The sequence below is a fragment of the Bradyrhizobium sp. MI1.4 genome (genome assembly GCF_055811315.1).
The window spans coordinates 56127-107072 of record NZ_JBVVPP010000018.1 but is presented as its reverse complement, the minus strand read 5'-3'; the positions used below and the strand labels follow the sequence as shown (position 1 = coordinate 107072).

Genomic DNA, 50946 nt, shown 5'->3' with positions numbered 1-50946 from the left:
CCGACTGCGCTGGCTGCGACCGAGTACTTGTTGTTGTCGAAGCGCACCAGGCAGGTCTTCGAGACCGATGCCGTCACTGCATGGAAGCCGTCGAAGCGGCCGGCATAGGGAACGAGTTTGGGGCGTTCGGCTTCGAACACGTCCCAGATCGTCTGATCGGCCAGCTCCGGATGACGATGAGCCTTGGCGTAGGCGATGCATTTGTCGAGCAGCCAGGCGTTTAACTCGTCGAGGTTTTTGAACCGCAGCCGCGGCGTGAAGAAGCGTTCCCGGACCAGCCCGACCTGGTTCTCGACCTGCCCCTTCTCCCAGCCCGACGCTGGCGTACAGGCGACCGGATCGACCAGATAGTGGCTGCACATCTGCAGGAAGCGGCGATTGTAGAGACGGCCTTTACCGACGAAGATCGTCTCTACGGCGGTCTTCATATTGTCGTAGATGCCGCGGCTGCAGGTGCCTTTGAATAGGGCGAACGCCCGGTCGTGGGCGTCGAACACCATCTCCTGCGTCTCCCGCGGATAGGCCCGCACGAACAGCATGCGGCTGTGACAGAGCCGGACATGGGCAGCCTTCACCATCACCGTGGTGCCGCTCAGCAGGACGGCCTCGTGGCTCCAGTCGAACTGGTAGGCTTCGCCTGGTGCAAAGCTTAGCGGCACATAGGCCGACGCTGTCGAGCTGCCGCGTTCCTTGCTCCACCGTCGTGCGTATCGACGAACCGCATCATAGCCGCCGGCATAACCCAGGCCGCGAAGCTCTTCGAACAGCCGGATCAGCGTCAGCCGTTCCCGCGCCGCCTTGCTCTCATTCCCTGCCAGCAACCGGTCAAGCTCGGCACTCCAGGGACCCATCTTCGGGAGCGGCTGCGTCTCGCGCTCATACCGGAACTCCGTCGCTTGAGAACGAATGACCTTGCGAACCACCTTCCGCGATACGCCAAGTTCTCGGCAGATCGCTTTGATCGGACGACCATCAACAAAGTAGGCGCGACGGATCTTACCAATCGTCTCCACCACCAGCATCCCAACCTCGGCTTCCATGACTCGATGGAAGCCATTGTGGACCCTTATCCCGGGGTCCCGATTGGATGCCGATCACCCCGAAAACGGGGTCCTTATTCCATGCCGAAACACACCGGTCATCAGCCATTTGTATCTAGTGGCGCGCTTCGGGACTAACTCCATCGCTGTTGAAGGCAATGAGATCCACCAGTTCAGGCAAACAGCGATGCGGGTTCGCTACCAGGTGAAGCCTGCAACTTCGATCGCAGGTGCTGGCCTTGAACCTGACGCGGCGTGCGATTCAAGCGAGTTTGGTGCTGAGGCCGAACATTGTTCGCCGTACAGGCCACATAATTTTTGCGTACTCTGAAGCTGGCGCATGCACCTGTGATGCGGTCCCGTCCGAATCAGCGGAAAGTCCTTAGCCGCCAAGCGAGCTGTGTGATGCGCAGGATCGTCACGGCACCGCGAGTCAATCGGCTGCGACCCGACCAAACTACGCTTAAGCGCGCTTTTGTGCACTATGCCAAACGTCCCTCAGAGGACCGGGGCTTCGAGCCTGGCGTAGGTCCGGTCAGCGAGAGCTGGCCGCAACCGGCCCGAACAGTCCTAGGACGGGCCGTGACATTGGCTGATCTCGGACGGAGAGACCATCGTGGATGCCTGCTGCAAGAATATGTTGCGCAACCACATGCTTGCAGGATCAGTATTATGAATGGCGGGCCATTGGACGGCCTCTGTGAATGTGAGAAGTCGCAGGGGAGGTTCGACAACCCGCAGCGGCATCGTCTGTGCGAAATGGCTGACCAATCTTGAGGGCATGCTCGCTATACGGTTGGTGCCCAATAACATAGGCGGAATCATGCCAAAACCCTGCACCGCGACCTCGGTGCGTATCTTGAAACCATGCTCGAGCAAGAGCCATTCGTGGAAGGAGGGCCTCAGGGAGCGCCCGAACTGGGCTTCCACGTGCCCGATCGAGATGTATTTCTCGAACGTGAGACGCGAAGTGAGCTGCTTGTTCATGGGGCAGCCCACGCAGACGAAAGTGTCCTCGAACAGAGCCGCCTTCGGATGCGCGCTCGACATGAACATCTGCGGATACATGAGAAAATCGACTTCACCGCGCCGGAGAAGCTCATCAGGTTCCTCTGCGGGCGGCAGCAACTCGAAGCTGATTGTTGGTGCTTCCCGCGCGACGCGGTCCACGACCCCTCGAAGAAACACGACAGTCATGAAGTCGGACAGGATGATCCTGAATCGCCGATTCGATTGAGACGGATCGAAGCCGTCTGGAGAAATAATGGAGAGCTGAATGTGAGCGAGAGCCTCGCGAACCGGGGCTGCGAGCGCTTCAGCCCGCGGCGTTGGGACAAGCTTCCGTCCTTTCATGGTGAATAGCTCATCGCGAAAGTAAGTGCGAAGCCGCGCGACGGCGGCACTCATGGCAGGTTGACTGAGGTTGATGCTTCTTGCCGCCGTAGTGAGATTGCCTTGCGTCACCAGGGCGTCGAACGCGACAAGGAGATTCAGATCAAGGCCCTTGAAACGCATAATCCTGAGCGATCCACGCTGTGAATGTGTTCTATCGATATAATCGATTTTACCATTTGTACCGAATGAGGATAGCAAACGATAGTTTAGCGAGATGTCAGATCCATCAGAATGGTTAGAAATCGTTGCGCGTCTCAGCCCCGCGCTAGGTATCAATCAAGACGTCTCGATCGTGGGGTCGCAGTTTCGCGCGTGTTGCGCAAGCCATATCGCCGTGAGCTAGCACGATCGGAATCCGCAAAGTTGAGTGGGCGTATACGACGAGCAAACCATCGTATGGCTTCGCCAACCCATTCTATATCCACCGTGTACCGCCGTAGAATTGAGCGAACCCTCAACCTGGCCGTAGATTGCCGTCCGGTCGCACCCCTCCGGTTGCGGGTGCCAAATGTGCCTTGGTCGCATCCAATTGGATTGCGTCCTTGCGACGGTGAAATCGTGCGGAACATGCAAGCGAAGGCGTCCTTGGCGAATCTGATGAAAGTTGCGCGCACGCTCGACGTGGTCGCGATTGTGAATGCAGATCAGTCAGTGCGTGAAGCTCTGACGGATATGGTGTTTTCCGCAGGTTACGTGCCTGAACCATTCGAGAGCGCAGAGGGGTTCTTGAAATCAGGCCGCCGTTCGATCACGCCGCGCTTGATCGCGGACATGCAGTTGAGCCCGATGAGTGGCCTCGCGCTCTTCGATCATCTGGTTGCATCCGGAGGCGCGATCCCCACCGTTCGGCTCACAGGCCACTCCGAACATGATGTGAGGCGAGGCCCTGGACTCGAGTTCTCGAGCAAGCCTTTCGAAGGTAGCGAACTGCTGGCCTGCGTCAGGAGCCAGATAACGAACAGGAATGACGCCCTATGAACATTATCGCGCCCGAATCCACACGAGGTGTTTCGGCGCGCCCTCCAGTCCGTTGGAGGTTGTGCTGGGAGAATGACCTTGAACTTGCTGACCATATCGAATTATCCGACTTCTTCCGGAAGACCTATGGTCCGACCGGGGAATTCAATGCAAAGCCCTTTGAAGGTCATCGAAGCTGGGCCGGCGCACGGCCTGAGATTCGGGCTATCGGCTACGATGATCGTGGCGTTGCGATTCACATCGCGGCACTACGCCGCTTCATAAAAGTTGGTCAGAGCGATCTGCTCGTGGCTGAACTCGGATTGTACGGGGTTCGCCCGGATCTGGAGGGGCTTGGAATAACCCACTCCATCCGAGTGATGTATCCCGTATTGCGAGATCTTGGCGTGCCGTTCGGCTTTGGCACGGTCCGTGCTGCCCTGCAGAAACATATTACCAGGCTGCTCGGGCGACAGGGATTGGCGACTGTTCTGCCAGGGCTCCGCGTCCGGTCCGCTCGTCCGGACATCTACCTCACTGTGCCTCCGACGCGCGTGGAGGACGTGGTCGGCCTCGTTCTGCCGATTGCGAGGCCCATGAGCGAATGGCCGGCGGGTGACACGATCGAACGGAACGGGCCAGAACTGTGAGCTCCTCAAACGACTTGACTGAAGCGCGGAGCGACTACACCGAGGTCGGCGGAGAGCCCTGCGTCTATCTGAGCTTTGATGATGGTCCCAACCCGCTTTGCACACCGGCTATCCTGGATGTGCTGGCGCAGCATCGGACGCCCGCCACCTTCTGCGTGATCGGTGCATACGCGGCGGCCCAGCCGCAGCTGATCCAGCGCATCATTGCAGAAGGGCACGAGGTCGCAAACCACACAATGACGCACCCGGACTTGGCCAATTGCATAGCGGATGAGGTGGAATACGAGATCCTCACGACGAATAAGGTCATCGGAATGGCCTGCCCCGGAGCCTCTGTGCGGCACATGCGTGCGCCGTACGGGATCTGGAGCAAGGAAGCCTTCGCCGCGTCGGTGAAGGCCGAACTGGCAGCCCTGCACTGGTCAGTCGATCCGCAAGATTGGGCTCGTCCCGGCGTCGAGGCGATTGTTGCCGCAGTGTTGGCCTCGGTCAGGCCAGGCGCAATCGTGCTCCTGCACGACGGCTGCCCTCCCGACGAGTTGGGACGCTGCCCTCATTCTGGTCAGCGCGACCAGACTGTGACGGCGCTCGCCCAACTCATTCCAGCACTGCATGACCGTGGATTTGCAATCCGGTCGCTTCCTCAACCTCACTGAATAGATCGATTCCCATGAGCCTGCTTGCCACCATCAGCACCGCTGCTGTTGCCTCCTACGCGTTGCTCTCCAGCGTCCACAAGAGCGCGCAGGCGCTTTATGCGCTGCGAAGCGACGCTCCACTGCCACCGTGCGACCCGGTCGACGCCGATGCTCTGCCCAGCGTCGATGTCATCGTGCCCTGCTTCAACGAGGACCCGCGCACGCTGGCGGCCTGCCTGAAGTCTATCGCAAGTCAGGATTACCCAGGGCGATTGCAGGTCTACGTGGTCGACGACGGCTCTGCAAATGTCGGCGCAGTGGCCGCGGTCCACGCGAGCTACGCGTATGACCCGAGATTCACCATCATTCTGCTGCCAAGCAATGTTGGAAAACGCAAGGCGCAGATCGCAGCGATTCGCCGCTCATTCGGCGATCTCGTGCTCAACGTCGACTCCGACACGGAAATCGACAGCGACGTGGTCAGCAAGCTCGTGCGCAAGATGCAGAATCCTGCCGTCGGCGCGGCCATGGGCCAATTGAAGGCCAGCAACCGAAACGACAGCTGGCTGACCCGATTGATCGACATGGAGTACTGGTTGGCTTGCAACGAGGAGCGTGCGGCACAGACGCGCTTTGGCGCCGTCATGTGCTGCTGCGGGCCGTGCGCCATGTACCGCCGCTCCGCGCTGCTGCTGCTGCTCGAGCAATACGAGACGCAGTTCTTCCGGGGAAAACCTAGCGACTTCGGTGAGGACCGTCATCTGACCATCCTCATGCTCAAGGCAGGGTTCCGAACCGAGTACGTTCCGGACGCCATCGCCGCCACGGTGGTCCCGGACACGCTCTTGCCGTATCTGCGCCAGCAGCTCCGTTGGGCACGCAGCACCTACCGCGACACCCTGCTCGGTTTGCACCTGCTGCCCGGCCTCGACCGGTACCTCACGCTGGACGTGGTTGGACAGAACCTAGGGCCGCTGCTGCTCGCAATCTCATCGATTGCCGCGCTCGCTCAGCTTGCGCTCACTGGCACCGTGCCCTGGTGGACCGGTCTGACCATCATTGCGATGACGATGATAAGATGCAGCGTGGCAGCCGTTCGTGCCGGTGAGCTTCGATTTCTCGGCTTCTCGCTGCACACCCCCATCAACATCTTCCTACTGCTCCCGATGAAAGCCTATGCGCTCTGTACCTTGAGCAACAGCGATTGGCTCTCTCGCAAAGTAGCGAAATCACCAGACGTTGATGAATCGAAGGGCTCGACCGAAGACGCGACAACTGGACCAAGCCTTAACCCCGGATCGGAAATGCCTGGCTCAATGCGCAGGGCAGGTCTTTCGCGCGCTCCATCGCAGCTGATCGCGCCGGATGGCATTGCGGCCGAGACTGAGTGAGCAGCTTTGTAGGAGATTAGGTCGTGAACGTGCATCAGACATATCAATCGTTGGAACGGGAGCTGTCTAATGAGGATCCGTGGCGGCTCGACGACAACCCGTTCGAACGTGAGCGTCACACCCAATTGCTGCGGCTGTCGCTGTCGAACAGCGCCGTCTCAAATGGCCTCGAAATCGGGTGCGCGGCCGGTGCGTTTACAGAGAAGCTTGCTCCTCACTGCAAACGGCTCACGGTCATCGATGTTATGCCGCGAGCGATCGGTCGAGCGGTCCAGCGGACCAAGAGGTGGTCGCATATCAGCTGGGCGGCGACTGACATTCTGCAGTTCTCGGCCGCAGAGCGGTTCGATCTGATCGTGGTCGCCGAAGTTCTCTATTATCTCGAAGACATGACACAAATGCGTACTGCAGTCGACAACATGGTCAAGATGCTTGCTCCGGGTGGTCATCTGGTCTTCGGATCTGCACGTGATGCGACCTGCAAGCGATGGGGGCATGTCGCTGGCGCCGAGACGGTCATCACGATTTTGACTGAAGCGCTCATTGAGGTCGAACGCGTGCAGTGCCAGGGGCAGTCGGCTGACGAAGACTGCCTTTTGGTCCGCTTTCGTAATCCGGAGCCATCTTCGATCCCACCCAACGGCCGAGGCTGAGAGGAGCCACTATGCGTATCTGCGGTATCAAGTTGACGCATGACGGGGCCGTCGCTCTGATTGAGGACGGGCAAGTGGTGTTCTGCGTCGAGCAGGAGAAGCTGAACAATAATCCGCGTTATCAAACCATCGACAACCTGGATTCCGTTGTTAGCGCCTTGGCGGAGCACGGGCTAGATCCGAGCGATGTCGATCAGTTCGTCATTGATGGCTGGGATGGAGAGTTCGAATCCCAGTTTGAAGTCCTTAGTGGGACGACGACCGTTAAGCTCAAGGGCGCGCCGTATGTCGAACGCCAAGGCGATAGCCCCCTCACGTCCCGTGATCGCATCGGCCTTATGCTTGATGGGAAACTATATCCGTATCAAAGCTATCCCCATGTCACCGGGCACGTAGTATCCGCATACTGCACCAGCTCGTTTGCCAAATCCGCACAGCCTGCTTTCTGCTTGGTGTGGGACGGCTGCATGTTTCCACGCCTCTACTATGTCGAGCCGCACGGCATCCGGTTCATCGAGTGCCTGTTTCCGATGATTGGCCACGCTTATGCGACGGCAGGACATCACTTTGGACCTTACCGGCGGGCAGACCGGACCGGTTGGGATCTCGGTATCGCCGGCAAGCTGATGGCCTATATCGCTCTCGGAGCTCCCGACGAGGAGATTATTGCGACGTTTCAGGAGCTTTATCAGGCGCACTTTGCCACGGATGCTGATGGCACTTGCCATAAGCTTGCACAGATCAACAGCCCAAAATCGCCACTTGAAGCTCTGCACGACTTCTTCGATGCGTGCGCACTGCGGTTGAAGGCCAAGCAGGCCGAAGACGTCCTGGCGTCATTTCACGTCTTTCTAGAGCGTCTGCTGGTTCGCACAATTGCTGATGTTGTGCAGCGACATTCGGATCTTGAGGGGGTGCGTAACCTCTGCATAACCGGCGGCTGTGGCCTGAATATCAAGTGGAATAGTGCATTTCGTGCGACCGGTCTGTTCGACGACGTGTGGGTGCCGCCCTTTCCGAACGACAGCGGCTCAGCGATCGGTGCTGCTTGCTCTGCACTGGCGGCACAGCAAGGCTTTAGAGCTCTGGAATGGACGGTCTACAGTGGACCGGCCGTTCGTCCCAGCGAAGTCCCGCCCGGATGGGACGGCGCGCCCTGCACTATGGGCGAACTTGCGGCAATCCTCGCGAGTGACCAGCCCGTGATCTTCCTTGCCGGGCGTGCCGAGCTCGGACCACGTGCGTTGGGTGGCAGAAGCATTCTCGCGGCTGCGAGCTGGGAGGGAATGAAAGACCATCTCAACGACGTCAAGCTTCGAGAGCATTTCAGGCCGGTAGCGCCGATATGCCTGGAGGATCGTGCGGCGGAGATTTTTAGCCCTGGAGTACCCGATCCGTACATGCTGTTCGATCACCAGACGCGACCGGAATGGCGGGACAAAATTCCCGCCGTCGTGCATCTCGATGGATCTGCTCGCCTACAGACGGTTTCCAGAACATCTCAGCATAAAGTGGTCGAGCTTCTCATCGCGTACGAGAAGCTCACAGCCATTCCGCTGCTTTGCAATACCAGCGCCAATTTGCATGGACGCGGCTTTTTCCCGGATGCTGCCGCCGCCTGCCAGTGGGGACGCGTCGATCACGTGTGGTGTGACGGCCTGCTTTGGACGAAAAAGCACGCAACAAAGGACGCGGTGCGAACAACGTCCGTCGCGATCGCGTAAGCAAATGTCAACCCCGGCAATCGACCTTTTCGAGGTGAGCAAGTCCTACAAGGACCGGACCGTCGTGGACGCTCTTTCGTTTACGGTCTCGCCCGGAGAGTGCTTCGGTCTGCTGGGACCAAACGGCGCGGGTAAAAGCACGCTTGCGCGATTGATCCTGGGTGTTGCATCGCCCGACGCAGGTAAGATCCACGTGCTTGGCGAGCCGGTGCCGGCACGTGCGCCCTTGGCGCGTCGGGGCATCGGGGTTGTCCCACAGTTCGATAACCTCGATCTTCAGCTCACCGTGCGCGAAAACTTGCTCGTTTTCGGTCGCTACTTCGGCATGAGCGCGACCGAGGTCAAAACGGTGACTCCGTCACTGCTCGAATTCGCCCGCCTGGAGAACAAGGCGGACGCCCGCGTCGCGGAACTGTCCGGCGGCATGAAGCGGCGCCTGACGCTGGCACGGGCCCTCATTAACGACCCGCAGCTCTTGGTGCTTGACGAGCCGACGACTGGGCTCGATCCGCACGGCCGTCATCTCATCTGGGAACGCTTGCGCTGGCTATTAGCGCGCGGCAAAACAATTCTTCTCACCACTCATTTCATGGAAGAGGCGGAGCGATTGTGCGATCGCCTGTGCGTGCTTGAGCACGGCCGCAAAATCGCGGAAGGGCAGCCTCATGTCCTGATCGAGCAGCAGATCGGCTGCCAGGTGATCGAAATCTACGGTGGTAATCCCCATGAGCTGCTGCCGCTGGTCAGAACCACAGTGCAGCACGCCGAGGTGAGCGGGGAGACACTGTTCTGCTATGTCACTGATCCCGAGCAGGTGCGTCGCCGACTTGCCAGCCGTACGGATCTCCGCCTTCTGCAGCGTCCTCCAAATCTGGAGGATGTCTTCTTGCGGCTAACCGGGCGAGAGATGAAGGACTGAACGATGTGGCAACGTTTTGCGCCCGCGCTTCCTGCTAATCCATGGAACTGGATCGCGGTATGGCGCCGCAACTTTCTGGTCTGGCGGAAAGTCGCTCTGGCATCGATTCTTGGGAATCTGGCCGAGCCGATGAGCTCTCTCTTCGGTCTTGGTTTTGGCCTTGGAATGATCGTAGGTGGCGTTGAGGGGACTTCATACATCTCGTTTCTGGCAGCTGGGATGGTCGCCACAAGCGCAATGGTCTCCTCAACCTTTGAAACCATCTATGGGGCTTACGCTCGCATGCAGACAGGTTGCACGTGGGAGGCGGTGCTCTGTACGCCTCTTACGCTCGGCGACATTGTTCTAGGTGAAGTGGCATGGGCAGCGAGCAAGGCCTTGCTCGCCGGGACGGCGATCACGATTGTTGCCGTCGCGCTGGGGTATGCGGAGTGGTCGTCCATTCCCTATGCGTTACCAGCCATCGCCCTCACTGGCGTTGCTTTCGCGAGCCTCGCAATGGTCGTTTCAGCTCTTGCACCGAGCCACGACTATTTCATCTTCTACCAATCACTTATCCTCACCCCCATGATGTATCTGAGTGGCGCGATCTTCCCAATCAGCCAGTTACCGGGTTCATTTCAACGCATAGCGGCCTTGTTGCCCCTGACACATTCGGTCGATCTCATTCGTCCAGCAATGCTCGGTCGGCCGGTCGACAGCGTCGGTTTGCATGTGGGCGCACTTTGCATCTGCGCAGCGTTGCCCTTCATCGTCTCGGCCGCGCTGCTTCGGCAACGCCTGATGCGGTAAGAGGAATAAAACCTAAAGCGAAGCGTCGCGCGTGCGAGATCAAACACCGGACGTAACGAATGTTCGACTCGCGGCCGACGCTTATATGAGCCTCGTTTCGTTGGCGATGACTGCGGCCCCGCGGCGACGTGCGGCCTACTCGCCAAGCGAGCGATACGAAATAGGTCAACAGACCTCTCAGAATGAACGGAGAACAACATGCTGTGTCTAGGATTGAGTGGCGGGCTTGACAGGGTCTATGAAAACCCCCTGCAACTACCGAACACGTTTCTGCACGACGGCGCCGCGGTGCTCGTCAAGGATGGTCGCGTGATCGCTGCCGTCGAAGAGGAGCGTCTCAACCGAATCAAACATTCAAACAAGCTTCCGAGTAGTGCGATAGAATACTGTCTAGCAGCCGCAGGCGTGGAGCTTCGCGACGTCGATCGTATTGCGTTCTACGCGACTGAAGCCTACTGCAATTCGATGCTCGAACGGTTGTTCATCTCACAGCCTGAGATCTCAATTCCGCTAGATGCGAATCTCCTGTTGCGGCACCTTCTCGCGGCAGAGTTCGGTACCCAAGTTGACCCTTCGCGGGTGTCATTCGTAGGCCATCATCAGGCCCATGCTGTAAGCGCTTTGGCAATGTCCGGCTTTGAAGAGAGTCTGGTTCTCGCGATCGACGGCTGTGGCGACTTCCTCTCGGGTCTGTTGGCGGTGGGGTCGGGCACCGAAATGACCGAGCTCATGACGTTTCCAGAGACCAACTCTCTCGGACTGTTCTATCTGGAAACGATCCGATACCTCGGCTACGGCCTGTTCGACGAATATAAGGTCATGGGATTGGCTCCTTATGGAGATTCCGCTCGCTATCGCGAGCTTTTCTCCCAATTTTATGAGCTCTCCCCCAACGGTGCCTACCGCGTTCACCTTGACCGTATCGGCCCGGCATTGCTGCGCAATATCGAGGTCCGGCGAAAGGGAATGCCGTTCACGCAACAGCACCGAGATGTGAGCGCTTCGTTGCAGGAGGCGCTGGAGCGGATCGTCTTTCACATTCTTCGGCATTATCGTGAGCAGACCGGAATGAAACGGTTGTGCCTGGCTGGCGGGGTGGCCCACAACTGCACGCTAAATGGAAAACTGCTGTACTCAGGCCTGTTCGAAGACATTTTTGTCCAGCCGGCCTCGCATGATGCCGGATGCGCATTGGGTGCGGCGCTGATGGTATCGAACGAGGCCGGGCAGGCTCCGCCCCGCGAGCGACTACAGGCGGTTTATTGGGGGCCCGATGTCGGCAGCGACGACAGCATTGAACAGGAACTGAAGGGATGGGCCGGACACCTCGAGATTGAACGGACCGCTGATGTCGCAGCCAGAGCAGCCGAGTGGATCGCTGATGGCGCCGTGATCGGGTGGGTACAGGGCCGGTCCGAGTTCGGCCCTCGTGCGCTCGGCAACCGCAGCATTCTTGCGGACCCGAGGCCCGCGGCAAACAAGGACCGGATCAATGCGATGGTCAAGAAGCGCGAGAGTTATCGACCGTTTGCGCCATCGGTTCTCGAGGAGGATGCGGGCGCGTTCTTTGAGTTGCCAGATGGTCGCGCAGAATATCCCTTCATGAATTTCGTCGTTCGCGTGCGCGAATCCATGCGTGCATTGCTGGGCGCGATCACGCATATCGATGGTACGGCTCGGCTGCAAACGGTGTCCCGCACGAGCAATGCCGACTATTGGGAACTTATCAATGCGTTCAAAGCTCGAACGGGTGTCCCGATTCTGCTTAATACGTCGTTCAACAACAATGCCGAACCGATCGTAGATTCCGTTGCCGATGCGATTACGGCGTTTTTGTCGACCGAGCTGGATGGCCTTGTGATCGGGTCATTCCTCATCAAAAAGCGGGCAACAACGCTCGAAAATTGGACCGCGCTCGCTGTATCACTGCCGCCCCATGTATCTCTTTACCGGGTTCGCGCTCATGCGGGCCGAGACCGCCAGGAGACAATCTGCGAAATCCGCATGGGTCACTCCAGCCATGACAGCGTACGCGTCTCGCATGACCTATTCGACATGCTGATGCAAATCGAGAAGGAAGCTGTTCTGGCCGATCTTCTCGCCAGGGTCACCTCTGACAGGACCAGGCGCGAAGCTCTCCTGAACGAACTGCGCGGGCTGTGGGATCAGCGTCGTATTCGGCTGCATCCGTCACAGACTGGGCCGTCGTAAAAGGTGCGTAATGTGACACCTCTAGCATGACCTGCCAATCGCAGTGCCGTGCAGAATGAGTTTGCGGGTTGGGTGACTTGCGTCCAGGTGACCAGCGCCCGGCGTGGATCGGCATCGCAGATGAGTTGGTGCGCCACACTCGCGCAACGAGAAGGGTTTGATAACGTGACGAAGGAACGCTTTGTTGTTTCTCGGAGGCGCACCGGCTTTGGTGATTGCCTCTGGTCGTTGGCATCAGCCTGGTCGTACGCGCAGCGGACCGGGCGAACGCTCGTTATTGACTGGCGCGGTTCCTGTTATGTCGACGAACCGTTCAGCAATGCCTTTCCGGTGTTCTTCGAGCCGGTTGAGGAGATCGCTGGCGTGCCGGTGATTTGCGATGACAGGGTCAACCAGCTCTCGTTTCCCGGCCCGTTCTTCCCGCCCTGGTGGAATAGGTCATCGATCGACTGTATCAATCGTCCGGACGAGCAGATCTTCCGAGAACGTGACGAACTGACTGAGCTGTTCCAAGCAGGAGACGATAACGAGGCCAACACCATTGTCTGTGACGCTTGCTTGATGTGGCGTTGTGGTGAGGAAGCCGAACGACTGATCTTCCGAAACATCAAGCTCAGGTCTGAGATTCGAGCGCGGATCGAGGACTTGTATGAGCAACACTTTAGCGGCCATAGTATCATCGGCGTTCATGTTCGGCACGGCAATGGCGAAGATATCATGGGGCACGCTCCGTACTGGGCCGATTCGGAGCTCGCTCTTCGTCAGGTCTGCATGGCAATCCGTAAAGCCATGGCTTTGCCATATCCAAAGCCTGTTAAGATCTTCCTGTGCACGGATAGTGCACAGGTGCTCTATCACATATCGGGTCTGTTTCCCGATATCTTCGCCGTGCCAAAACGGTTCCAGGCCGATCTGGCAGGGCCGTTGCATAGTGCGGAAATGGGAATTGAAGGTGGAGCGTCCGCGCTCATCGACATGTATCTTCTTGCGCGATGCGCCACCGTGATCCGCTTTCCCCCCACCAGCGCCTTTACGCGCTATGCCCGTCTGCTCGTGCCACGTATTATTGAATTCGATCTGAGCAATCCGGAGCATTTGACCCTGGTCGATAATCCATACGAGCATTTCGCGGCTTCATGAACTGCCGCGAATCTGCATGAGCCTGACCAATGGTCCGCTAAATCGTCAGCCTGATACTGCTATCTGCTGGCTTCCACGCGCTCGAGTTTCGCAACGTGTCGCAGAAGCGGTGGATGGCGAGTTCTGTCCGCAGGCGAGCGCGCTGACCCGCGCACGATCCGGGATGCAATGCGGCTGGTACGGCGAACGTCTGGCGAAGCGTCGGCCAATGCCGGCGAGCCTCGGGGCCTTGTCCCGCAGTGCGTCGGCCAGCCACGTGTAAGTCGACTGGCGCGGAAAAGATGATCGTCCTGTCATCACCGGGCCCTAACCGCCATCGCTGGCCGGGCGGTGAATCGGATGGCGATGGTGGTCCGGGCCGCTGAGGAAATCTGACGTAGCAGACGGTCACGTCAGAATGTCCCAGCAGCAAGGACGCGCGTCAGCGTAGACGTATCGCCGTTTCTGCGTTAATCCTTTCGCGGTCAGCTCGTCTTCTGGACGACGGCCTTGTTCATGCGCTGGTTGCGAAATACTTTCGACCGCAGCTGATCAACGGCACGAGCCCCAGCCCATAGATGTCGAACCAGAGCCGCATCTGCGGCGGCGCGTCCAACCGAGGAATTTGAACGAACTGGCCATCGATCCTGATCTCCGCACAAGGCAGCTAAACTATCTCCGCCAGCTCGAATGAGCCACAGACCACGCCTGGAGTGCGACGCGGTCAACGCGCCCGGGCGCTTGACGCGGCGTTGCTGTTGTCGAAAAGCAAACAGGCCAGATGTTCAGAACCTGCCATTTGTCGCAAAAGTGCGCCCCGTATGCCCTGCGTCGCTTTGGCCCGGATCCTGCACCAGGTGCACAGCCGATGGGAGCGGAAGGGAGCCGCGTGTGAATCTAGATCTACCAGATGACAAAGCGGTCGTACCTCAATCGTCGGAAACGGACCCTTGCGGTCCAATTCACGCCGATCGAGCGGGCCGCCCGCTGCGTGAGCGAAAGACGCTGGTATTGACCGGGGCATCGCGCGGTATCGGTCGCGCCACCGGAAAATTGTTTTCGAAAGCCGGTTGGCGCATCATTTCTTGCGCGCGCCAACCATTGGACGCGGCGCGTCGTCCATCAGACTCAGAGGGCGACAGCTTTATCGAAGTCGACCTGGGCGATCATCGGATGCTGCCGCGCGTGATTGCCGAGATCAAGGAGCGCCTAGCTGGCGCACCGTTGCACGGACTGGTAAACAATGCCGGAAACTCACCAAAAGCTGCAAACGGTACCAGGCTGACATCGCTGGCGACCTCAGTCGACACCTGGATGAGCGTGTTCCACCTCAATCTGGTGGCACCGATCCTACTCGCTCAAGGCCTGTTCGACGAATTAAAAAGGGCGTCAGGCTCGATCGTCAACGTGACCTCGATCGCCGGCTCGCGGGTGCATCCATTTGCAGGCTCGGCATATGCGACTTCGAAAGCTGCGCTCGCTTGTCTCACGCGCGAAATGGCGCACGATTACGCCGCACATGGCATTCGCGTCAATGCGATCGCGCCCGGCGAAATCAAGACGGACATTTTGTCGCCTGACACGGAAGCGCATCTTGTGCCAAAGATCCCACTCCGCCGAGTGGGTACACCCGAAGAGGTCGCCAAGGTCATTTTCTTCCTATGTTCCGATGCGGCAAGTTATGTCACCGGCGCCGAAGTGCCGATCAATGGCGGGCAACACTTATAGTACAATCCGCCCCTAAGGAGCCCCGGCTGTTCTGAGCTTCATCGCTGGAAGTCATGTTGGTTGGGGTGAATCCGCGCAGCGAGTTGGAAAGAAAAAAGCGGCAAACCTAGTCACTCTAAGTGCTGCCGACGTGCCATGAAGAGGGGTAATCTCTCGTCCCGCCCTGAGAACTAGATGTCAGATCGGCATGCAACACGAATCCAACAAGTCCGATGGGGAGGATCGAGAAAGGAACGGAGAAGTCGTCATGCTAGACAGCATTTCCCTGCGCGACAAGCCAAACTCAACCTCCGACGCGGACGCTTCCGCTTGTATTGTGCGGTCGCAAGAGAAATCGCTAAGCACGATTGTTGAAATAGCGCACACGCTCACTGGCCTATGTCGGCTCGAGGCTAAGCTGGCGAGCGTCATCGAGCGCTTGGGATCGCTCGTGCGGATGCGGCGCGGCATCGTATGTCTGTTCGAGCATGACGGCGGGCCGGAGATCATCGTAGAGGACGGCAGGAGCGAAGACCGCGATGCGCGCTGCCGGGTGCGCTTGCCGCAAGGAGCAATCGATCAAATCGTCGCGTCGGGGCAGCCGCTCATCGTGGAGAATGTAGCGCTGCATTCGGCCTTCAGTTCTTCGGAGGTCGATATACTAAATGCCGGCGGTCATACGCGTGTTGCGTTCATCGGCGTTCCCATAGACGTTGACGGCAAAGTTGTGGGTACGCTGAGTATCGACCGCATCGCGGACAATGGGACGCGTGCGCAGCTCGAGGACGACCTCGGCCTTCTGACGATGGTCGCCAGCCTGCTGGGCCAGACGACCAAGCTGCATTGCTCGTTTGTGCGCGATCGCGGGCGCCTTATGGACGAGGAGTTCCGGCTGCAGAAGCAACTCTCCGAGCTCAAGCCTCAAGGGCGGGACCGTAAGAAGGTCCAAGTCGAGGGAATTATCGGCGACAGCCCGGCGCTGCGCGCGCTACTTGACAAGATCGAGGTGATCTCAAAATCGAATAGCACGGTTTTGTTGCGTGGCGAATCGGGTACCGGCAAAGAGCTGGTCGCGAAGGCTATTCACGAGTGTTCAGCGCGCGCCAAACGCCCCTTTATCAAGCTGAATTGCGCAGCCCTCACAGAGACGGTGCTGGAATCCGAATTGTTCGGACACGAGAAGGGGGCGTTTACGGGCGCATTCAACGCGCGCAAGGGGCGCTTCGAGATCGCCGACAAGGGAACGTTGTTTCTGGATGAGATTGGAGAGATCTCGGGCTCGTTCCAGGCGAAGCTCCTGCGCGTGCTTCAGGAGCAGGAATTCGAGCGGGTGGGCGGCAATCAGACGATCAAAGTCGACGTCCGCGTGATTGCGGCCACGAACAAGAATCTTGAAGAGGCGGTGGCCAGGAACGAGTTTCGTGCCGATCTCTATTACCGCATCAGCGTGGTTCCTCTGCTATTGCCGCCGCTGCGCGAAAGACGCACTGATATTCCGCTTCTCGCCGCTCGTTTTTTGAAGAACTTCAACAATGAGAACGGCCGTGCCCTGGTATTTGATTCAAGTGCGATTGAGGTCCTCATGAATTGCGGATTTCCCGGCAACGTCCGTGAGCTCGAAAACTGCGTGCAGCGGACCGCGACGCTAGCGCTAGGATCGTCGATCGTAAGAGATGACTTTGCGTGCTGCCACGGGCAATGCCTGTCGGCCTTGCTATGGAAGTGTGGACCGGCGGAAATGGCGCGACAGCCGAGCCCGACAATCGCACCGCGCGCGAGGCTGAGCACGCCGGCAACGGAAGCCGCGACACCCGTTCAGCCGGTGAGCAGCGAGCTGACACCGCTAGGGCCGCCTGGGCGCCCCGTGGTGGGGGCCGCGAAAGTCACCGATCGCGAGCGCGTGATCGCAGCCATGGAAAGATCCGGGTGGGTACAGGCGAAGGCGGCGCGCCTGCTTGGACTGACCCCGCGCCAGATTGGCTATGCCTTGCGAAGACACGGCATCGAGATCAAACGCTTCTGAACAAAGCGTCGGGCTCGCTCCTCTCTCTCGCTCGGCCGACTGAGATAGGAAAGCGTGGAAAGGGGCGGTCGCCAGCTCGGATGCATGACGAGGATACTAGCCTCATGCCTTCCCTCGCCGGCGAAGCGTAGGGCGTCTTCGCATCGGCCAGCCTCGTCATCTTCTGTTCGCGGCGTGCTCGTCCTGAAAATGGCTTGGCGTCGAACCGGCGCGTGATCACTGCGGTTCCGTTGCTGCCCGTGACTCAGATCAGCTTGAGATGACGCCCGTGCGCAAACTGTCGCAGTTGCGACAACCAGCTCGACGTCAGGCGTCATTCATCGCATTGCTTTCTAGTTGCCGGAATGCCCGGGGTGGTATGACATTTGCTGCCTCGGCAGTCGGCTCGGCATTTAGGAGAAGTACATGCACAGCATCGTCTGCATCAAACAGGTCCCCGACTCCGCGCAAATCCGCGTGCACCCCGTTACGAATACGATTATGCGCCAGGGTGTGCCTACAATCATCAACCCATATGATCTCTTTGCACTGGAAGCTGCGCTCGAGCTAAGAGATCAATTCGGCGGCGAAATCACCGTCCTGACAATGGGGCCACCGTCGGCCGAAGAATCTCTCCGAAAGGCACTAACATTTGGTGCCGATCGCGCTGTCCTGCTCACCGACCGTAGCTTCGCGGGCTCCGATACGCTGGCGACGAGTTACGCGTTGGCCTGCGCGATTCGCAACATCGAGAGGGAATATGGCCCACCGGACGTCATATTCACTGGCAAGCAGACGATCGACGGCGATACGGCGCAGGTGGGACCTGGCATTGCAAGGCGGCTCGGAGTCCAGCAGCTTACTTATGTTTCCACAATCAAAGCGTTAGACTTCAAGCTACGCACCATCGAGGCCGAACGACGCTGCGAAGGAGGCGTCCAGGTGTTGCGTTCCAAGCTGCCGTGTCTCGTCAGCATGTTAGAGGCAACAAATCAAATTCGTCGCGGCGCAATGACAGATGCTTTGCGTGCCGCCCGTACCGCAATCGTAAAATGGAGCGCCCAAAGCGCCGGCGTGGATGACATGACCAATTGCGGTCTGAGGGGTTCGCCGACCGTCGTCAAACGTGTTTTCGCGCCCTCCGCGCGAGCGGAGAAAGCGACGTGGGTGGAGGCGGCCGAGCAGCCGGCGCAAGCATTGATCGACGCTATGTTCAAGCGCAACCCTATGCTCGAAACGGAGCTCGCACAGCTCGCCTCATCTGCGCAAGCTCGCGGTGCGTGAAGTCACGGCTGATCGAGCGCAGCGAGCAACAGCCTGGGTCTGGTTACGCATTGGCCCATCGCTCGTTGTACAGGCACGACCAAACTTCTGGACCACTCCCCGCCAGATGCGACAAGAAGGTGAGCCTTCAACCTGCGTATCCGAGCGCCGAGAGGTCTGTATCGGACCAGGATACAAGACGGCCCGCTACGCTAACGTTTGTCGCTACCTGCGAGACGACCAGTCCGCTGGGGAATTCACGCAGCCCGACGATGTGCGCGTTCGAGTTTTGTGGCGGCCGCACAGAATATCAGAGCGTGGAGCTCGCGCGAGGGATCCCAGTCCTCGCGCGAAATCCGCCGTGTTTCACGCGACTGCAAGTGCGGGCAGCGCACCGTCCGACCACAGGACGGAATCGAGGTTGGCTGATAAGCTCAGCCTTTCCCGGTCAACATCACCGCCAGCTCGTCCCTATACTGCCCCAGATCACATAGGAAGAACGGCGATCGGCAGAACGGCCGCGCACCATCGTGAAAATCACCGCAGGGATAGTCGCGCACCAACTTCAGTTCAGCCTTGGGCCCCCAACGTCCCGCGGGCGCGCGTGCTAACGCGTGGTAAATTGCGCGCTTACCGCCGGGTTAGGCCGCTCGGGTCGCAACGGCTTTCGCAACTCTCTTGGTGTTTCCTGGATAAATCGTGAGCGCGGCGATAATGCCGAGCAAAGCCGCAAACATCAACCAGAAACCGGGCGACGCCTTGTCATCTGTCCGGTCGATCAGCCAAGTCGATGCAAGCGGCGTAAACGTGCCAAACAGAGCCGCGGCGAGTGCGAACGCCAAGGAAAAGCAAGTTGTGCGAATGTGCTTCGGCGCGATCTCGACCAGAGCGCCCAACATGGCGCCGCTATAGGTGCCAAAGTAAAACGAGAACATCATCTCCACGATCAGCATCTTGCCAAAGCTTGGGTCCGTTACAAGCCAAGACAACGCTGGATATGCAGTCACCAAGGCAAGGCCGGCAATGGTCAGCAGGACCGGTTTCCGGCCGATTCTGTCGGAAATCGCGCCGCCAATTGGGTTCCACATGAAGTTCGTCACCGCGACCAAAAGCGTCACCAAGAGCGTGTTCTGGGAGGACAACTGCAATACGTGCCTGCCGAACGTAGGCGTGTACACCGTCACGAAATAGAAAGTCGTGGTCGTCAGCATCGCGATCATCATGCCGAGAATGACGATGCGCCAGTTCGCAAGTGTGGAGGCAAAGACCTCGCGGGCCGTTGGGTGGTTCTTCATGACCAGAAACTCCGGAGTTTCCTCCAGCGTCCGGCGCAGGAAGAAGATAAGCGGTACGATCAAACAGCCAAGGAAGAAGGGGATCCGCCAGCCCCAAGCAGCAACCATTTCGGCCGGCAGTGCTTCGCTCAAAAAATATCCGATAAGAGCCGCGACAAAGATCGCAACCTGCTGGCTCGAGGACTGGAACGATGTGTAAAAGCCGCGGTTGCCCGGAGTGGCAATCTCGGAGAGGTAGACGGAAACGCCGCCAACCTCAACGCCGGCAGAAAAGCCCTGCAACAGCCGTCCGAACAGCACAATCGCGGGTGCGGCAATGCCGATTGTCCCATAGCCGGGACAAAAGGCGATGATGACGGTGCCAATAGCCATGATCGAAAGCGTGATGATCAGGCCTTGCCGACGGCCAATCTGGTCAATATAGGCTCCAAGCACGATGGCACCAACAGGTCGCATCAAGGCACCCAACCAGAACACACCGAAGGTGTTAAGCAGTGAAGCGGTTTCGCTTCCTGATGGAAAGAACGCGTTTCCGATGGCACTGGCGTAGAATCCGAACAAGAAGAAGTCGAACTGCTCGAGGAAGTTGCCGCTCGTGGCACGTAAGATGGCGCCAATGCGCGATTTGGCATTTGAGGCGTGCGCAATGGGCGCTGGTGACATGGCGAGTTTCCTCTCGATTTTGAAATGGCCGCTTCCGGAGAAAATCTCACCGCAGCCGCGTGCAGTTTCATGGCCGCGAATCGGCCATCAGGGCACTATCGACCAAACCGTAAGCGCCTGACGTTTCCGGCATATTTTCGGCAATTGCCGCAACCCTCACAATTTTCGCTCGTTATTCCGCTCGCGCAGCAGGAGTGGCTCTCAAGCTACTGAACCCTCGGGCAATTCTCGGCGCCAAGGTCGGCGACAAGGTTGTTGTCGGTGGCATGGCCGAAGTTCTCATCAAGCGTACCGATATGCAGTGAAAGGGAAAGGACGAGATCGGTGGCATACGAGCCGCAGCGAGGAGCTCCGTGAGATGTCGTGCTAGAACAGCTCGCGAGCCTGCGATTGGGGCCGAACTGCGCTATTATCTCACCCGATCTCCAGCGATGTCGATATGCTCAAAGTTAACCGGAGGTTCGCCGGAAAGGATTTTGTGAGCGCGCTGGCGATCAAGCGGGGCGCCGATGGCCATGCTTGGAAAGAGCCACGTTGTCCTTCGAGCGAAGGCGCGCCTCGTACTTCGAGAGGCGCTCCGGTTCGTATGTGGTCCAAACCCGGCGTCTCCGTAAACAGGACCAAGAACAGGCACAAGCCTCGCGGTGGCATCGGGGCCTGGAGCTGGGCGGCACATCGTGATTCAATCTGACCGCGGCTTGCGCATTCGGAATCTGACCACGACAACCCAGGCCGCATCACTTTGCCTTATTCGACGGTTACCGATTTCGCGAGATTTCGGGGTTGGTCGACGTCCGTGCCCATGAGGATGGCCGTGTGGTAGGCTAGGAGCTGCACCGGAATCGCATAGACAATCGAGGTGAATGTCGCACCCATGTCCGGCAGCACAATCGTCGCGAGTGATTCCATGGATACTTCTGCGGCTCCCCTGGCGTCCGTTATCAAGATAATCTTGCCGCCGCGTGCAGCGACCTCCTGCATGTTCGAGATGGTCTTTTCGAACACCCGGTCGGAAGGAGCGATGACGATCACGGGAACGCTCTCGTCGACCAAGGCGATCGGGCCGTGCTTGAGCTCCCCGGCCGCATAGCCCTCGGCGTGAATATAGGATATCTCCTTCAGCTTCAGTGCCCCTTCCATGGCCAGTGGAAACGACGTGCCGCGACCAAGATATAGCACGTCACGCGATTTGGTGATGTCGCGTGCGAGCTTCTCGATCTGCGGCTCGTTGGCCAGCGCCGCTGAAACGAGCCGAGGAATTTCGATCAGCTCGCGTACCAGATCGATGCTGTCGCCCTCCGACAATTCACCGCGCGCATTGCCCGCGGCGACCGCAAGCGCCGCCAGGACGACGAGCTGGCATGTGAACGCCTTGGTCGAGGCAACGCCGATTTCGGGCCCCGCGAATGTCGGCAACACTGTCCCGCTTTCGCGCGCAATGGTCGAACTCAGTACGTTCACGATCGAGAGGGTATGCAGACCTTGCGATTTGGCGTAGCGGAGCGCGGCCAGCGTATCGGCGGTCTCGCCGGACTGCGAGATGAAGATAGCAAGATCTCCTTGGCGCATCGGTGCCTCACGATACCGAAATTCGGAGGCGACATCGAGTTCGACCGGAATACGAGCCAGCCGCTCGAACCAGTATTTGGCGATGTGGCCGGCGTAGCCGGCCGTACCGCAAGCCGTGACCGAGATATGTCCGATCTCATTGAAGTCGAACGGAAGCTCCTGCAGCAGTGCCACGCTCTCGCTGGCAATATCGACGTAATGCGCCAGCGTCTGCCCGATCACCTCTGGCTGTTCGTGGATTTCCTTCGCCATGAAGTGGCGGTAGTGTGCTTTGCCGACGAGAACCGACGATGCCCCAGAGGTCACCGCCTCCCGGCGGACGACTGTGCCTTGTGCATCGTAGACCACGCTGAAGTTGCGGTTGAGCACAGCCCAATCGCCATCCTCAAGGTAGGTAACCAAGCCGGTAAGGGGAGCGAGCGCGATAGCATCCGATCCGAGATACATTTCGCCTTCGCCATGCCCGATCGCGAGTGGTGAGCCCTTGCGCGCACCGATCATGAGGTCGTGTCGGCCCTTGAACAGAATTGCAAGCGCAAACGCGCCCACTAGCCGCGGCAGGGACGCTTTTACTGCCTCCTGCGGCGAGCTGCCATTCTTCAGATAAGACTCGATGAGATGCGCCACCACCTCCGTGTCCGTTTCAGAGGCGAAACAGGCGCCATGTTGTTTCAGCTCCGCGCGCAGCTCCCGGAAATTCTCAATTATGCCGTTATGGACGACTGCAACATTGTCCGTTGCATGCGGATGAGCGTTGTGTTCGGTTGGCTTGCCATGAGTAGCCCAGCGCGTGTGCCCAATCCCGACATGGCCTGAAAGCGGATGGCAGCGAACACGTGTTTCAAGGTTTTTCAGCTTTCCCTCGGCGCGTCGAAGCTCGATATGATTTCCTTTGAGCGTTCCGATGCCAGCTGAGTCGTAGCCGCGATATTCCAGTCGTTTAAGTGAATCGATGAGGCGATCCGCGACCGGACCGCGCCCCAAGATGCCTACAATTCCGCACATGGCAACCAGTTTACCTCAACTTCAAAACAGAGCGTCTCGCAAGACGCGCCTGACCAATTCGCTCGCTATTTATCGACCGGTGTAGTCGTGCCGGCCTTCCATCGCGCACGCGTCACTCGGCGTGCGCGAGCTCAAAGCAACACCGGAAGCCCAATCGAAGTCGCCAGACGATCTGAAGCAACTTTCTGGGAATCGGACAATGAGCGCCGTCAGCAATTAACAGCTGCATGATTCTCTCCTTTGTCCGATTTGGCCGATACCGCTAAGAAGTCCTGGTAGGTCTGCCGCATTCCATCTGTAAGCCATGTCCTCGCGCGCCAGCCGAGCTTTGCGAGGCGGCTGACGTCGAGCAGCTTGCGCGGCGTGCCGTCGGGGCGCGAGGTGTCGAAAGCGATCTCGCCGCTGTAGCCGACGATCTCTGCGACGACGCGCGCGAACTTGGCGATGGTGATGTCCTCGCCGGTGCCGATGTTGATCAGCTCTGCTCCCGAATAGGCCTTCATCAGGTACACGCAGGCGTCTGCCATGTCGTCGACATAGAGGAATTCGCGCCGTGGCGTGCCGGTGCCCCACACGGCAACGCTCTTGGCACCCGCGACCTTCGCCTCGTGGAAGCGCCGGATCAGCGCCGCGACGACATGGCTCAGTTCGGGATGATAATTGTCGCCGGGGCCGTAGAGATTGGTCGGCATCACGCTGATGAAGTCGCTGCCGAACTGGCGGCGATAGGCCTCCACCATCTTGATGCCGGCGATCTTGGCGATCGCATAAGGCTCGTTGGTCGGCTCCAGCGGACCTGATAGGACCGTGTCCTCGCGCAAGGGCTGCGGCGCCAGCTTCGGATAGATGCAGGAGGAGCCCAAAAACATCAGCTTCTCGGCGCCATTGAGATACGCAGCATGGATCACGTTCGCCGCGATCGCGATGTTGTCATAGATGAATTCGGCACGCAGCGTGTCGTTGGCGACAATGCCGCCGACCTTGGCGGCAGCAACGAAGATCACCTCTGGCCGCGTCTTGGCGAACCAGTCGAACACGGCGGCCTGATTGCAGAGATCGACCTCGCGCCGGTCCACCGTGACGAGATTCACGTCCTCCCGCCCCAGCCGGCGCACCAGCGCACTGCCAACCATGCCGCGGTGGCCGGCGACGTAGACGCTTCTGCCCTTCAGCTCAAATGGTGCGTTTGCCACTGGCCACATCCCGTTTGGCATCCGCCAGGTCGCTTGCCATCATTTCCGCGACGAGTTGGGCAAACGTCCGCTTGGGCGTCCAGCCGAGTACCTTGCGCGCCTTGCTGGCATCGCCGACCAGGAGATCGACCTCGGTGGGGCGGAAATAGGTGCGATCGATCCGGAGTACGGTGTTGCCGCTCTTGGTATCGACGCCGGTCTCGTCGATGCCCTTGCCGCGCCATTCGATACGGCGGCCGACTTCGGCAAAGGCAAGCTCGACCATCTCTCGCACCGAGCGCATCTCACCGGTGGCGAGCACGAAATCGTCCGGCTTGTCGGCCTGGAGGATCTTGTGCATGCCTTCGACATAATCCTTGGCATGACCCCAGTCCCGCTTGGCCTCGAGATTACCAAGATAGAGCGTCTGCTCCAGCCCGAGCTCGATGCGGGCGACGCCGCGGGTGATCTTGCGGGTGACGAAAGTCTCGCCGCGGATTGGGCTCTCATGATTAAACAGGATGCCGTTGCTGGCGAACATGCCGTAGGCTTCGCGGTAGTTCACCGTGATCCAGTAGCCGTAGAGCTTGGCCACGCCGTAAGGCGAGCGCGGATAGAACGGCGTGGTCTCCTTCTGTGGGACCTCCTGCACGAGGCCATAGAGCTCGGACGTCGAGGCCTGGTAGAACCGCGTCTCGTTCTCCATCCCGAGGATGCGGATCGCTTCCAACAGGCGCAACACGCCGATCGCGTCGGCATTGGCGGTGTATTCCGGGCTCTCGAAACTGACGGCGACGTGGCTCTGGGCGGCGAGATTGTAGATCTCGGTCGGCCTTATCTGCTGCACGAGACGGATCAGGTTGGTCGAATCCGTCATGTCGCCGTAATGCATCAGGAACGGCACATTGCCGAGATGCGGGTCCTGGTAGAGATGATCGATCCGTGCGGTGTTGAACGAGGACGAGCGCCGTTTTATGCCGTGCACGATGTAGCCGAGCGACAACAGGTATTCAGCAAGATAGGCGCCGTCCTGGCCGGTCACGCCGGTGATTACAGCGACCCGCCGTTTGCTCTCTTGGTTTAACAAATGATTCCTCTGCGCAGGCTAATGTCGTTCCCCGATCGACGACGTCAATCGCGTCTGGCTCTTCGAAATGCGGAAGCGTCACGCTCTCGAACTGCCGAAGTGTGGACCTCTACAGGTATTGCGTCGATTGCTCAACTGTACGGAGGTAAACCCTCCACCTCGAAAGAGTTTTGAAGGACTATACGAAAGTTTGTAGTCCGGCAGAGTTCGTTCGGCCTTCGTCAGGCGCTTCTCTATTGCTGGAGTGCGCTCAATGAGTTGCGGCGCAGTCAAAAGGTAAGCAGACCGTTCGGCCGAGAAGCGTTCTGCAGTCTCTCCATGCTCAGCTCGCTCGTCGAGCCAGGGAGTTTCCCTCATTTCTTGTCCTTGCCTAGAAGTTCTCTAGTATTGCTGTTCATCCAGTGCAACTGCGAGCAAGCCCGGCAAACAAAGCCTTCAAAGTTGTTCTCTGTCGCGCAGTCCTTATCATCGATCAATTTCCGGACGATCGTGTTAGTGATCGGACAAGCATAGGTGAAGGCGCGCATGTTGCAGCCCCACGGCAGAAACACGCGGGATGAGCTGATCGTGGAGGGAGCCGACTCGGGCTGTTTAAGCACGCGCCGCCTGCTCGAATGCGCCAAAAGGGGCGTGAGCTTAGAGGCGCGCCATCGAAATGGATCGCTGGCTTATCGGGTTTGAACGCCGCGTAGCGCTCAATCAAGGTGCCGAGATCAATCTTCGATCGCTCGCGTGTCTAAACTTCCACATCATTTCCGTTCCAAGGCGATCACATGAGGGTTCCAATGCTCGTTCGTCGGGTGTTGAGGGGCTCGTTGCCTGCATCGGCGTTCGGCCCTGGGGCAATCGTCAGGGCCTGCATCTCGAGCAGGCCCAGCTCGCGGAGCTAGCGGCAGCTCTCTTGCTGCCGCAATCAGCCGCTACCCATGCCGCGCGCTCGTCCCGGACTACTCGTTGTCATCTAGTCTGCTTTTCATTCAAGGACGGGCGCGTCCGTCCGACCATGGCATGACGTGCATTCGGACATGGTGATAAGCGCACCATGATGAGGGCTTTTGGCGCAGTCCCGTCACAATTGGTTCCCCGCACATATACGCTCTTCCAGGATCGCCATTCTTGAAGCCAACAATTGCCCGACATTGGCCCTCACAATGGTCGACGAGCAACACCGTGTTGGATCCATCGGGTCTTCTCACATCACCGCTCCAGGATAGCGCATCAGTCTCGCGGCGGCTCGTTGGCACTTGGCGCTCGCAACCGTATTTCGAAGTCTCCGATGCTGGATTGGTCCTTCTTACAACTGGGCAATCGTGACCTCATGCGACCTGGCGATTTGCGTAGACAGAACAGGAACAGCGTCCTTCGTACTCAGCGCGATTCCTCAGCCGCTTTGGCAGAACACGTCTCATCACACGCGATCGGCTTGCTCCGCTTTTGTCCACAGGAATTCTAGGGCGACTGAAGATTGGAGCCACCTAGCAGGGGCACTCTACAATCTGACGCTACGTACGATTCAATCCCCTGCGGGGGTTATCGCGCGAATATCTCACGCCAGGAGCCAGCCACGACGGGCGGAGGGCGGGAGGCGCTGCGCCGAAGCGGCTGGCTTTCGCTATTCGTCCTCTGCGGAATTGCGCAACCAGGGTCTGCTCAAGTGTGCCGGCATAGCCACGCCGCGGCGGTGAGGCTGCTGGTCGTGACAACGAGCGATCACGCGTGTCAATGAAGTTCTTGTAAGGTCCATGGAATAGGAGCGCGCTCGCCGGCCGAATCAAGCGTCCATGGCGAGGATGCTCTGTGGCATCTGTGCGAATTGGCGCCTCGTCTATCCGGCCGAGCTCTCCCGCTACACTGTCTGGATGGGGCTGTTTCCCGGGATTTCTCGGGGCTGGCGCCGCTGGGCAGAATGGGAAACGAGATCCATCGGCAGCGCTTATTCTGGTCAATGAGTGCAATTCCCGTCAAGGCACTGAGCAGTGACTTTGCCGTTCCAGACAAACTTTGGACGATGGACCTCGAAAGGCGTCGTCAGGTGCAGGCCGCGTCAGGTCAACGATCATTGCGGGTTCGATCCATGTGGGGGCCGTCATGCGTTGGAAGACGGCGCCCAAGCGGTGCTCAGCCCTGGTCCCGTTCAGAGCATCGCGGTTTAGGTCCGGATTGGTGCGTTTGCTACAATCGTGGCTGGTCTCCAACAGTTGCTATGGGCGCGTGCAACTCCAGAGCGGCCAGGGAAAAGGCGGAAAGTCTGCCAGCAAGCAAACGGCTGTTGGAACGAGCGGCGCAGCCCATGCTCTCTGATCGCCGGGCAGGGCCTCGTAGGCGGCGCCGATCGGCGCTCCTCCCCATTCATCTTGAGGCGCGAGCGACTGTTAGGCCGGCATTCTCCAGTGCATCCAAGATCCTATCAGCAACCACCCGGGGATCGCGCTGGTCCTCTATGCTCACGCTACAGGCCAAGGTAGCTGCCATGATCGCGTGAGCCGTTTTGCGCTGGAGGCTGTCGTACTCGGCATACTCGCCGCAAGTGTTGCAGGTGATCACTGGTCGGCCGGCCCAGGGGTCGTGCATTGCGATCTCGCACCAGTTATCTCCGTGACATTTCTGGCAGAGCATAATTAGAGAGTTCCCTGAGCTCGCGCTACATGGTCGTCAGTTGAACGACTGCTTGGCATCCAAAGCTGCAGAAGCCACTGCACTCTGGAGGCGCTGTTGCCGTCCCGAAAAACACGATGGACGCGGGCTCGGGAGCAATCCGCCCGAAAGGGCTGCGGCGTGAGCGAACACTTGATGCATCTCTGCCGAGAGCGGCGGCGATGACGCCGCCTCCGTGCTCTTCTGGAAACGCGGTTGAACGCAGAGCGCCGAGCATCTGCAGAGATCTGCCGCTACCATTCGACATAGTGCCGCCCGTCAAAACCTCGCTACTCACTACGCGTGGATCATTGGCTCGATGGCTGAAAGTACGACCAGAAATCCGCCTCGCTGAACGAGGTTGCGAGCCCATCTCGTCGCCTATCACGATCACCTCGCGCCTAAAAGTGTGGTGCCGTTGGTCGCGTCGCTTGCTCGCGTGATCCTGCATTGAGTTATCGTCCTTTGGAGCAGCGCAGCCCTTCGTGCCTTACGAGCGGTGTACAGCCGTGTTCCGTTTGCTTCAAAACGCCGCATGTGATGGTGTTCATCGTCGGTCACCTAGCGCTGTCCAATTGCCGATAGCCGCAGCGGCTCGATGACAGATCGCCACTTCGGGCCACTTGGCTAACCCATTCGCCAAGTATGCGAACTCTTGCTCGGTGAAACGCGCAGTCCCGGTGAGGCGGCGCAGGACCTCCTGGGAGATCACGACTGCGACTTCGCGAGAGGTGACCTCTTTCGGCCAGTGACTGAACGCACGCATGAGCTGAGCAAGCTCCTGCTCGCTAAAATCACAAACCTGGAAAGTGCGGCGAAGAATCTCCTCCGCGATGGCTACCGTCGCATGGCGAGAGACCTCCTCTTGTCGCCATTTGCTGAAGCCGTTGGCGAGGATCGCCAGTGCTCGACGCGTAAAATGAGAAAGCCGGTCGGAACGGCAGGCCCGAGAAAGGACCTCTTGCGCGATCGCAGTCTTAGCTTCGCGCAGCGGAACTTCCGTTGGCCATTTGCTGAAGCCGTTCAACAGAATAGCCAGTCCTTGCTGCGTAAAATCACAGAGCTGACCGGCCCGTCGGGCACGGTAAACGACCTCCCGGGCGAGCGCAGCCGTCGCGTCGCGAAGAGACAGCTGTTGTGGCCACTTGCTGAACCCATTTACGAGGTTCGCCAGTGCCTGTTCAGTAATGCAGGAGACGCCGTCGGCGCGGTCACAGCGGGCGAGCACTTCACCGGCAATTTCAATTGTGGCTTGGCGGCAGCTCGGGTCCTGCCGCCATTTGCTGAAACCGTTTACCAGCATCCCGAGTTCCTGGTAACGAAAATAAGAGAGGCGCTCGGCACCGCGAGCGTGACGGATGACTTGATCCGCGATCGCGACGCTCGCCGCGAGACAGGCAACCTCCGCCGTCCATTTGCTGAAGCCGTTTACCAGACTCGCCAACTCATGGTGATCGACGGAAAGCCCGCGACGAACGAGTTCTCCTGCAATCTTGGCGGTGGCTTGCCGAGGCGCGAGCTCGCCCGGCCACCTGCTGAATCCGTTTACGAGCTTAGCCAGACGCTGCTGACTGAAATCGGAGAGCTGATCGGAGCGGCGGAGAAGTTCGTTGCTGATCGCGATCGCTGCATTGCGACAACTGGAATCTCCCGGCCGCTTGCTAAAGACGCTGATCAGATTCGCCAGCTGTTCCTGGGTAAAATCGGAGAGTCGATCGCTTCGGCGCACAAGCTCATCTGCGATGATCACAACTGCCGTGTGAAAGCGTTCCTCTCCTAGCCATTTTCCGACGCCGTTCACGAGCATTGATAGATGCCGCGGGGTGAGCGCTGAGAAGCGATCATCCGAACGCGTCCGGCAAGAAATCTCAGTTGCGATCCTGAGAGCGGCTTCACGAACCGCCGGTTGATCCGGCCACTTGCTAAAGCCGCTTATCAGCAATGATAGGTGCTGGCCGGTTAGTTCCTGGAGGGGCTCGCTCTTGTCGCGGCAAACTTCAGCAATTCTGATCATGCCATCGCGGCAGTCGGAAGACCCAGGATGGCGGCCAAATGAACACGCAAAGAGCGAAAGTGATGTGAAGTCGACTTGTTCCATCAGTGCGTTATTAAGGCGGGAGAGCTGAGCCGCCAGAGCTTTGGAAAGATCGGTACCTGCCTGACCGCCAGACTGCCGGCTGAGCGCATCACATATTGTGGCGTATTTCGATGCTAGCTTGAGGCGGATGTCTTCCTCAAATCGTGGAACAAATACGATCTTGAACGCAGTCGCGGCCTTTCGCAGGAAGCGTGCGCGATTTGATCTCGTGAGCTGCTTGGAATCGTCGAATAGTGAACCTGAGAATGCGCGCACGTCCTGACAACGGCAAGCGTCGCCGATCGTTGCGAGAAGCTCATCGAGTGTGGCCATCGTTCGATTTGGTGGCTCTGAGTGTTCCGCGCGAACGTGCTGCTCCAAGGGGAGGCGGTCGAGTGAGACTGCTTGTCCAGGGCGCGTCATCTGTCGACCCTTCCCCGACCAGGATCTCGAACTGAAATCGGATCGCGACATTGCTCACGCAAGCTGACTGGAGTTCGACAGGTAGTGCTGGTGCCCTCACACCGTATATGTCTGCGGCACAGGCCACGTGCGTCCCGTCTGTAAGTCGTCGCTCCCAAGCCATCGGCAGGCGATCGTGGACGCTCGCCCGCAAAAAGACCTTACAATCTGACGCTGCGTCCGATTCAAGCCATTTATGTCGAGATCCGCGCATTTCGCGCAGAATTCTGCGTCAGCGGCCGGTGAAGCCAAATCTCGTCCATCATGCTTCGTTCGCGTGGCCTTTCCAATCGGCCTTCTCAACCGAGGGATTTCAGTAAAGCTTACTCGCCGCGCTTACGTCTCTTGCCAGCGGCTTGTCGCATGTCGGACATTAACAAAGCGAGTGGCAGCGCTGATGGCGAATGAGGTGCTTTTGCGAAAGCCAGCCTACGGGATCTTACGTAGGGGCCGTGTCGCATTTTCTTGATCTAAACATTGCATCCTCTTTTGCATGAAGCAGAAAAATCTATTCTCAGACGCCAAACATTGGCGAGGCCGTGCGGAAGCGACCCGACTAAAAGCGGAGTCGATCGAGGACGATACATCTAGATGCAGGCTCCTCAAGGTCGCTGAGGAATATGACAAGCTGGCTCGCCTCGCGGAGGGGCGGCAAAGAAGCGAGCTTGACGGGCAGTTCTGATCGCTACCGGAGCGAACTGTGACTGGCGGCCAGCGAAGTCTCTCCGTGCTGGAGCTCGAGGCCCTCTAGGGCTGAACTGCGAAACTTCGTCACGCGTTCCCTGGCCGACCATTGTGACCGGCCACATAGATGACGCATTGACGGTGTCTCAGGCGGTAAGCCGGCTAACCGCTCGACATGAAAAGGACTGAGATGAAAGCCCACCGTCAGATCGTCGCAAGAGCAAAGCCTCTCGTTGACGAGCTGGCGATACATTGGCGTCGCTTTGCATTCTGAAGCCGATGACGTTTGTTTGGTGCCAAACTAGCCGGTTCGCCGGATCATGCCGCGCCAAATGGCCCCCGCCGCCATTGTTGCTCTGAGGCATTTCAGTCGGTTCTGGCATCAAGCACGGTTAGCCAACGCCATACCTTGCGGACTTGTTTAGGCGAAGGGGCGGCAGCAGCTCCTGCAGGCCCGGCTTGCCGCGACAACCATCGTAGATGTCTGTGCCGATTGTCTGCATGAGGCAAGTTCGCAACGAAGGCACGAATGACTAGAAAATCCAAGGAAAGATCAGATGTCGAAAGTTAAACTGCAGGAGAAACTCTCCGCTGGACGATCCGGACAAAGCCGATGTTCGTCTTCCAACTAAGTTCGGTGCAGATGGTCCGCAGTAGTTGGGATTGCCCATGCCGGCGCGGCGGCCGGTCGATGTATGAGTCGGACAACACGAGTGGTGCCGGATCCGACCCTATCGGTCAAAAGAGGGAGGAGGTGTGAGGAAGCAAATTGTAGAAAGGCTCGAAGCGGGACGCGTGCGCGATGGCCGGTTCGCCACCGCACCCGGATCTGGTCCTTCCGGTCTCTTCTTCGTGCAGGGGCCTTGTGGCTGCCAGCTCAAGATCATCGGCTTCGTTCGTCCGGGATGGGAGCATGTCTCTGTGTCGACGCCACGGCGATCTCCAAATTGGGAGGAGATGTGTCTCGCCAAAGATCTGTTTTGGCATCAGGAGGAATGCGTAATGCAGCTGCATCCTCCTCAGTCACAGTATGTGAACAACAGTCGCTATTGCCTGCATCTCTGGAGGCCGACCCGTCAGGTCATTCCGATGCCTCCGACAGCCTTCGTGGGCATCGTCGGGCTGGGGCCGTCTGAAGCGGCAATTCTGTTTGCGCAGATGAGTGCCATGTCTTAACGGATCCGGCCGCATCGATGCCAAGTCGAGCGGCGGCACGTAATCGAGAGCGCAGTGGCGCTGGAGCCTAGGCGGCCACAGGCCCGCCAAGGGCCCGCGGGCACCACTCTGCGCACCAAAGGCCGCTGCGCTTCTCAAAGCGGCAAGGCACGCCGCAGAATCGGCTCGTCTATTGTGCGCAATATGACGCGCATAACAACGCCAGCGAGGAATCGGCCAGGTGACGAATTAGAGCGGATCGGTCGATCCGGTACACATTGCGGGCGGCCAAATCCTGCATCAGTAAAGGACCTACGGGGCGCAACTACGTACGCATCGGCTAGTGACCTGGGTGAGGCGCGTCGGGCAGCGTTGTTGCGCGTGCCTCGATGCTGCGATCAAATCCTGGAAGGCGGGCCGGCTATTAGCCTGATATGCGCGCGATGGCCCGCGCAACTCGGCGATATTTCTCCTTCAATACCGGGCAAGAGTGTAGTTTCCGGAGCTGCGCGTGTGGGTGTTGTTTGTATCCACTGGACTGAAGGCGGCTCGCTTGATGGATCGGTCTGACGTGGTCGCCGCCGAGCAACGGGCCAAGGCCGCCGGGGCGACCCGCTTCTGCGTGGCCGCGGCCTGGCGCAATCCAAAGGACCGCGACCTCGATCAGGTCTGCGATATGATTGCCGCCGTTAAAGATTTTGGCATGGAGACGTGCGTAATGTCGGCATGCTCACGCCAAAGCACGCCGCACGGCTCGCCGACGCCGGCCTCGATTTCTACAATCACAACGTGGACACCTCGCCTGAGTTCTACCGCAGCATCATCACGACCCGGACCTTGCAAGAGCGAATCGAGACTCTTACGCCCCTGCGCCAGGCGGGCATCAAAATCTGCTGCGGCGGAATTATTGGCATCGGTCCGGTGAGGTTCACGGCGGAGCGTCCCGATCCGATTGCACTGGTGCGCCTGATGGCGACCGCGCGGATCATGATGCCCAACAGCGTCATACGGTTGGCCGCCGGGCGTCAGTACAATCTCGCATCCATTCGCGCAGCATGCGCTTCACAAGAGATGACCAAGGTTGTGCGTAGCAACGGTGCTTATCTCCACACTGCGGATGATCATCGAATCATAGATGCAGTCGCATCCTGGTGGGGTCGTCACTCAGACGCATTGCTGCGCTCGCAACCATGCAAGAGCAGGCAATTGAACCATTCCGCGGCGATCCGCGCTTTGCAAACGTTCGCCGTAGCGGCGCCGTCACAGTGCACTCGATCTGAAGACGAAGGATACCGGCCATTCGCAGGCGTCGGCCCGAAGCTTCACGCCTTCTTTAAAGTGCGCAATCTCTTGCTGCAGTAATACGATCTATGTGATGCCGCCATATGGTGTAACACCAGGAGACCTGCACGAAATATATGCGGGCGTCTATGACGCTGCCGATGCGCTGGCCTGAAGACGCGCGCGGCTCCGCAAGACTAGGGAGTCTGGGTTGTCGTCAGCTTCCGGAACGAAGTTGAGAGTGCCTTGCCATAAGGTGCCGAAATGGACGATGGTTACTCGCATGTTACGTTACTCTATGCCGACCGGCTCGGCCGGTGGACGCCGCCGCCGCCCGATCGGGCTTCGAACGCTATTCCGGCGGCAGCACAAGGCGATGCCATCGCAACATCCTGCCGTACTCGGACGATCAAATGCATACAGCTAGTTCATTGCGGGTTTGGCTCGCGGGAGACCTGACCGCGGTGGCATTCCAAGGACGAGCTGAGACAGATATGGAACGCCGCGAACAGTCGAGCGGACCACTCGCGCGATCGCAACAATTGCCGCCCCGAGCAGACCCGCGATGATCAACCGGGTCGTGAGATCCCAAAGTTCTCCGAGCTGTATGAAATCCATTAGACGGAACACGGTACCCTGGACAAGGTAGAGCAGCAGCGTGGTCTGGCCCAACTCCATAGCTATAAAGCGGGCGATTCGGGTTGAGTGGCTAAAGCGCCAGCATTGCAGCAAGAGTTCGATGGCGATTGCTGAGGCAGCTGCAGCGCCAACAAACATCAGAAGCACGTCTTTGGCCGACCGAAAATCGTGAATCAGTCCAAGATTATTGTAGACATAAGTGTCCTTGCCCCAGGCTAGAAAACATACGCAAGTCAAGACCGAGAGAAATAAAATCAAGAGCGGCTTGTGAGATCGCGATGTAGTCGTCCATCGTTCGTTCGATTGAGCAAACAAGAATCCCAAGCAGAAGAACGGGTAAGTGAACCTGATCAAGGGTGATATGGAGAACGTCAGAGGAACGAGTGCAATCAGTATCGCTGAGCCGGATATGACCAACGATCGGTGCCTCAGCCTGGTGAGTATCTTGATGAGAAGGTAAGAAACAAACGTGGCCCAGATGAACCAGTATGTGCCAGCAAGATCGTCTACAAATTCCAAAAGTCCGGTAGTTAGGCTGGTCGCGCGCCACAATGCCGCTGACTTAGCCGTCTCCATGAGCGCCCACCAAAACAGCATGGGCAGTAAGAGCTGCGTCGCACGGGCGATGGCGGCCTGAGTGAACGACTTCTGCAGCAACGATCGAGAAGAAAGATAGCCGCTTATCGCCATAAAGAGTGGCATGTGAAACATATAGATTGCTTTGTAGTACGGCGAATACCAAAAGCCGCCGTCTCGATAGATGACATACTGGATCAGGTGCCCAACGATTACCAAGACAATGAGCGCACCTTTCGCGAAATCTAAGCTCAGATCTCGATCGCTTGCCCCGGTCGTGCGCGAGCTCGGGGCCATTATTCCAGTCACGCGTTGCAATCTATCAAACATCTAGATATCTGTTGTTGATGAGCCGGCGGCCCGTTGTCCGCTTCTTCTGCCTCATTTTTGGTTCAGACGAAAGGTGATGGTGGGAGTTTTTGGAAGGGCAACAAGCTCAACTGGTTAGGCCTTGAGGAACTAGCCGTGGGCCGAGCGTCTCTGTACGCCTCAGCAAACTGTGCGGCAGAGAGCCGATATTTGGTTTGAGATGCTGGGCTAGCAGTGCGGGCACGGCATGCTAGTTGCAGACGCGGCTCTGGGAGGAAGACTGTCGCACTCAGTCTCCCACTCAGCCCGACGCATCTCGGACCCGGCAGATGCGTCGGGCTTCTTCGGTTCGCCCAGCATAGTGACATTTGGTCCCGTCGACGCCGGGGTGATCAAGCTAACGGGGCGTCTGATAGCTGAACTCGATCACGCCAACTTGGGGCTATGGCATCGGGCTGCGGGGCACGGATATCGGTGCTCCGAGTTGTGGAGCAAAAGCCGAGGACCAACGCTTTTTGAATTGAGCTGCTCGTCCGGCTTCGTGCAACTCATGCCTGAACCGCGCTTGCCGTGACGACTTTTGTCGTAAAGCCGCCGCCGCAGTGATTGCTGCCGCATTTATGGTGTAAACGGCTCGGCTGGATCGCAGCTGCGGAATGTCTACGGTCCTGACAAAGTCCGCACCCGTGTGATGGACACGTGCTCATGAAGGCCAGGCGTGAAACGGGCTGCGCGTGTGGAGTACCATCTCTAGCTGAAGCTCGTCGCTTATGTGCATCCGGGGGAGGCCTGGTTGATCGTACTTGGGCGGATGACCAACTGCGTCCGAGCAACATGACCTAATGCTCCAAGGAGGCCAGATCTAACGCAGGAGTGCGTGAAAGAGCACGGTCAGATGCGCGTGCGCGACGTCGCCAAGGCAGGCTTCTCGATCAATATCAGCTGAGCTTGGCGTGGGGATGAGGCGGTAGATCGCAGCGGCGGGCGGACTCTCCTCACTTGTGGACTGGCTTAGATGCGATCGTCATTCAATAACTCTTCGCGCAGCACTTTGAAGGCCTACTACACCATTCGACTCCGGCTCCGCCAACGAGGTCGCCTTCGGCGGGCCTAGAGGGCTCCACACTCACGTGTTGCGGATCAAGCAGAGAGCAAGGCGTTCTTCGCGCACCAGCGACTCAGCGGATCACAAACAGCGCTGGCGTTCAGGCGTTAGCTCCACATTATTGCCTCACAACCCCTGACCGTTTCGGCGCGAAGCAAGGGCCGACGCCAGTGTCGTTGGCGGCGATGCTGTCGCTAAGACCAGTGTCTCTCGTGTGCCGGCAGGTTAGCTTGGTCGGGTCAACTTCAAGGTTTCAGTCAATGACTCCTCGAATATATCGAGCCCTTGTTCCAACGTTTCTTCGGCGATCGTAAGTGCAGGCAGGAACTTGACAACCTGATCCGTCGGTCCGCATCGCTCGATAATCAATCCCTTCACAAATGCCCTCCGTGACGTCGCCTCTGCGATCTCGCTCGTTTTGCAATCGAAGCCGCATACCATGCCGCGTCCACGAACGGCAAACTCGTTTCCGTGCTGATGCGCGATAGCATCGAGTCGACGCCGCATAAATGCACCCAAGCGTTGGATCTGTTGCGAGAACGTCTGGTTGCGCCAATACAGATCCAATGCCGCCTTGCCAGAAACGAGTGCAAGGTTGTTTCCGCAAAATGTTCCCGTGTGCTCGCCTGGTTCCCATGCGTCGATCGCTTCCTTGATCAAGAGCATCGACAATGGCAAGCCGTAACCACTCAGCGATTTCGACATCACAACAATGTCTGGCGACAACGCAGCGAACTCGAAGCTGAAGAACTCACCTGTGCGACCACAGCCCATTTGGATATCATCAACTATGAAAATAGCTCCGACCTCTTTTGCCAAAGCCTGCATTGACTGCAGCCATTCCTTGCCGGCGACGTTAATGCCTCCCTCTCCTTGCACGGTTTCGACGAGAATGGCGGCTGGAAGATCAGTACCACTGCTCTCGTCCATTAACACCTTTCGAACGTAATCCGCCGGACTGTACGAGGAGCCAAGATACCCATCATAGGGCATGAAAGTTGTGCCCGATAAGGGAATCCCGCTGGCTTTGCGGTAAAAGCGGTTACCGCTCGCGGCTGTGGCTCCCAAGCTTTGGCCGTGATATCCGTTCGTGAAAGAAATGACGTTGTGACGCCCTGTGATTTTACGCGACAGCTTTAGAGCTGCTTCAACGGCGTTAGCTCCTGTAGGCCCGGTGAATTGAAAGCGGTAGGAAAGATTCCGTTCCTGAAGAATAACAGAGCTAAAGGTCTCCATGAATTCGACTTTTGCTGGAGTGGCCATGTCCAAGCCGTGGACGACCCCGTCCGACTCCAGATAGTCGCTGATTGCTGCTTTGATCTGCTGATTGTTGTGGCCATAGTTTAGCGCTCCAGCGCCAGACAGAAAGTCAATGACCTTTCGGCCGCCCTCTGTGAACATAAGTGAACCGCGCGCCCCATTGAAGACAGCAGGAAAGGAACGTGAGTACGCGCGCACATTGGACTCTAGCGTTTCAATTGTCTTCATTCGGCGCCCCTGTGTACTCCAACCATGCGGTCGTCTCGTCGACCAGACAATCTGCCCGATGAAGCAACGCGGGCCAACATCGTGCATGACTGGCAGGCCATGACCGCGGGTTCCGCGCCTCTCGGCATCGTTTGGGTTGCGCGTAGCGCATCTGAAAATCAACTCCAACGGGTTACCTGAGAACCAGCGCGGAACAAAGCTACCATCTCTAGTAGCTTCGTCCCCATCCAGCGATGGCCCCCGTGCTAAGTCATCTTTCGCGAACAGGTTTACCTAGCCGCGCGCTAAGACGTTGGGCATGCGCGCGGTACCTTGCGTCAGGATAAATAGATAAAGCGTGGAAAGGAGGGAGGATGTGATCCGAAAAGTTCATCTGACTCGGAAAGATCCGACGCCCTCCGGGCAAACATGGACCGCGAGCCGGAAGCGACATGCTGAGGCCACGGTCTCAGGGACTAGAAGGACACGCCCGCCGCCCGACCGGTTTTGGCCTTGCGCTTGGTCGACACAATCGCCGGGCAGTCGTCGGCGTGGATGCGTTCGGCAGCAAAGGCATGGCTTGAGATCGAATCTGCCAGCGGCACTTGTGTTGCCATTCCAACGGATGCGTAAGCTTCCGGTGCTTCAGTCCGAAGAGTTGCTGGGATCGAACCGAATTTAGCGGATCTGGCGGTGCAAACCGTTCGATCCGCCAACATTCGATCTGCCAACATACGTCTTTGCGGCTTCTCGGAATTCCGAAGCGAACGTCTTGACAAACTGCGTGATGTTGGCCGCGATCGCCGCCTCCTTTTCCCGCAAACTCGGCGGCCGGATCCGTGGCACTTTCGCGCCGAACTCAGCAATGGTTGTCGCACTCAAGATCGCGCGCTCCTGCGTTAACGCGACGAGCGCTTCGGCCACGTCGGATTACGCGATCATACGGGAGGCATGTTGTCAGGGGCCCGAACTAGCAAGTGCTTCAACCAGACGTCGAAAGTGCGACAACAGCGACAGGAGTGCGGCTACATCAAAAGGTGATGGTCGCCACTGGCGCGGGGTAAGCACGAGCAATCGCGCGTTGATCGACATCGTGAGCGCCGCGCGGGCGCGGCTTGGTCCAGATTGCTTGCCCCGCTTTCAGGCGTTTGTTCCGGGACGGTGCTCGCGGAGTACTTCATCGACGCAGGCCATCAACTCCAGAGCGGGAAACGGTTTAGCGAAAAAGCCGGTCACGCCGGCGCTCAAAGCGCGGGCTCGCGTGCGATCATCCGCGAAGGCAGTAATCAAAATGAATGGCGCAGCGTGGCCTTGGGCCCGCATCTGTTCTAAAAGTTCAAAGCCGCTCATCGTGGGCATCTGCACGTCTGCAATTACACAGGACGTGCCGTTCAATTGAGACGACTCCAGGAATTCCTCAGCCGAAGCAAACGTATGAACGATGTGGCCCTGTGATTTCAAGAGGTTGTTCAGCGCGACACGAATTGAAGGATCATCGTCGACAACGGAAATAGTGTTAGACAAGACCACCCGTCCTGGTTGGGCGAAGGCACTGGCCAGAGCATGGCGGCCAGCTGAAGGGTGCGCGTGTACGAAGAAATTGTAAAATCATACTTAGGTTTGTACTCTGAAACGGTCGGTTCCAATTCCCAGCCTCTCCGCCATTCTAATCAAATCGGCTAGTGATCGAGCACCCATCTTCTTCATCACGTGCCCCCGGTAGATTTTGACTGTAATCTCGGCAAGCCCGAGTTCCGCGGCTACCTGTTTGTTCAAGAGGCCCGTGGCGACCAGTCTCAAGACATCCTGCTCTCGTGGACTTAGAGCCTCGAACAAGGACTGCAGCTTCGTGACAACCTTGTCTATAGCTCGTCTCTTGCGATCCTGTTCGATCGCTGCGACCACTCCATCGAGCAGTTCCTGATCGCGAAACGGCTTGCCGAGAAAATCGATTGCTCCATTCTTCATCGCTTTGACGGTCATCGGAATATCGCCATGAGCGGTGATGAAAATAATGGGAATGTGAACCTTCAGTTTGGCTAATTCAATCTGGAGCTCCAGCCCGCTCAAGCCCGGCAGTCTGATATCAAGCACAAGGCAGCTGGGAACATCAGGAAGCTCGCTCTGGAGCAGTTCTTGGGCCGATCCGAAAGCAACAACGTCTAGACCGATCGAACGAAACAGGTTGACGAGCGATTCGCGCATTGAGAGGTCGTCGTCGACGACCAACACGCTCGGTCTCACCTCCGGCCCTTCGACAGTTGCGGCTTGCTTCCGCGGTTCAGAGCGCTTGGTCACGATAAAAGCCTCACTTTTGCAATCGTGGTAGAAGTTCCGTGGAGCCACGACCAAAGGTTGCTCGTGGCGGCCTTCTCAGGAGCTTTCGCGCAGTGCAAATCTCTGAGATCTTCCAGGTATGCGAACGGCCAGCCGTTTGCGTGCGTAAGACATTATCACGAAAGTCTAGCAAAAAGGGCCCGAGTGGTCGAGAACTGGCTTCCGTCTGTCCGCCGTCCCGTTGGAACGGCCCGGCGGCATTGATCAAATCAATCAGCAGTCAAGTTGAGGCGCTCGCTCTAGCTGGCGGCGGGTGCCGCTTGGCATCCCCGTTCAGGCGCATGAGGCGTCGGCGGACTCTCGTTAAGCGGCCGGATCAAAATGCCCGCCGTCTCGGTAGCTGCACGCGGGGGCGCGAGCTGAGCGAATTGGGGCCAATGTGCCTGTGCATGCGCCGATCCCGCCGGCGTTGTTGAGATCGGCATGAGGCGTAGACTATCGCACCCGCAGTAAAGAAAATGGACATCAGAACGAGTAGCAGCGGCATCAGCACATAAATTCTTTTTTGCGTCGTCAGAGCGCCTGTGAGTTGCGTCTTTAGCGAGCTTGGGAAAGCACCTTGCATCGGTTTCGTACAACCTGACGCATGGTGCGATTCAAGTCCTTTCGGTCGTGCTTTGTAGGAAATGTAATCATCTCGAGCTGCGGGGGCGCCCACGTTCGTGCGTCCTGCCGATTGCTTCGCTGCTCGTATCCGAAGATGATGTGTGTAATTCAAATGGAGAGGGCGCATTCGCGGGATTGGCGGGCACCATAGGTGCGTATCGAGCACGCTGATTCGAAGCTTAGCTCCTCAATGCCGCAGTATAGGGCTGAAACTGGCTCGAGCGGTCCGCTTGGAGCAGCCGCCAACCGCCCACTAGCTCATCAATCTTCCGACGCAACTCATTAAGGCGGCCCGGCGCACTCCTTTGAGAAGAAGTGTGCCGGGTTCGCCCCACATCGCCAGTACATCCGTGGTGATGGTGTCCCAGATGATGTGACCCGCGTGGCAAAACTGAGACTCGTTTAGCAGCCAAAGTAGATGGTGACTCCCTGCTACTTCACACAGGACGGGAAAGGCTTGAATCGTACGTAGGGTCACGTTGTACATGTCTTGTAGATCGATCGAGTTAGCATCTCTCGAGCCGACTAGGTGGAGTTCGTAGTTGGCAAGTTCGATCTGTCGCGGCGCGACTGGGACGAGAAGGCGTTCCGCTGTTCTCCAGTGACTGGGATCTCCAGTCGGAGGGTTTCGGAAGCTTCAAGCGGTGTTTGGAGTCGTCCGTTGGCCTGCGTCCTGGCCCCGGGTGGTCGAGCGCGAACGAGATCGTCTTAACGGCCCACTGTCATGCTGACATTGCGGGGTTGTTCGCCAATCCCAGGCTGGTGGCCGGCCTTGGTCAGGGCAAGGAACACGTTGTTCAGGATCGCAGCCGTCTCCGTTCGAAAGGGCTATCGAAGAAGGGTTCGCTGGAACCGAGCTTGTAAGGAGCGTCGCTGGGTTTTAGGCAGCGCACCCATCTTCGTCGAGGAGATGACGGATCAAAGTATGTGCCGATCCGAGATTGCCCACAAAGCGAACCTTGTGCTCTCCTCATCCGAAGCCGGTGAACGCGCATTGCAGGACACCATTCGTCGGCGCAATCGACTTTCAGTACGATCCGTCCTGGCTTGCCTGGGAGCATGCGCTGCCCGTGTCGCTATCTCTGCTCTGCGTGAGGGACCGCTATATCGGTGCCGCTGTCGTCGCCGTTTCCGACAATCTCCTGCCCGACAGCATGCCCATCCGCCATCGTATGGCGGAGCGAGTCCACGCTCAGGGCATCGGCGCTTACGACCTACTCACTGGTGTCGGACGGGACTGCGTCGGCCCATTGCAATTCCTGCCGGACGGCATCGAACCCGGGCGCTGCCGGGGCTGTTGACGGCAGACCCGTTGACGACGAGAATCGCCCGGCTTCTCGGCGACCTTTGCATCGGCTCTCCTTGAGCTTGGTGAGGACGAGGACTTTCGGATCTCGATCGCCGGCGCCCAGGAAAAGACCGCGCTCTTGTTCTGGAAAGGGCGTTGGTACAAGCCGCTGGCGACTACAGCCACGACGCACATTCTCAAACCGCGCATTGACCGACTGCCGAACGGCCTCAATCTTTCCTACAGTGTCGAGAATGAGTTCTTCTGCCAGCTGACAGCAGCTCTCGGACTTCCGAGCGCCGCCATCGCGATCGAGGAGCTTGAAGGCAACCGTGTGCTCGTGGTTGAGAGGTTCGATCGCCGCTGGACCGGCGACAACCGTCTCCTACGTTTGCCTCAAGAGGATTGCTGCCAGGCTTTGTCCGTGCCGCCGCCTTGAAATATGAATCCGAGGGCGAGCCCAGTATTCCAGCTATCTTTAACCTGCCAAAGGGAAGCGATCAACCGGAAGCAGATCAAACGACGTTTTTGTGGCAACCAGCGGCAGAACGCACTTTCGGGCGCTCCAGCCGGGCGAGTTGTTCCTCTTCAAACTAGCCGTGCCAAACAACTTCATTGTTAGTGGCGGCATTTTCGGCCACGCGTCAATCGAGCCGCTGTCCCTGGCGTGGGAAGCCTTCGGCTTGAGCCGCTCTATCGCGAAGGACTCCTTCCGCGCCGGCGCGCTACGTAGTCCGGAGCCGCCGCCCGGGCTGGACGTGCGCGCAGGGCTGCGCTCGATCGACACGATCGGGCTCTAACATATAGCGTGCGTCCGTTATATTGTGCTTGCTGCGGGCTACTCTTTGACGTCCTTGATCCGGACCTGCGGCAAATTTTGCGAAGTTCCTTCACAAGGGCGCCCCTTATGTGTCAGATTTTGGCTCGCGTCTTCTTAGTCTGGTCAGGCAAATGCCGCGCGACCCTCCCAGCCGAACTGTGTTCGGCTCAAATCTCGACAACGACATCCAGCCCCTGTGGAGGGACGGAGGTCGTGTGTTCTGCCGTGCGTGGCGGCAAATCAACGGCAGCAAGGCTGTCGTGCTTCTCGTGCGGCCCACCGCGGAACACCCCGCCACGATCGAGTGCCTCGCCCACGAGTATGAGCTGAGAGAGGAGCTAGATGAGGCATGGGCGGTGCGGCCTCTGGAACTCATCCGGGAAGCTGGTCGTACCATGCTGGTCCTGGAGGATCCATGCGGGGAGCCGCTGCTAAACTTAGTTGGAGTCGGCATGGAGCCTCAGCGCTTCCTGCGCCTTGCTATCGGTGTCACGAGGTCCGTGGGCAAGCTTCACCGCCGCGGCTTAATCCACAAGGACCTGAAACCCGGTCACATTCTGGTCAATTGTCCTGACGAACAAGTGCGACTCACCGGGTTCGGGCTGGCGTCCCGGCTTTCCCGCGAGCGGGTGCCGCCTGAGCCTGCCGAGTTCATCGCCGGCTCGCTGCCCTACATGGCGCCCGAACAGACCGGACGAATGAATCGCTCAGTCGACTCTCGCAGTGATCTCTATTCACTTGGCGTGATATTCTACCAGATGCTGACCGGCGCGCTGCCGTTCACGGGCTCAGACCCGTTGGAGTGGATTCATTGTCATATTGCAAGAAAAGCAACACCGCCCCTCGAGAAATCGCAAAATGTCCCGGAGCCAATCTCTCACATTGTGATGAAACTCCTCGCGAAAACCGCCGAGGAACGCTACCAGACTGCCGCTGGCCTTGAACACGATCTGCAACACTGTCTGGCAGCATGGGCCAACCATGGTCGCATCGAGCCTTTTGAACTTGGCGCAGACGACACACCTGATCGGTTGATCGTCCCCGAGAAGCTCTATGGGAGAGCCCGCGAGATCGAGACCTTGCTTGGCTCTTTCGATCGAGCGGTGAAGAGCGGCGCGCCGAGGTTGGTGCTGGTTGCCGGTTATTCCGGCATCGGTAAGTCTTCGCTCGTCCAGGAGCTACACAAAGTACTCGTGCCCTATCGCGGGCTCTTGGCATCAGGCAAATTCGACCAAGTGAAGCGCGATGTGCCATATGCGACACTAGTGCAGACCTTTCAGAGCCTTGTGCGTCCTCTTCTCAGCAAAAGTGAGGGCGAACTCGCAACTTGGCGGCAGGCGTTCCGGGAGGCGCTCGGTGGGAATGGACGGCTGATGGTCGAATTGATCCCCGATTTGAGCCTGGTTATCGGCGAGCAGCCCGCGGTTGCTGAGCTTCCAGCCCGCCAAGCGCAAATCCGTTTCCAGCTCGTGTTTCGTCGCTTTATTGGCGTGTTCGCCCGGCGAACCCATCCATTGGTGCTCTTCCTCGATGATTTGCAGTGGTATGACGCCGCAACACTCGACCTGATCGAGGATCTGCTGACCCAGCCGGATCTGCACCTGCTGCTTATTGGAGCTTACCGCAGCAACGAAGTTGATGCAGATCATCCGCTCAAACGCAAGCTCGAGTCCATCGGGAGAGCCGGCCTAAATCTACAGGAGATCACGCTATCGCCGCTCAGCGCAGACGACGTCGGGCAGTTGGTCGCGCATACCCTTCGCTGCGGACCAAAACGCGCTGCCCCGCTTGCGAAGTTGGTGCATCAGAAGACGATGGGCAATCCGTTCTTCGCCGTTCAATTCTTGTCTGAACTAGCCGGAGAGCAGCTGTTGACGTTCGATCACGTGTCGGCGCGCTGGCGTTGGGATCTGCAGCGAATTCACGCAAAAGCGTACACCGAGAACGTCGTCGATCTGATGCTCGGCAAGCTCATCCGGCTGCCCAAGGAAACGCAGGAAGCGCTGCAACAGCTGGCCTGTTTCGGCAACATCGCCGGGACGGCGGAGCTTGCGATTGTGCTCGAAATTCCAGAGGAGCAAGTGCACGCGACCGTGTGGCCGGCAATCCGGCAGGAACTGATCGTGCGGCATGGGACAGCCTACCGCTTTGTCCACGATCGCGTTCAAGAGGCGGCCTACTTGCTGATGCCGGAATCCTCGCGCGCTCCTTCCCATCTGCGGATCGGTCGGATGCTCGCGGCACACATCCCTGCGCACAAACGCGAAGAGGCCATCTTCGACATTGTCAGTCAGCTCAATCGAGGCGTAGCGCTCATCGCTTCCGGTCAGGAGCGAGAGCAGCTCGCCGAGTTGAACTTGATCGCAGGGCAGCGTGCCAAGGCCTCGGCGGCCTACGCCTCGGCGCTAACATATTTCACCGTCGGTGCTGCGCTGCTCGCGCCCAATTTTTGGCAAAGGCGCCGCGAGCTCGCGTTCGCACTCGAGACCAGCCGGGCCGAATGCGAATTCTTGGTAGGCCAGCTGGAGATTGCAGAGCGTCTCTTGTCCGCACTGTCGAAGCGAGCTTTGAACGGGCCACAACGAGCAACGGTCGCATGTTTGCGGGTCGATCTTTACTTGACGCTGGGTCAGCACGGCCGGGCAGTGCTCATAGGTCTCGAATATCTTCGCGACGTCGGGATCGAGTGGTCGCAGCGTCCGACGGACGATGAAATGCTGGCCGAATATCAGCGGATGTGGTCACAGCTGCCCGACGCAATCGAGGATCTTGCTGGTTTGCCTCGAATGACAGACCAGGCCAAGCTTGCCACGCTCGCCGTGTTGACGCGGATTCTTCCGGCTGCAGGTTTCACAGACGCCAATTTATCCGCTTTAGTGATCTGCCGAGCGGTCAGCATCAGCCTCGAATACGGCAACACTGATGCTTCCTGCGCCCATTACGCATGGTTAGGCCGAATCTCGGCCGGACGCTTCGGTGACTACCAAGCGGCCGATAAATTTGGTCGTCTTGCTTGCGATCTGGCTGATCGCGGCGAGTTCTCTCGTTTTCGGGCTCACGTCTATTTGGCCGTCGGAGCCACCGTGATCCCGTGGACGAAGCCGCTTAGAGACGGCCGAGTTTTGATCCGGCGAGCCCTCGAAGCCGCGGTCAGTAGCGGTGATGTCATCTATGAGGCGTACAGTTCGGTCCATCTAACCGGAAGTATGATGATGGCCGGAGATCACCTGAAAGAGGTACAGAACGAGTTAGAGAAAAGCGCTGCTACGATCCGGAACAGAAAGGTACAATTTGCTGCTGAGGCGGTAGCCGCTCAGCTCGCAATCGTCAGAACCATGCGCGGCCTCACGCGCTCGCTCGGTTGCTTCGACGACCAAAAATTTGACGAGCTAGACGTTGAACGATCGTTGGCAGGAAGTCCGGAGTCACCTAGCGAAACCGTTTACTGGATCCGCAAACTTCAGGCGCGCTTCCTATCCGGCGATTATGCTGCGGCTGTTGAGGCTCGCTCGAAGGCCGAGCCCAAACTATGGACCATACCAACAGAGCCCTTGACCGCGGAGTTTCACTTTTATGGTGCGCTGTCTCACTCGTGTTATTGCGACAGGCTGGGCGAAGGCGAACAACAGCCACACCGAGATGTCATTGATGCTCATTACAGGCAACTGCAGACATGGGCGACGAATTGCCCCGACAACTTCGAGAATCGGGCTGCCTTGGTCGGCGCTGAAATTGCGAGGTTAGAATGCCGGGATGCAGACGCAATGCGACTGTACGAACACTCAATCCAAACCGCAGGACGTAACGGTTTCCCCCACCACGAGGGGATCGCTTGTGAACTTGCAGCGCGCTTTTATGCTGCACGCGGTTTTGCCAGGATCTCCCGGGTTTACCTGCAGGACGCGCGGCGCGGCTACCTTCGTTGGGGAGCGGATGGTAAGGTGCGTCAACTCGAGGAGCTGCATCCGCATCTCATGCATCAGGAGCCCCCGCTTGCCGTGAATGGCATGACGATCGGAGCTCCGGTTGAGCAACTTGATCTGGCGACGGTGATCAAAGTGTCGCAGGCGATTTCCGGCGAGATTGTGCTTCAGAAGCTAATTGACAAGCTTATGCGGACTACCATTGAGCAGGCCGGCGCCGAAAGAGGTGTGTTGATTCTGCTGCATGGCGACGAGCCACGGATCGAAGCGGAAGGCAAAACGGTAGCAGATGCGCTCGTTATAAAGGTGGATGAACAGCCCGTAACTCCGATGGCTCTTCCCGAATCCGTGCTGCATTTCGTGCTACGTGTCCGCGAAAACGTGGTTCTCGAAGATGCTGTCGTCCAGCCTTCATTTGCCGAAGATCCTTATATCCGCGAGCGCAAAGCGCGTTCTATTCTTTGCCTGCCACTCATCACGCAGGGCAAGCTGATCGGCGTACTTTATCTGGAGAATAATCTCGCCCCGCGCATATTCTCGGCTGCCCGAACATCAATGCAGAAAATGCTTGCCTCTCAAGCTGCAACAGCGCTCGAAAACAGCCGGTTGTACAGCGAAGTTCAGCAACGGGAGGCGAAAATCCGGCGCTTGCTCGACGCTAACATCATCGGAATCTTTATCATTCACGAAGGTGGCGAGATCTTCGAAGCAAATCAAGCCTTCCTCACGATGGTTGGATACGAGCAAGAAGATCTCCTCGCAGGCCGAGTGAACGGTCTCGATCTGACGCCTCCAGAATGGCACGAGCGCACAATGGATGCTCACACAGAAGCAAAAAGGACCGGAGCTGTTCAGCAGTTCGAGAAAGAGTATGTTCGGAAGGATGGCAGTCGCGTGCCAGTGCTCATTGGCCTCGCCGTGTTCGATGCGCGAGAGGACCAAGGTGTTGGCTTCGTCCTGGACCTGACAGAACGAAAGAGAGCGGAAGCGGAGGCCCGCGAAAGCGAACGGCGCTATCGCGAGACTCTGATGGGCCTTGCACATGCCAATCGGATCACGACAATGGGACATCTGGCCGCCTCGATCGCGCATGAGGTGAACCAGCCGATTGCCGCGATCAGCAGTAATGCGGGGGCGGGGCTAAATTGGCTCGGTGCTCAACCGCCAAATCTGGAAGAGGTTCGGCAGACCTTCGGTTTGATTGTTCGTGACAGTATGCGCGCAGGAAACGTGATCCGTCGGATCCGCGCTCTTATGAACAAAGCGCCCATGCAAACCGAGCTTCTTGCAATTGACGAATTGATCTTAGAGGTGTTGGCCCTAGTCCGCGCGGAACTTGCACAAAATGACGTGTGGGTGCAAACCCGACGGCCTGAGGCTTTGCCGCTCGTTCGGGCAGATCGCGTTCAGGTACGGCAGGTGATTCTCAATCTGATCACGAATGCCATCGAGGCTATGAGCGACATCAACGAAGGCGAACGCGAATTACTGATCACGACGCGCACAGATGGCTCGAATAATGTATTGGTCAGCTTTCGGGATACAGGTCCAGGACTCGATCCAAACAGCGCAGACCGAATGTTCGAGGCGTTCTACACCACCAAGTCAGAAGGCATGGGCATGGGGCTGGCCATTTGCCATTCCATTATTGAGGCGCATGGGGGCCGGATGTGGGCGGGCGCCAATGATCCTCACGGGGCCGTCTTTCAGTTCAGTATTCCCGTTGCGCCGGAGGGCGTCGATCAGGCGAAACAGGTCTCTTGAACGTCTTAGGCCGAATTCGAGGTCGAGCAGGGTGGTCCGGGAGCCCCTATCATTGTGACAGAAGTGAGCTGCGCGACCTTGCAAATGTGAGACATTCGCGTTTCTTGCTGCCCATCGGGAGTGTGCGCGACCGCAGATTGTCGTGGACTGTCAGAGAATCTGCAATCTGACCGCAATGTCAGATTCCAGACGCCTGGAGGGCTCTTTGTAAATCTCTCGAGACTTGCACGCCATAAAAGCTGGAGTTGGCCTAGCGGCTTGGGCGTCCGCGGTTGCCGCTCGCGGACGCCGCGCGTTCCTGTGCTGTGTAAAGCACCTGCCGGGAGCAGAAACCCGCCGCCTGCGCGTGGTTTTGCAGAAGGAGAGCAGCCGAGGAAGTGGAGGAAATCCACGTGACACCGGGGCGTTTACAATACGTCGATCGGGTTCGTCATCCTTTCGGAATGAGGTGAGCTGCACGACGGTCTTCCTCACGGTCGCTCTTGGATAAGCCCTCGATGACGCCGGCGCGATCCGCGGCATTGCGGTTCTGGCTCATCTTCCGTGTGCCATCTAGCCGTGTAATTTGCAATCGCAGGCCGATAATCCCCTCGAGCTCCGCTTTGATGAAATCGGCAGGTGCGTCCGAGACCGCCCAGCGGTCTTTGCTTGAGCGCTCATGTACATCAGTCAGCCGCGTGACTACCTCGCGGAGCCGATCGGAATCCTCGAAGAACTCAACTGGTCCGTAGGCATGCACAGCGACATAGTTCCACGTTGGTACGGCCTCGCCTCTCTCGTGTTTGGTCACGTACCATGAAGGGCTGATATAGGCCTCCGCCCCAGCGAAAATTGCCATCGCCTCGCCGGTTGGTGTCAGCTTCCACTGCGGATTAGCACGCGCCACGTGCGCGTAAATCGTGCCCATCGAGCCTGCGCTCTCGTCGAGTACTACGGGCAGCATCGTTCCAACAAGCCCCTCGTGAGTGGCGGTGACCAGTGTCGCTGTCCGTGCCTCGCGCATTGTCCGTTGAAGGTCGGCGATATCGAGAAGTTGGAAGCAGGACGGCGTGTACATCAGTGAAGCTCCCAGGCAGCCCGACGGAAGCCGGGCGTCTCATGATTTGAACTGCGGTACGCCTCATTCGGGATCGCAGGAACAGCCAGGTTTGGTAGTTTCATTCCGGGGCGTGCTGGTCCCTGAGGGCAGCTAGCCCATCAAGCGTCGAAGGCGCAAATCAAAAAGCGCGGTTGCAAGCTGGTCCAGCCGTTGCCTTCGAGCCGTGCGCGTTACGGTGAAACGTGGGATAAGATGTTGCTTTCATTCTGACCGCGTTCTCGAAGCATCGACCGCTGTTTTCATCAGTCGTGAGCCGCTCAATGGCTACCCAGGTCGATTTCATCTGGCACGGTGCCTGCGGCTGCACACCTCGACCGTTGTTTAGCATGCTTCCGATGTTACCAGCCTGCCTTATTGACGACGATCTAATGGCGTTAACGCCGCATGCTGATGGCCCCGTCTAGTTCAGCATTTCGGCTCGAAAATTCAGGTTGTCGTGCGGAATTGCGGAGGTAAGAGAGAGCATCATATGCCTATGAGACACACGATGGAGCACATCAAGCGTTCGTTGCGCGTGCTCTGCGGACTTGCTGCCGTCCTCGGCGTCTCGTCCCTCCTCGGACCGAACGATGTGCGATCGGAGGCCATCATGGGCTTTGGCTCTGCAGCGACGGGCGGGCTGGGAGGCGAGATAGTTCAAGTCAGATCAACCAAGCTCTGAATTATGAGTTATGTCGGTGGTACAGCTTCGGCCAGTGCAATGACGATAGTTCGCGCGAGATCCAGGTAATCGGAACCATAGACTTTACCGGTACGGAGGGGCGAGGCGAAGGGCAAGGGTCCCAATACGGCCGTGCCTGTTCGGCACCTTACAAGCGTGAGTCCCTTCTTCTTATCGATGGAAACGACGCGCATTGCGATGGCAAGGAGAAGACGTCGGTCGCATTCGACAGGGCCGGCAAGCGCCCGCTGGAAATTGGCTCAAACAAAACGGTGATCGGCATTGGCTCGGCCGCTACAATCAAAGTGAAGGGGTGGGGTCAGCAACGTCGTTATTCGCAACCTGACCATCAGTGATATCAATGAAGGCGTGATATTTGCCGGTGATGCTATTGCAATTGCACGAGCCGACCTGGTGTGGATCGATCACAACCGATTTCACAATATCGGGCGTCAGATGATTGTCGGCGGCTTTTTCCCCACGACGAATATTACGCTTTCCTGGAACGACTTCGATGGCAGCGATGTCTATTCCTCCTATTCTAACGGGAAACACTATTGGAACCTCCTGTTTCTTGGTGTCCCGGAGACGATCACTATCGCAAATAACTATTTTCATGAGATCTCGGGGCGGGCGCCGCACATTGACGGTGCGCAGGCCATTATCCATCTCGTTAACAATTACTTCCACAACACGGATGCGCAACACAGCTGCGGAGTTTTCCATGCAGTGGTTGCTGGATCATCTGTGCAAGCACTCGTCGAGGGTAATTACTTCGACAACATTGAAACACCTATAACGACCGGT

33 protein-coding genes and 1 pseudogene are annotated in these 50946 nt (G+C 58.3%); 19 read left to right on the top strand and 15 right to left on the bottom strand.

Annotation, left to right across the window (positions count from 1 at the left end):
* Together istA and AC0L23_RS21250 are read right to left on the bottom strand one after the other, a co-directional pair.
* On the bottom strand, positions 1-1022 hold a 1022-nt coding region (gene istA / locus AC0L23_RS21255), incomplete at its 3' end, for an IS21 family transposase (RefSeq protein ID WP_473357420.1).
* 588 nt (positions 1023-1610) lie between these two features.
* A complete protein-coding gene (locus tag AC0L23_RS21250) occupies positions 1611-2555 on the bottom strand; it encodes a LysR family transcriptional regulator (protein WP_259219155.1) in 945 nt (314 codons plus the stop codon).
* Positions 2556-3020: 465 nt separating this feature from the next.
* On the opposite strand from AC0L23_RS21250, the gene AC0L23_RS21245 reads away from it, so the two are divergent.
* The 13 genes from AC0L23_RS21245 to AC0L23_RS21185 all read left to right on the top strand — a co-directional run bounded on the left by AC0L23_RS21245 (position 3021) and on the right by AC0L23_RS21185 (position 18482).
* Positions 3021-3413, top strand: a complete 393-nt coding sequence (locus AC0L23_RS21245; RefSeq protein WP_473357419.1) for a response regulator transcription factor — start codon at positions 3021-3023, stop codon at positions 3411-3413.
* On the top strand, positions 3410-4042 hold the full coding sequence (locus AC0L23_RS21240) for a NodA family N-acyltransferase (protein ID WP_259219158.1): 633 nt from the start codon (positions 3410-3412) through the stop codon (positions 4040-4042). The genes AC0L23_RS21245 and AC0L23_RS21240 overlap by 4 nt, the downstream gene beginning before the upstream one ends.
* Entirely contained in the window at positions 4039-4698 is a 660-nt protein-coding gene (nodB, locus tag AC0L23_RS21235; RefSeq protein WP_473357418.1) for a chitooligosaccharide deacetylase NodB, read from the top strand. Before AC0L23_RS21240 ends, nodB begins: the two co-directional genes overlap by 4 nt.
* A 14-nt stretch (positions 4699-4712) precedes the next feature.
* Positions 4713-6071: a chitooligosaccharide synthase NodC gene (gene nodC / locus AC0L23_RS21230; RefSeq protein ID WP_473357417.1), complete on the top strand. Its 1359-nt coding sequence runs from the start codon at positions 4713-4715 to the stop codon at positions 6069-6071.
* A 23-nt stretch (positions 6072-6094) separates the two neighbouring features.
* Positions 6095-6724, top strand: a complete 630-nt coding sequence (gene nodS, locus AC0L23_RS21225) for a nodulation methyltransferase NodS (protein WP_204513566.1) — start codon at positions 6095-6097, stop codon at positions 6722-6724.
* 11 nt (positions 6725-6735) lie between these two features.
* Positions 6736-8448 (top strand): nodulation protein NodU, encoded by a 1713-nt coding sequence (nodU, locus tag AC0L23_RS21220; RefSeq protein ID WP_473357416.1) that lies wholly within the window; start codon positions 6736-6738, stop codon positions 8446-8448.
* Positions 8449-8452: 4 nt separating this feature from the next.
* Positions 8453-9367, top strand: coding sequence for a nodulation factor ABC transporter ATP-binding protein NodI (gene nodI / locus AC0L23_RS21215; protein ID WP_259219162.1), 915 nt, complete (start codon positions 8453-8455; stop codon positions 9365-9367).
* 3 nt (positions 9368-9370) lie between these two features.
* The gene (locus AC0L23_RS21210; RefSeq protein ID WP_204513569.1) at positions 9371-10159 is read left to right on the top strand and encodes an ABC transporter permease; all 789 of its coding nucleotides are present in this window, start codon (positions 9371-9373) and stop codon (positions 10157-10159) included.
* Positions 10160-10357: 198 nt separating this feature from the next.
* Positions 10358-12370: a carbamoyltransferase family protein gene (locus AC0L23_RS21205; protein ID WP_473357415.1), complete on the top strand. Its 2013-nt coding sequence runs from the start codon at positions 10358-10360 to the stop codon at positions 12368-12370.
* Positions 12371-12490: 120 nt separating this feature from the next.
* Complete coding sequence (locus tag AC0L23_RS21200; RefSeq protein ID WP_473357414.1) at positions 12491-13510, top strand: nodulation protein NodZ; 1020 nt, start codon at positions 12491-12493, stop codon at positions 13508-13510.
* A gap of 870 nt (positions 13511-14380) precedes the next feature.
* Positions 14381-15217, top strand: coding sequence for an SDR family NAD(P)-dependent oxidoreductase (locus tag AC0L23_RS21195; RefSeq protein ID WP_473357413.1), 837 nt, complete (start codon positions 14381-14383; stop codon positions 15215-15217).
* A gap of 247 nt (positions 15218-15464) precedes the next feature.
* Positions 15465-17219, top strand: coding sequence for a nif-specific transcriptional activator NifA (gene nifA, locus AC0L23_RS21190; protein ID WP_473357412.1), 1755 nt, complete (start codon positions 15465-15467; stop codon positions 17217-17219).
* A gap of 405 nt (positions 17220-17624) precedes the next feature.
* Entirely contained in the window at positions 17625-18482 is an 858-nt protein-coding gene (locus AC0L23_RS21185) for an electron transfer flavoprotein subunit beta/FixA family protein (RefSeq protein WP_473357411.1), read from the top strand.
* A gap of 620 nt (positions 18483-19102) precedes the next feature.
* On the opposite strand, the gene tcuC is transcribed toward AC0L23_RS21185, so the two are convergent.
* The 5 genes from tcuC to AC0L23_RS21160 form a co-directional block, all read right to left on the bottom strand.
* On the bottom strand, positions 19103-20419 hold the full coding sequence (tcuC, locus tag AC0L23_RS21180) for a tricarballylate/proton symporter TcuC (RefSeq protein ID WP_473357410.1): 1317 nt from the start codon (positions 20417-20419) through the stop codon (positions 19103-19105).
* A 747-nt stretch (positions 20420-21166) separates the two neighbouring features.
* Positions 21167-22993 (bottom strand): glutamine--fructose-6-phosphate transaminase (isomerizing), encoded by a 1827-nt coding sequence (gene glmS, locus AC0L23_RS21175; protein WP_473357409.1) that lies wholly within the window; start codon positions 22991-22993, stop codon positions 21167-21169.
* 209 nt (positions 22994-23202) lie between these two features.
* The gene (gene fcl / locus AC0L23_RS21170) at positions 23203-24195 is read right to left on the bottom strand and encodes a GDP-L-fucose synthase (protein WP_473357408.1); all 993 of its coding nucleotides are present in this window, start codon (positions 24193-24195) and stop codon (positions 23203-23205) included.
* On the bottom strand, positions 24167-25252 hold the full coding sequence (gene gmd, locus AC0L23_RS21165) for a GDP-mannose 4,6-dehydratase (RefSeq protein ID WP_473357407.1): 1086 nt from the start codon (positions 25250-25252) through the stop codon (positions 24167-24169). Before gmd ends, fcl begins: the two co-directional genes overlap by 29 nt.
* A 3181-nt stretch (positions 25253-28433) precedes the next feature.
* Entirely contained in the window at positions 28434-30296 is a 1863-nt protein-coding gene (locus AC0L23_RS21160) for a hypothetical protein (protein ID WP_473357406.1), read from the bottom strand.
* Between the two features lie 1569 nt (positions 30297-31865).
* On the opposite strand from AC0L23_RS21160, the gene AC0L23_RS21155 reads away from it, so the two are divergent.
* Entirely contained in the window at positions 31866-32285 is a 420-nt protein-coding gene (locus AC0L23_RS21155; RefSeq protein WP_473357405.1) for a DUF7694 domain-containing protein, read from the top strand.
* A gap of 511 nt (positions 32286-32796) precedes the next feature.
* A pseudogene (locus AC0L23_RS21150) lies at positions 32797-33323 on the top strand (biotin synthase BioB); the annotation flags it as partial.
* 645 nt (positions 33324-33968) lie between these two features.
* Here AC0L23_RS21150 and nolL read toward each other — a convergent pair.
* From nolL to AC0L23_RS21120, 6 genes are all read right to left on the bottom strand, one after another.
* Complete coding sequence (nolL, locus tag AC0L23_RS21145; RefSeq protein WP_473357404.1) at positions 33969-35090, bottom strand: nodulation factor fucose acetyltransferase NolL; 1122 nt, start codon at positions 35088-35090, stop codon at positions 33969-33971.
* Positions 35091-36399: 1309 nt separating this feature from the next.
* A complete protein-coding gene (gene ectB / locus AC0L23_RS21140; RefSeq protein WP_473357403.1) occupies positions 36400-37662 on the bottom strand; it encodes a diaminobutyrate--2-oxoglutarate transaminase in 1263 nt (420 codons plus the stop codon).
* Between the two features lie 455 nt (positions 37663-38117).
* A complete protein-coding gene (locus tag AC0L23_RS21135; RefSeq protein ID WP_158091512.1) occupies positions 38118-38258 on the bottom strand; it encodes a hypothetical protein in 141 nt (46 codons plus the stop codon).
* A 61-nt stretch (positions 38259-38319) separates the two neighbouring features.
* A complete protein-coding gene (locus AC0L23_RS21130; protein WP_473357402.1) occupies positions 38320-38565 on the bottom strand; it encodes a hypothetical protein in 246 nt (81 codons plus the stop codon).
* A gap of 216 nt (positions 38566-38781) precedes the next feature.
* Complete coding sequence (locus tag AC0L23_RS21125; protein WP_085348748.1) at positions 38782-39171, bottom strand: response regulator transcription factor; 390 nt, start codon at positions 39169-39171, stop codon at positions 38782-38784.
* Between the two features lie 84 nt (positions 39172-39255).
* On the bottom strand, positions 39256-39885 hold the full coding sequence (locus AC0L23_RS21120) for a response regulator transcription factor (RefSeq protein ID WP_088941395.1): 630 nt from the start codon (positions 39883-39885) through the stop codon (positions 39256-39258).
* A gap of 1682 nt (positions 39886-41567) precedes the next feature.
* Here AC0L23_RS21120 and AC0L23_RS21115 point away from each other — a divergent pair.
* The 4 genes from AC0L23_RS21115 to AC0L23_RS21100 all read left to right on the top strand — a co-directional run bounded on the left by AC0L23_RS21115 (position 41568) and on the right by AC0L23_RS21100 (position 48379).
* Positions 41568-41885: a HipA N-terminal domain-containing protein gene (locus AC0L23_RS21115; RefSeq protein WP_473357425.1), complete on the top strand. Its 318-nt coding sequence runs from the start codon at positions 41568-41570 to the stop codon at positions 41883-41885.
* Between the two features lie 126 nt (positions 41886-42011).
* Entirely contained in the window at positions 42012-42311 is a 300-nt protein-coding gene (locus tag AC0L23_RS21110) for a HipA domain-containing protein (RefSeq protein ID WP_473357401.1), read from the top strand.
* A 91-nt stretch (positions 42312-42402) separates the two neighbouring features.
* Entirely contained in the window at positions 42403-42672 is a 270-nt protein-coding gene (locus tag AC0L23_RS21105) for a hypothetical protein (protein WP_473357400.1), read from the top strand.
* 151 nt (positions 42673-42823) lie between these two features.
* A complete protein-coding gene (locus AC0L23_RS21100) occupies positions 42824-48379 on the top strand; it encodes a trifunctional serine/threonine-protein kinase/ATP-binding protein/sensor histidine kinase (protein WP_473357399.1) in 5556 nt (1851 codons plus the stop codon).
* Between the two features lie 430 nt (positions 48380-48809).
* On the opposite strand, the gene AC0L23_RS21095 is transcribed toward AC0L23_RS21100, so the two are convergent.
* Entirely contained in the window at positions 48810-49436 is a 627-nt protein-coding gene (locus AC0L23_RS21095) for an FMN-binding negative transcriptional regulator (RefSeq protein ID WP_473357398.1), read from the bottom strand.
* 1003 nt (positions 49437-50439) lie between these two features.
* Entirely contained in the window at positions 50440-50865 is a 426-nt protein-coding gene (locus AC0L23_RS21090; RefSeq protein WP_473266373.1) for a hypothetical protein, read from the bottom strand.
* Between the last annotated feature and the right edge of the window lie 81 nt (positions 50866-50946).

Excerpts from the sequence above, each read along its gene's own strand:
- AC0L23_RS21250 (WP_259219155.1), bottom strand. The coding sequence starts at position 2,555 with ATGCGTTTCAAGGGCCTTGATCTGAATCTCCTTGTCGCGTTCGACGCC.
- AC0L23_RS21135 (WP_158091512.1), bottom strand. The coding sequence starts at position 38,258 with ATGGCAACACAAGTGCCGCTGGCAGATTCGATCTCAAGCCATGCCTTT.
- nifA (WP_473357412.1), top strand. The coding sequence starts at position 15,465 with ATGCTAGACAGCATTTCCCTGCGCGACAAGCCAAACTCAACCTCCGAC.
- nodI (WP_259219162.1), top strand. The coding sequence starts at position 8,453 with ATGTCAACCCCGGCAATCGACCTTTTCGAGGTGAGCAAGTCCTACAAG.
- AC0L23_RS21240 (WP_259219158.1), top strand. The coding sequence starts at position 3,410 with ATGAACATTATCGCGCCCGAATCCACACGAGGTGTTTCGGCGCGCCCT.
- AC0L23_RS21160 (WP_473357406.1), bottom strand. The coding sequence starts at position 30,296 with ATGGCCACACTCGATGAGCTTCTCGCAACGATCGGCGACGCTTGCCGT.
- nolL (WP_473357404.1), bottom strand. The coding sequence starts at position 35,090 with ATGTTTGATAGATTGCAACGCGTGACTGGAATAATGGCCCCGAGCTCG.
- AC0L23_RS21205 (WP_473357415.1), top strand. The coding sequence starts at position 10,358 with ATGCTGTGTCTAGGATTGAGTGGCGGGCTTGACAGGGTCTATGAAAAC.
- ectB (WP_473357403.1), bottom strand. The coding sequence starts at position 37,662 with ATGAAGACAATTGAAACGCTAGAGTCCAATGTGCGCGCGTACTCACGT.
- fcl (WP_473357408.1), bottom strand. The coding sequence starts at position 24,195 with ATGTGGCCAGTGGCAAACGCACCATTTGAGCTGAAGGGCAGAAGCGTC.
- AC0L23_RS21185 (WP_473357411.1), top strand. The coding sequence starts at position 17,625 with ATGCACAGCATCGTCTGCATCAAACAGGTCCCCGACTCCGCGCAAATC.
- nodU (WP_473357416.1), top strand. The coding sequence starts at position 6,736 with ATGCGTATCTGCGGTATCAAGTTGACGCATGACGGGGCCGTCGCTCTG.
- glmS (WP_473357409.1), bottom strand. The coding sequence starts at position 22,993 with ATGTGCGGAATTGTAGGCATCTTGGGGCGCGGTCCGGTCGCGGATCGC.
- AC0L23_RS21095 (WP_473357398.1), bottom strand. The coding sequence starts at position 49,436 with ATGTACACGCCGTCCTGCTTCCAACTTCTCGATATCGCCGACCTTCAA.
- AC0L23_RS21100 (WP_473357399.1), top strand. The coding sequence starts at position 42,824 with ATGCCGCGCGACCCTCCCAGCCGAACTGTGTTCGGCTCAAATCTCGAC.
- AC0L23_RS21200 (WP_473357414.1), top strand. The coding sequence starts at position 12,491 with ATGAGTTGGTGCGCCACACTCGCGCAACGAGAAGGGTTTGATAACGTG.
- AC0L23_RS21090 (WP_473266373.1), bottom strand. The coding sequence starts at position 50,865 with ATGGAAAACTCCGCAGCTGTGTTGCGCATCCGTGTTGTGGAAGTAATT.
- tcuC (WP_473357410.1), bottom strand. The coding sequence starts at position 20,419 with ATGTCACCAGCGCCCATTGCGCACGCCTCAAATGCCAAATCGCGCATT.
- AC0L23_RS21210 (WP_204513569.1), top strand. The coding sequence starts at position 9,371 with ATGTGGCAACGTTTTGCGCCCGCGCTTCCTGCTAATCCATGGAACTGG.
- nodC (WP_473357417.1), top strand. The coding sequence starts at position 4,713 with ATGAGCCTGCTTGCCACCATCAGCACCGCTGCTGTTGCCTCCTACGCG.